This window comes from Pelatocladus sp. (genome assembly GCF_059505505.1).
In genome coordinates, this window is record NZ_JCACKS010000041.1 from 1 (window position 1) to 57,671 (window position 57,671).

Consider the following 57,671-nt stretch of genomic DNA (forward strand, 5'->3'; position numbering starts at 1 on the left):
GCTATGTAAGACATAATTACCTATCGCAATGGCAAAATAAGCGAACGGACAGTAATTAATCAAACGTAACGCACATTATCGATACTTCTTTGATGGTAAAGAGCAAGCAGAGAAATCTGTGGATTACACAGAATGGGTGATGATGGAATCAATGCAGCTATACCCACCTGTTTGGGCATTAGGACGATGCAAGCCGTTCATAGTGTTGGCGATCGCGATACTTTATTATCCTCATTGGTTGATTTCCCACAATTGCTAAGGGTTCAACGTTGCTAGTTACAACCGTACCAGCTGCGATAATCGCTCCATCCCCAATCGTAACTCCTGGAACAATCACGACATTGGCTCCAATCCATACATTGCGCCCAATTACCACAGGTTTATGAATATAAACATTATGTTCATAGGGGAGAACATTACTTTGATAGTCGTGGTTTGCCGAGAGAATTACAACGTTGAATCCGATTGTTGTGTTGTCGCTAATTGTAATTCCGCCACGCCCATCTAATATCACATCCGGACCAATGTAAATTTTACTGCCCAAGGAAATATTTTCAGGGTGTTCGATTCTAATTTCTCGCCGAAATCGAACTCGTGAACCGCAAAATTTGAGTTGCTGCTTTAGCTGTTGATGTTTGTATTGCCTGATTTTGATTTGCAGATATTCTTCCCACTGCACCAAATGAGGTATTAATATTTGCTCCAATTTAATAATAATTTTATTAGCGATTTTGTTCATATTTTTTCAGAACTGGACATTGTTTCCTAGTGAAGCTCCTAAGTTAACAAAGCCTGATTTATAAAACCTCGTGGGAAATGTGGAAAATATAGCAACAAATCAATGAAACAAGAATCCCTGTCTACTCGTTTCACGAAAAGCAAGTTACAGTCGAAAGCAAGATAACGAGGGTTAATAACCTCGTCTGCTGACACCGCTCAAAATACCTGCACCAATTGAAAATAAAATGATTGCCCAAATAACGTAGGTTGAAATTGACTTGATAATACCAATTCCTAATAACAGATAAATTAAGGCAGTTGATAATAAAGCAAGACCAACAGAAACACCAATAATATACAAAAGTTTTTTGGCTTGTGGGTTAGGAGACTGGCTCACAAATATCACTCCTCTTTTCAAAACTGAATCAATTATTTCTGATGTTCTTAACAGCAAGCGTAAGTTAACGGTTGAACACATCCAAAAACTTGGGGAATTTTTTAAGGTTTTACCTGCTGTATTTTTTCCAACAAATTCCTTATATATCGAATTTGGCTAATTTTTGCAATCGCTAGGGCAAATTTTGACAAAATTTTGATACACTTGGAAAAATTTACCTGCGGGAAAGCACTTTTAGAGTGTCTACATTTCCTTATGCAGTTCAATGATTATTAATATGTCTTCTCAACGTACAATTCAAAGTATATATACAGATGGTGCTTGCATCCACAACCCAGGACCTGGTGGTTGGGGTGTTGTCGTCTACTTCAGTGACGGTTCGGTTCATGAAATAGGCGATGCTGCTGCTAAAACCACTAACAACAAAATGGAAATGCAAGCCGCGATCGCAGCTTTATCTTTCCTAAAAGCATCAGGACACACTGAACCAATTACTCTCTACACTGACAGCGAGTATTTAATTAACTGTGTAACTAAATGGATCAAAACCTGGAAAAGAAAAGGCTGGAAAAAGGCTGATGGTAATCCTGTTCTGAACCAAGATTTGCTCGAACAACTTGAGCAACTCAACAGCCGCCAGGTAGAATGGCAACATGTCCGGGGTCATACTGGTAACGAAGGTAACGAACGCTGTGATGCGATCGCTCGTGCTTTTGCTAGTGGAAAAAATCCATCGCTGCAACAAATTTCTGATATCAATCTATTTGATGATTTTTTACGGACATCAACTGATGTTGCAGTATCAAGCGTATCTAATTCTGATCCCGAATCGATGATAATTAACAAAAACATACCAGAGATCAGTACCTTCGCATCAGAAATAAATATGACAGAGACATCGAATCATTCAACGCTCTCCCATGAAGAATTACCTCGTGAAATGAGGGTAGTGCAACTCCGCAACTTAGTGGAAACCCTAAGAATTGCTGACGAAATCGCCGAAAAAGGTTACTTAGTTACTAGTTCTGAACTAGCAGATTTAATGGATGTCCACGCTAGTGCTGTTACTAGTCGTGGTGATCAATGGCGCTGGCGTAACTGGATTGTTTCACGAGTCCGACGAGAAGGTAATCAAATTCTTTGGGAGTTGGAACGTGGCGATCGCCTGAACGATGAAAATAATTCATAATTCATAATTTCTTCCCCGCCACTGTCGTGGAGTGCTAATTGCTGATAAAAAGATTCGCACTACGGCTAAGGGATCAGCCAGTGGGGAAAGCCAAAACAACCAACCACCTCTAGATTGAGTGCGATCGTAACAGGGTGCGATCGCCAACAGCATACCGAAGCGAATTACCCACAGAAATAAATTTAGTCCCAGTAATACCACAGGAGGATTAGGAGAAAATGGGAGGTGGGGAGAAAACAATAAGTAACTGAGGATGATCAAAATAGGTAAAGCCTGAGTAAAACTTAGTACCCATAAATCGGCCCATAGCTGAGTGCGAGAAGAAGCATCTTTTAAGTCGAGACTCCGACCCCATTCATTCCAAGTCTCTATTGCTCCCTCATACATCCGTACCTTTAAGACTTTTGATCCATCTAAAAAGCCTACTTTAAACCCAGAAGCAGCTATGTGTCGAGCCAAGGTGACATCATCACAAAAAGAACTTTTGGCACTAGTATAACCACTGACAGCAGCTAATACAGAACGGCGGCATAAAAAGCATTGACCGTTAGCCATGACTCGTTCTGGTTGTTGTGTATTTATACCAGCAGGATCGAATCTGTAAAGCAACGTCATTAACAACGCTGGTTGTAACCAGCACTCTCCAGGATACTTAAGGATGAATTGAGGCGAGAGAGAAATTAAATCATATTCTTGTGTGATTGCCGTTTTTAGCAAACCCGCAACTAAACCTGGTGATGGTTGAGTATCAGCATCCATACCCAAAAACCATTCACTGGCTTCACAAGAGTATAAAAAACCATTATGTAAAGCCCAAGGACGTCCTACCCAACTAGGTGGTAAAGGATCATCGGTGATCAGCCGAAAGCGGGGGTCTTGTTTTTGTGCAGCTTTGACTAAATCAGGGGTACCATCCTGAGAATTACTATCTACAACAATTACTTCTCGGACTTCGTAACTTTGGCGACTTAAGCCACTTAACAAGGGGCTGATCCTAAGAGCTTCATTTAAGGTAGGAATTACTACACTAACACTACCTAAAATATCTGGTGTTGGGTTTTGTGCTGTCACCGGGGGATGACGTAGAGGGCCTTTGAGCAGGCGCGACAGTAAAATTGCTACTGCTGGTATTTGTATAAGTAGTACAAAAAGCGAAAAGGCACTGATGATACTGAACCAGTCTATCACTGTAAAAATACTTGTCAGAATATTTTGAATAATATATGGCTTTATTTTCCCGCCATACCGTGATTTCCTCGGCTGGCGGTGGGCGGTTACTTAAGAGCAACTTCTACCGGAGCTATTTGCCCTTTGTTGGTAGCAGATTCTACAGCAAATTCTGTAGATGTACTTTGAGTCTTCCACCATAAAACTACAGCTGGTGTTATACCCAGGAATAAACCGAGTAAGACTGGTATGGGAAAACCAGCCGCTAAACTCATGACTGTAGCAAAGGCAAAGTTGCTGAGATAAACAATTAAAGGTAAATTAAGTTGCGATCGCTCTAATTTTATCGGTGTATTCCGCCACAATAATGCAGCCACCATCATAAACACTGAACCAGTACCCATCCATCCACCAAAGTTTTGATAAGGCATACCAAAAAAGGCTCCTGGTTTCTGCCAATACCAAAAAGGTAGAGATGTTTGGCTCATGGCTGGATCTAGTACAAAGTCCCAGGAAGTCAGCAATAAAGCACCCAGAGCGATCGCACCCAGATGACGCCATAAACTAGGTTTTTTGTCAACCTCTAAACCAGCACGGGCTAATAGGTAAGATACAAATCCTACGTAAAACCAAGACAGAGGAATAGTAAAAGGTACTAAACCCCCAATTTTATAACCCAAGCCACTTAAGTAGCTGTAATGCCCAAAAGGAAAGCCAGTACTGGTTCCTAGTAATTCACTACTCAAAGAAATTAACACTGATGGCAGCAGAAACAAAAGCCACAAACCTAACCCTAATGTTCTATAAGCATACAAAGAAACTGCTGCTGCTCCCAAAATCATATAAACTACGCCGCCTCCAGCCATACTCCATTGCATGGCGGTTTGTCCAACCTCGGCTAAATTCAAAATTATTTCAGCGTGAGGAACGACTAGTAATATTCCTACTAGTCCAAACACCATTGATACAATATGACCAATTAGGCACACGCGTTCAGCGATAACAAGTTGTTTCATGATATTTCCTGAATCAAGATGTGACACGTGGCTACATTACTGCTAACAGTTTACAAATCTTTAAGAATATATATAACTTAATTTTGCTGAAAATCTTCTATTAAATTGCTCAATTGTATTTTGGCAGAGCATTATCGCCTATTGATTACAGACAAAACAAGTAAGAAAATCTGGTTATAGTAGAATTTTTACATTCAGCAGAGTTATGAAGCATAACTCCCTACTCTGGCGATCACAACTTACCTCATGCCATTTTTGAAAAGATTACCCTGGCTTTCTTTAACACTGCTGTTGCTTACCTACATTGTTTTTGGCTGGTTACTTGCGAGATCAAAAACTCAGCCTATATTGTGGCTGGTATTTGCGATCGCTACTGTGTTTTTTATTGCCAGCTTGACTATTCCTTTCTCAAAGGTGAGTGACTATTCTATAAGCTTGTTTAGATCAAATTTGAGGTCATTTGGTGTCACCGTATTTGGGGCTTTTTTATTCTTTCTCATTCTTGCCCGTTTTCGGCTCTTTCTTGATATTCTAGTTATAATTGCTGCGTCTATGTTGGTGAGAATAGATTTTCAAGCCGCAGGTTTTAACCAAGGTCAAGTCTTTTGGATCACAACTACCTTTTCTTTGATAGGTTTAGCACTCGGTGCATTAGTAGAAAAGTTGATGTCGCAATATGGTCTAATTCTTTAAAATTAGGGTAGGTAGCAACACCCACCCTAAAATTATTAATTCTATGATGCAGCAACAGCTTCGGTAACAACAGGATAAACGCTAACTTTTTTACGAGTTTTACCCTTGCGTTCAAATTTTACGACACCATCAACTAGAGCGAACAGAGTGTCATCGCTACCAATTCCGACGTTATTACCAGGGTGAAATTTAGTCCCACGCTGACGCACAAGAATATTACCAGCGCGAACAACTTCACTACCATAGCGTTTGACACCCAATCGTTGAGCATTTGAGTCACGACCGTTTCGTGTACTACCTGTTCCTTTCTTATGAGCCATGATTTTCTCCCTTAAAAAATTATTCTCCGGTTGATGGTTGATAGTTCATTGGAATAACCAACAACCAATCAATAACAAATTATTCAGCAGATTCTTGTGCAACCTCAGTTGTTGCTTCGCTATCTGCTTCATTACTTACAGTAGTTTCTGCTTCTGAAGCAAGCACAGATCCATTAAGGCTAATGGAATTGATCATCAGCCTAGTGATTTCTTGGCGATGTCCGCGCTTTTTGCGGGTTTTCTTTTTCGGTTTCATCTTATAAACCAGGACTTTACGACCTCGCAAGTGTCGCATTATTGTCCCTTCTACCTTTGCTCCTGCTACTAACGGCTGACCAATAGTAACTTCACCGTTGTGTTGTACCAGCAAGACTGAGTCTATGCTAACTTGTTCATCGGGTTGGGCAGAAAGCAGTTCAATGTCGTAAAAGCGGCCTGGTTCAACTCGTAGTTGCTTACCGCCAGTTTCAATAATTGCGTAAGTCATGTAATTGTTCTTATGGGTTTGCCGTACAGGTAGCTGACTTTTGTATAAAATAAACGCGAGCGATCGCGTTTTTGAACTACCGTTGCCAGCTTTTGCAATGCGTCTACCTGATCCGAGCAGGAATTAGACAGACAATCTGTTATCTTACTTTACAAAATCTATTTTAGTCAAATAAATCTGGAATATTTAGATCAAGTATACTCGATTTAGGAATGCGATATTCAAATAAAATTGGTATAAAATATCAGCAACAAACGACAAATAGCAATTACTAATGATTGTAATATATAGTATTTGTCGTTGTTTTGAATTTCAATTGCGAATAGTATCTGTATTTTCCCAAGACGGAGCAAATGATGGAATTGATAAAGAGCAAGCTTTCCATCCAGATCTTACTCCTACATTTAACAGATTACACATACCTCCACGCTGTCCTAAAGGTGTGTAATGCCGACAGTAGCGACAAGCAGAAACACAGGATTTTAAAGTTGCCATAATAAATTGTTTGTGATAAAAAACCTTTTCGTTGGGGAGAAATTTTCCTCATCAAGTATGGCAATTATTTCTTCAAAACTACCTAATATTTGTATAATTTCATAAAAAAAATTTGCATTGCTAAATAAAAATACATATAGTAGTTTCTACTTACGTATAATCAAGGAAGATTATATAAAAATACAATAAATGTCTGGCTAAATAAATTCAGTATTAACACTTACAAATAGTAATACCAATAAAATTTAATAGTAGAAAAAATATGAAAAGAATTGAAGTCGAAAAAAGATGTATTTTGATCGGTTTAGCAGGTAGTCAGTAATGAGAATGGCAGAAGATTTGATGATTGAAATGCAAACAGTATATGAAGAATCAACATTACCTGACAAACCTGATTTAGAACAAATTAACAAATTGTGTATAAAATTAGTAGAAATGCAGGGGTGGGATTAGAAGTAGAAAATTACAAGTTAAATATTTTAACTTTTTGTTATTCTGTAGTGAACGCTACTTTAACGGTAAGTCACTATGTGTCTATAGGATTTACAGCAAAAATTTCAAAGACTCAGCGACTTAATGAGCAACATTTAATGATTGAAAAAACATTCAAATATGAATGAGGTTAATTTGTGTTAAAGAAGCACTGTAATATCTCTATTCTGAATGTTCATCAAGTTATGAATCAAATTATTAAGTTTGTAATAACACTTATGTCAGGTTGTTGGCTAATACCGGAAGCTGCAATCTAAATTGTGTATCCTGAAGACAACTGAACATTATGACAAAATGGAGGTCTAATGACTCCGAAGATTATGCGTAAGCTTTGGTCTGTAATTGAAACGACCCAAACAAAGACGCTGTTGCAATTAGATGATGCTAGCTTAGTCCAGTGGTTGGTTAAGCAAACCAAAACCCAAGCTTTGCTAGACTGCCAAGAAACAGACTTTCTGTGTGACTACATTCAATCTCGGCTACCCCTCATCCGTGATCTTGCTAATGAACGTCAATATTCATGAAAATAGTCATTGGGCATTGGAAATTAGGCATAGTTAACAATCGCTAACTACTAACCATTAACTATTAACAAATGACCAATGACTAATGACTACTAGTAATTTTTTGTGGTAAATATCCTTCTATTAAACAATCTGCTCCCACCACACGCACCTCAACACGTTCCAAAGACAATGCTTCAGTCATGGTGGTGAAACCCAAATCACCAACGGGTGTTGGAGCATCGCTACCACCAATTATTTTTGGAGCAATGAATGCGAGGATTTTCTGTACTGCTCCCTGAGCGATCGCATTAGCTGCTAGAGTTCCACCACATTCCCACAGCACGCTACAAAAACCCCGTTCGTAGAGGTAAGACATCACTTGTTCTGGTGTCAGTGGTGATATTTCTATTACTTCAACTCCCTGCTTGATCAATATTTCCTTAGAAACAGCATTGGCTCCTACATCTGTCAATACCAAAGTAGGAGCTTCTTCAGTTTGCCATAGATGAGCTTGTGCAGGTAAATTGAGAGTGCGACTCATTACTATCCGTAAGGGATTATGCGCCTCCTGTTGGTGACTAGTTAAACGAGGATTATCTAATCTGACCGTATTTCCACCGACAATTACAGCATCGCAGGCAGCGCGTAATTGATGCACTACACTACGAGCTTCCTGGTTAGTTACCCAGGCGCTATGACCAGTAGTCGTAGCTATTTTGCCATCTAGTGTCATAGCGTATTTCAGTATGCCCAAAGGTCGTTTGTAGAGAATGCGGTGGATAAAACCTTCATTGAGCCGACGACACGCTGCTTCTTCCACTCCAACTATTACTTCTATACCCGCCGCACGTAACTTAGCAATACCACCACCGCCTACTAGTGGGTTGGGATCAACCATACCTACTACTACCTTTGCCACTCCAGCAGCCACTAATGCTTCCGAACAAGGAGGAGTGCGTCCGTAGTGATTGCAAGGTTCAAGACTAACATAGATAGTTGCCCCATGAGCATTTACACCTGCTGCTTTGAGTGCGAAAACTTCTGCGTGCGGTTCACCTGCACGGGGATGAAAGCCTTCTCCAATAATTTCACCATCTTTAACAATCACTGCCCCCACCATTGGATTTGGGGAAGTGCGCCCCAAAGCGCGCTCGGCAAGTTCCAAACAGCGTCGCATCATTGCTTGGTCAAATTCAGTACCTATTTGTTCTTGGGGATGTGAATCTGATTTAATCACTGAGTTTACTATAAGTACATTTTTATAACTGGGATCAACTAGGGACTAGGAACAAACAAATTAAAAATCTAAAATGACAAATTTTTAATTCTTCTAGTCCTGATCTTCCAACTCTAGCTTTAATCTATCTTGCCAGAGGTTGGCAAAATTCCAGAAAAAATTAAGGGTGAGGACAACTTTGAGACAGGGTAGAATTCTCGGTCACCTTTCTTAATTTGAGGGTAAACGTTATTAGTAGGCAATTTCCATAGTTTTACGGTTTTCGGAGCAGAAAGCCCTGATAGAGTAACTCATTCTTGATACATTGTCGCTTTTAAGCTACGTTTTATAATTAAACTATGACTGATATTGTTCGTCCAAAAACCCTGAAAGTCTATGCTACGGAAAATGGCAAGGAGCCTTACACTGAATGGCTTGAATCTTTAAAAGACTATGTGATCCGTTCAAGGATAATACGACGGATAGAGCGGCTCAAGCAGGGCAATTATGGGGATTGCAAGTCAGTTGGTGATGGTGTACAAGAGTTGAGGTTTTTCTTTGGCAGTGGCTACCGCGTTTACTTTGGAGAATCTGCGAATGACTTGGTAATTCTCCTGTGTGGTGGCGACAAGGACAGCCAGGACAGGGATATAGAAAAGGCCAAAGGATATTGGCAGGCTTATCAGGAGGAACAGGATGAGTAAGAAACTCAGAAATCATGATGAAGTTGTGTTTGAACAACTACTAAATCCGGAAATGGCAAAGGCTTACCTGGATATTGCCCTTGAAGAGTACGAGCAAGATGGCGATTTGGGGTTTTTTCTAGAAGCACTGCGGAACGTAGTGGAAGCACGGGAGGGGATGACGTGCCTTGCGGAAAAAACGGGTTTGAACCGCCAGAATCTTTACCGGGTTTTGTCTCAAGAAGGAAACCCTGAACTGCGAACCATCAGCCTGATCCTGCACGAACTCGGCTATCGCCTGAGTGTGCAACCGATTCAGGCATCATAGGAGAAAGAAAGCAATTTGATTTTAAGATTGTTGCTCGGCTAATTTCAATTGTTGCCACCAACGATTCAGAGGAAAATAAACCACTGGCGCCCAGAGACTACTAACTATAGCAGAGGCAAGGGCAACCTTTTGGTAATAGCTCCAGATATCTACTGCATTGCGATCGCCCATTAAAACCAACTGTACAGCAAAGATTGTTTCCACCAAAACAGCCATTCCAAACACAATTAAGGCGATTGAAATAAAATCTTCTTGAATAAAACGTTGTTTTTGCAGCAAAGCTGTCAGACATCCTACTACTGCCAAGCTGAGAGCATGAGTGGGATCGCTTGAGGTCATCGCATCTTGAAGTAATCCCAAAATTATACCCACGAATGCACCTTGAAAAGCTGTACGCTTCACACTCCAAGCTACTACCCAAATTAATAACCAATTAGGGCCAATACCTAATAGTTCCATACCAGGAAGACGAGCGAGCAGCATCAGCAAGCATAGGAGTACAGATCCAAAAATCACAGCCCAATTCACTAGTAGTCGGAGGCGGGGATGCCAACGTGAAATGGGGTTGATTTTTATTATGGATTTTCGCGATCGCGATTTTGGCTTATTTTGCCTGCCACCTCGAAATGCAGGAATTTTCATGTGCAAAAGACCTCTTGCAAAATTATTTTGTGGTAAAATGAGGGGTTTTCTTTAAAATGCACATCAAAATCTATACGGAGAACTTTTATTACCTCATTGCAATGTGTGATAGAAATGGAACGCAAATTTTAAAATTTTTCCATTTTACCATGAATTATTTTTGCAAGAGGTCTAAAGTACACAAAAAAAATATATATAATTCACCCTACCCCACACCGAAGGCGCTTAAAGGGTGTCTACACCTTATTTTTGTGATTGTGGATTTTCTAGTTGTTGATTTTCTGGTTTGGGATATACAGTTACCCAATCCAAAGAACGAATGGGTGGGAATAGTTCTACTTTCGCCACCGATGCTGGCAGTTTTTTTAAATCTAGAGATTTAATTTTTCCGATTGCCAAACCAGAGGGAAACTTTTGACTATAAGTAGACGTGACAACTACATCCCCAGGTTTGACATTGGGAACTTTTTCATAAAACTCCAGTACCGCTTCTGCGGAAGCGTCACCCCGCAAAACTCCCTTGGCTCCAGTACGGCTGATATTTATACCCACCTTACTTTTCAGGTCACTGATTAATAACACGCGGCTAGTATTAGGAGTAACATTTTCTACTAGACCGACTAACCCACCTTCAGCTTTGACTACAAAACCTTCTTGAATTCCCGCCTGACTACCTCGGTTGAGAATTACTTGTTGCCACCAATTGTCCGCACTGCGTCCCACCACCCGTGCTGGAATCGGACGCGATGAGAGCGGTTCTTTTTCTACGTAACCTAACAACTGTTGTAGCTTTTTATTCTGGTTTTCTAATTCTGTAATTTGGGCTTCTAATTCTAATACACGAGAATCTTTCAACCGTTCTTCTGGAGTTGGACTTGGCTGCAAAATCTGGAACTGGCTGGTAACGCCCTGATAAATTTCCAGTAACAAAGCTCCTTGAGTTTGTCTGATTACCCAAGCTCCACCAACTATTAGAGACAGTAGCCCAATATGAAATCCTTTATGATCCCACCAGCGACGCGCTGTAAACATATATACCTTTATCTAGTCGTGTAAATATTAACAACATTGAATTATTGACAAATCCAATATCTTGGATTGCTTATTTTGATTACATGTTCCGGGAACGTCCACTGAAAACTCGTTCTAGCTGTTTGAAGTTTTCTAAAACACGACCTGTACCCAATACAACACAGCATAGAGGATCGGCAGCAATGTGGGTTACAATCCCAGTTTCATGGCTAATTAAGGTATCTAATCCTTTCAGTAAAGCGCCGCCACCTGCTAGCATAATGCCCCGATCAATAATGTCTGCTGCTAGTTCTGGAGGTGTACGTTCCAGAGTCCGTTTCACAGCCTCAATAATGACTGATAGCGGTTCTGACATACTTTCACGAATTTCTGCTCCTTTGATGGTTACAGTACGTGGTAAACCAGAAAGTAGGTGTAAACCTCGGACTTCCATCATCAAATCATCTTCATCGTGAATCGGATAGGCAGAACCAATACGAATCTTAATATCCTCAGCAGTACGTTCCCCAATGACCAGGTTATGAACTTTCTTCATGTACTGCATAATTGATTCTGTTAGTTCATCTCCAGCAATACGAACTGATTCACTCAGTACTGTACCTTGAAGACTTAGTACTGCTACTTCTGTAGTACCACCACCAATATCAATGATCATGTTGCCAGTTGGTTCAGCTACGGGTAATCCTGCTCCAATCGCTGCTGCAACAGGTTCGTCTATTAAGTAAACTTCTCTAGCACCCGCTTGCGTAGCTGCATCCATCACAGCTCGTCTTTCTACACCTGTTACACCACTAGGTATACCAATGACAATTCGAGGTAGTACTAGTGATTTACCCTCATTAACACGCTGGATGAAACTTTTGAGCATGAGCTCGGCTGTATCGAAATCAGCAATTACACCATCGCGCAAGGGGCGCAGAGCAATCACATTTCCAGGTGTTCGACCGAGCATTTTTTTAGCATCTTCTCCTACCGCCAGTGCTACCTTTTCGTTTTGGTCGATGGCAACTACTGATGGTTCTTGAAGAACAATACCTTTACCAGATACATACACTAGGGTATTGGCGGTACCGAGATCGATACCCATATCTCGCGATAAGGAAAACTTACTGAAAAGGCCCACGCGTTTTGTTGCCCCCTATTTCGATACTTTTGACTACTAACGTGAGAGAGAATTGTGCAGGATTCTATTACTTTTTTTGACCGTAGTCTAGTAAAGCAGGCTATATTTTGTATAAGTTTTGGGAATCTTTTGCCTGTTAGTTTCTGCTACTGTTTTATATTCTCTGACCGTAGACACATATCCGTACGCTTTTGTATTGATAAAAGAGTAATTTTTATCATTATAATCAGTAATTATATTTGTTAAGTATTTAACATCGTTTTTGAGGCTTGATAATTCGCTATTATAAAAATCATTGTGTAATGAGTACGTCTGTACTGAAAGGCAATACCTATGAGCATTAATATCGTCACCCTAGTTGGTCGTGTAGGCGGCGACCCAGATATGAAGTATTTTGAAGATAGTGGCAGTGTCAAATGTAAATTAACACTGGCGGTGAGGCGGCGATCGCGTAATAGTGATGAACCTGATTGGTTCAACTTGGAACTATGGGGAAATACTGCGGAGATCGCTGGTAGGTTTGTGCGTAAAGGAAGTTTAATCGGTGTTAAAGGTTCCTTAAAGTTTGATACTTGGAACGATCGCACCACTGGCGCTTTGCGTTCTTCCCCAGTTATTAGAGTAGATCAACTAGATTTACTAGGTTCCAAGCGGGATGAAGCAGAGATGATGGATAATAATCCTAATAATTTTTAATTCGTCATTGGTCATTGGTCATTGGTAAGAACAAATGACTAATGACTAATGACTAATAACTAATTTCCAACGTTACTGATGCTTCTACCTGCTGTTCGCCACCTTCTACAGGGGTGGAAGCATCTGCTACCTTTGCTGCTTCTGCACGAAACATAGGACGTGGTGGTGGCGGTGTCGCATTTGCACCGTTAACTTGAATGCTCACTACTTCTTTACGCTGGAAACCCAAAGCACCGAAAACAGCATCAGCTTGCTGTTGAGCTTCTTGGGTAGCTTCTTTGAGTGCTTGCTTTTGAGCTTGTGCGATCGCCTCATCAGTAGCCACAAAACTAATACCGTTAATCTGCGTTGCACCAGCTTTGACAGCTTCATCTAACAATGAGCCAGCTTTCTCAGTACCTATACGGAAACTCACAGTATTGTTGGCACTATAACCAGTCAAACGCTGAATGTTATCTTTATAACTATATACTGGATTAAGAGTAACGCCAGTAGTTTGTAATTTTTCCACATTACGAGTCTTGAGCAGTGCTACCACAGCCGATGACCTACGAGCAGCCTCTTGTTGTGCTTCCTGGGCTGTTTTAGCTTGTACCTCTACACCCAATACAACTTGAGCTAGAGTAGCAGGAATTGCTTCTACCCCGCGACCAGTAACTGTGAGAGTCCGTAACATCCTTTGTTTCTCTTGTGCTAGCACAGGCTGGGTGAAAGTGAGACATACAAGTACACTTAAAGATAAAGTTTTCCATAAGTTCTCAGTCAACAACCGAGAACCCAACCAAGCGGGTTTATTCATAGATTTCACTCCTCTAAATTACTTTTTGGTAGTTTTTAATTGTTATTTGTTTGGAAGTAACAGTTTGATATCAAAACTTTAAGATAATTCTGCGTAGTAATGCTTGCAGCCTATCTATTATATATACTAATACTAAAAAGTATTATTTAGAACATAGCCTTACTTTTAGCTAAATCAGCAAGAAGCCTCACGCCTACCCGATAGGGAGGCGTTGAGATGAATTGCGAGTGAGTTGACGACAGTCTTCCGACCAATGCGACAGCGAGGAAGGAAGATATGGAGGAAACGAACAAAGTATTTACTTTTGCTCAGTTAAGGAATCAATTAATTCTTCAATTACTTGAGTCACAGTTTTATCTTTGTTTACAGCATATTGTCTTAAATCTGACTTTTCCCGTTAAGTCGTGAAACAACGAAATAGTAAGGGTTTCACACTATATTTTATTCTCAACAGCTTAAGCTTAATGAGAATTAATCACGAGAGAATAGGGCTTTGAGTTATGGGTATAGTAAGCGATCGCTCCATCAAGGAGATAACGGGAAAAGTCAGCTACGGTGACGAGCTGCGGGCGTTGCGGAAGCTGCAAAAGGACTACCCTAACGCACCGTTTATTTTCATGTCGTCAAGGAAATCACCACTAGCTTCGACTCTATCCAGGGAATTGTGGAGCAGGCGGGAAACTTGGCACACTTGCCGTCCCCGGTTCACGCCCACATGCTCCGCCATGCTTGCGGCTACTATCAGGCGCGAGAAAAAACGAATATCGATACTATCCAGGGAAGTATATATTCTACAAAATCGAGATCAAAGCAGGAAACTTCATTTTTCCATTACATTATTTTTACAATTTCTTTTTCTGCAATACTCAGAAAATTATGAAAATTATTTATATGTCATATACAGTCTTTTTAAAATCTAGCTTTGAAACTATCGGAGGAAAATGGAACCTTTAGTAACCATAGCGACTGTAATCGTAACTCTGATATTCAATGGAGTTTTCGAGGGATTGGGACAAGATATAGAAAAAGGTACTACCGCAAAAATTACTCAACTAATAGCTATCATTCGTGAAAAATTTAAGGCATCAGAAACAGAAGTACTACTTACACGAGCAGAAAAGCAACCAACAGAATTAAACATTGCAGCGGTGAAAACAGAATTGGTGACTCAAATGTCTGAGGATAAGGTTTTTGCACAAAAGCTCGCAGATTTGCTGAGAGAGCTAGAGTCGAACAAAATCATTCGCCATGTAATGGCCAGCAACATCAAAGCAAAAAGCCTTGAAGCGAAGGATATGCATCAGATAGCGACATCAGGTAGTTCTGTCGAACTGATTATGGGTTGTGGGTTGGAAATTGAGGGAGATGTCAAATTTGGTAACTTAACCCAGGAGAGCTAGAACTTTCAAGGGTAGGGATTTTGTATTTGGTCATTTTTTGACTATTTCAGCCGATGCTTAAATCCTGAAAGGACCAAACCACATTAAACAATTAAGAATTTTCTCAACTATTTTCGAGATTCTAAAAAACCTACTCTTGAAAGGAGAGCTAGAAGAATGACCGAGAATAAAGCTGTTGATGGTAATTGGGTTGGTGGTAATTTCACTATTGGAGATATTCATCAAACCATAGCACAGCAGAAACCTGACTTTTTTGAGCCAAACCTTGATCAGTATAAGCCACCAAAATTTACAAGTCTAAGGATTATACCCAGCCTCATCGAGCGCATTAGTCAACAAAGGCTATTGGTGTTGGGTGGAGATTTCAACATAGATAAAGCAGCTCTCGCTAGACATTTAGCATGGTGTTTTAGTAATAAACAATCCACTTCAAATAACCCATTACCAGTAAAAGAGTGGTATCGCAGTTCAGAGCCACAAAGTATTGATTTAGAACTCCAAAAAGCTGAAAAAACTACAGTTTTTATCTTGACGCAAGTTTCACCTCAAAATATTGGCTATGATTTATCTCGAATTCAATCAGTTGCCTGTGATCGGCATTACGTTATAGTTAGTACAGATTTACCTTTTGATAGCTGGCAAGTGCATTCAAATACAAGAAGAGCATTTTGCTACGAATTATCTATCGAAGAGATAGCTGATTCTCAAGATTTAATAAATAAATTCACTCAGGAAGACGAAGAGTCGCTTAGTAACTGGTACTATCATCAGTTAAATCCTCGTGAGCAATTACTCGCACTAGGATTGTGTTTTTTCGATGGTTTATTTGATGATCAGTTTTTTGCTGCTTTAGAGCAAGTGGTTCAAAGCACTTGGCAGAAAGGCGACCCTTCCCTGCGTGCTTTTGACTATTGTGACTTAAATAATCTTCGTAATTTTTTTAATTTCGTTGAAACAAAATCTCAAGGCACTAAAGTTGAAATTCGGTTTCCAAAACATCGCCAAATGCTGCTCAAGGAAGCGTGGAATAACTATGGTAGACGAATTCTTGCTGTGCTACCAGTCCTTTCATCTCTTGTAGAAAATTCAGTTAAGTATTTTGCACGAGAATTATATGGTTCCGCAGCACGACGCAATCAGCTACGTAGAGTTATAGGTGAGACAATCAGCGAGATTGGCTCAATCTCTAGCGATGCAGTTGAAGATACTTTAATCAATTTAGCAGCAAATGATCAAATTCAGATACAAGCTGTTGCAGCACGATCAATGGCATTGTGGCGTACTTCTAGTAACGAGCAAGGAAATACAGTAATACAAAATGCAGAAAATGATCAGAAACTCTTTAAGATCTTACAGAATTGGCAGAAAGATGCTCGTTTTGTTAGTCAAATTCAGAATTTATTCTCTGATAGAGATGAGCAGAAAAGTAAAAATCCTTACGACTATATTCGAGCAACAATTGCTCTAACTGTGAGTTATGCTGCTTTGTATGACCAACCCAACGAGTTACACCAAGAACTATATAAGTTATTAAAAGAGCTAGTCGATGATCCGAATCAGCTTGTACTTGAGCGCCTCTCTGAGCATACTTTACCTATAGTAATTCAATTACATCTTAATCAGCTAGAGAGTATACTGTGCGAAATTGCACAACGTGCTGATGGATATTTATCTTGGGGAATTAGTTCGGGTTTGGCACTGACTTATCAAGCTCAACCTGATGAGGTTTTGAGAATATTACAAAAGTGGCAAAACTTTAATGAACATAATTTTCTAGCACATGAAGATAAACAAAAAATAACTCCACAGCAATCTCTATTAGGTACTGTAACCTTAACTTATGGAAAGATCCAATACAAGGCAGGAACTAAACAACTCACAATTCAAAAAGCATTTCAACGTTTAGAAATATTTTTCAATCAAGAAACTAAATGTTTTCAACGTTTAGAAATATTTTTCAATCAAGAAACTAAATATGTTCGTCAATGTGTATTAATTGCAATTAGGATGATGATAATTCAATCCTTGAATGACATTGAAGAACAATTAAAAGAGTTTGTTTCAAAACTTACAATTGAGGAACGTGGAATAATTATAGAAGAATTCACTAGACTTTATCTAAATCAACGCAAAGAACTTAAAAATGGTGATAATGAAGTTGAGGTAAAAGGTCTTCGATATCAAATCTGGATAGATGCTAAAAATCGCCCGAATACTGCTGTCGAAAATACCATGTTATCCTGGCTCAAGGATGACACCTACGCAATAGCTCAACAGATGGCGGTGCAAGCATTACTATGTTTTGCCTGTGAGCTAGATCAGTATGAGGAACGTAGAATTAGAGAATTGGAGGGTAAATCCACTCGAGAAATATCTTCAGTAGAGATAAGTTATATTGCTACTAAGCCGATAGATTCCAACTTCTATCTTGGTCAATTAATACCCTTGTTAACTACGATTACGAAGGGAAGTGATCGAAAAACTGTTTGCAATTTATTGCCAATAATATACACATATAATCGGTCTCATAAGAGATTGATGCAACTAGTTCTTGATAGTTGGTGCAACATCACGGATAACAAAATCAAAGAAATATCAAACCTATTAAAACGTGGTATTGAGAAAGCAAATAATTTCCCCAAAGTTATTGTTCTTTTTGGATGTGGAGTTTTACTAGTTCCATTTGTCGCGGGATTCGTAATAACTGCAATAAATAATTATAATATATCAATCGATAGAAGCTCGGAAGAATGGGAGAATGGCGTAATAACTGCAACTAATACTAAACGTCAATTTGCTTCATATCAATTTCCGAAACCATATACTCGGACATCAAAAGGTAGTGGACATTTTTCGCAAAACGCACAGTTTGGTGATCAAAAGTACGTGTTATCTTCCTGGAACGATGATTTTGCAACTATTCCTCAGTCAAAACAAGAGGCACTTCAGTCCTATGAAGAAGTGATGAGCTATGTTTTTGAAAATAAGGGTTGGAAGAAAGGTAATCTTCAAATAAAGCGTACTGAAGTGGATATCAATCAAGCAAATAGTGGTACATTCTATGAAGCGTTATACACAATTACCGCTTATGATCGCATCTACTTATGCCGTATCAATACCTTTCTGAATGAAAATTTTAATGATAAAGCGGCAACCAATCTACTTTGTGCTTCTAGTACTCCTGATAAGTTTGAGATTGAAAAAACAGAATTAGCTCGATTTATTGATTCGTTTCAAGCTCTCTAGCTTTAGAGAATGCACTAACATGATAGTTTTGGTAGAGTCGATGGGGAGTAGTCGGGTAAGGTTCGAGCGTCGCCGCTCTCCCCTCTCCTAAGCAGGGCTGTTTCACTCCACAAGGTGAAGGAGTTTGTCAATATCATGAGAGATAAATCTTTGGGCAATTGTGATGGAAGTATGACCATTTCGGCGAAGTATATTGAGTGCGATCGCTCTAAATAATGGAAAGATTTGCGGGAGCGTTACCGAGACGGATTGTTGAACTATCTTCTTTCAAAACAACATCTTTTACCCAATGAAGGCAATTCTCGATACCCCAATGACCGCGAATACCGAGGGCAAACTCCTTGGCTGTGCAAATCAAACTGCTAATGTAACAAACAATCTCATGATATTTCTTACCCTTCCTTGTGCCAATTCTTTCGACCCTAATTAAAGATTGTATTCCCGTCTATTCTGGGTCAACTCCATTGACATCATGGAAAACTTCGACAGTACGAGTTGTTGATCTATCTCTAGTCTTTTCGCGTATTGGCCCTATCTTGATGAACTAGGAAAAACAGTAGATAAAGCTGAGGAATCTCTCGATATAGCTCGTGGTTATCTAGAAATAAAAGCTCTCGAAAACCTTAACCGTAGCGAAGAAATAGCACAAGAATGTCTGCAAATATTTCAAGAGTATCACTGCCGAAAACTGGAAGCATCTGCACGTATGTTGTTGGGCGAAATTTACCTGAAACGTACCCAACAAAATCAGCCAGATGCAGAGGCGATCGCAACTCAATTTTTAACTGAAAGTTTGGAAATCTACCGAGATTTAGACTTGCAAGAAAAAACTGCGGAGGTAGATGCAATACTCTTACTTCGTCGTGTCCCCTAATACATTATTAGTAGATGAACTGTTGGAGATGCTTTCATGGCGTATTGGTTACTCAAAACTGAGCCGGAAGAATATTCCTACTCAGATTTAGAACACAATGGCAGTACAGTTTGGAATGGAGTTAAAAACGCCCTAGCCCTAAAGCATCTACGGACAATGAACATTGGTGATTTGGCATTAATTTATCACACTGGCAAGGAGCGGCAAATTATCGGTGTAGCAGAAGTAACCAGTCAACCTTACGCTGATCCAAAATTAAATGATGTTAAACGAGTAGTTGTAGATTTGCGAGCTGTTCAAAGAGTGCCTCAACCGATTACTCTAAGACAAATTAAACAAGATAGCAGCTTTGCAGATTTTGATTTGGTGCGTCTTCCAAGACTATCTGTAGTCCCAGTGTCAGAGTTACATTGGCAGCGTCTTCTACAATTGTCGAAGGGGTAATAGTTATTTGTTGACGGTTGGTGGTTGATGATGGATTCTCCAAATAACAAGCAACGAACAACTAACAACATATACATTAGTAAAGAATGATTTGCACAGAATCAATGCAGTTTATAAGCTCAATCAACTTCTCGTTACCCTTACTCGCAAACACAGGCGAAACAGCTGATAGTTCGCTGGTAGTGGCAGCAGTACTGCTGAGTTTGGTAGTAGTATACTTTGCTAGTAAACTTGGTGGAGAATTATCTAACCGCTTTGGTTTACCACCTGTTTTAGGTGAACTCGTAGGTGGTGTAGTGGTGGGTGTATCTGTTTTGCATCTGTTAGTATTTCCAGAAACAGGCGCAGATAGTTCAGGTTCTTTAATCATCTCGTTTCTGAAAACCACTGCTGGTTTGACTCCTAATGCAGCAGAAAGTGTGTTTCTTACTCAGTCGGAAGTAATTTCTGTTTTAGCAGAACTGGGTGTAATTATCTTGCTGTTTGAAATTGGTTTGGAGTCAAATTTAAAAGATTTGATGTCCGTGGGTATTCAAGCGGCTATTGTAGCAGTGGTAGGGGTAGTCGTACCTTTTACTGCTGGTACAGCAGGTTTGATGATTTTGTTTGGTATCCCCGCAGTACCAGCAATTTTTGCTGGAGCGGCACTCACTGCTACTAGTATTGGTATTACTTCCAAAGTTTTGTCAGAATTGGGGCGTCTGAATTCCAAAGAAGGACAGATTATTCTTGGTGCAGCTGTCATAGATGACGTACTAGGAATTATTGTTCTGGCGGTAGTAGCAAGTCTTGCCAAAGATGGTGCTGTTGATGTTGGCAAAGTAGTTTATTTAATTATCAGTGCTAGTGGTTTTCTTTTGGGTGCGATCGCTCTTGGTAACATTTTCAACAAAAGTTTTGTGGCGATCGTTGATAAACTCAAAACACGTGGTGAACTGGTCATACCAGCGTTTATTTTCGCTTTTGTAATGGCATATATTGCTGATGTCATCCAATTAGAAGCTATTTTAGGAGCTTTTGCAGCTGGTTTAGTTTTGGAAGAAACAGATAAACGTAAAGAACTCCAAAAGCAAATCGTTCCAATCGCTGATATGTTAGTGCCAATTTTCTTTGTGACTGTAGGTGCAAAAACTGACTTGAGTGTTTTAAACCCAGCAGTTCCTACCAATCGAGAAGGTTTGATGATGGCTAGTTTCCTGATTATAGTAGCCATTCTCGGTAAAGTTATTACAGGCTTTAGCATATTTGGTCAACCTCAAATCAATCGCTTGGCTATTGGTGTGGGAATGATTCCTCGTGGCGAAGTCGGATTGGTGTTTCTTGGTATTGGTTCGAGTATTAATATTCTCTCGAAACCACTAGAAGCAGCAATTATCATGATGGTGATCATCACAACCTTTTTAGCCCCTCCTGTGTTGCGGTTCGTTTTCCCAGAACCAACATTAGGATCACCAGACTCCAATGATTTACTTCTAGATGCTTCCTCTGGAACTTCGTTAGCAATAAATTCCTCTAATAGTGAAAATCTAGAAGCAAATTCAAATTCTCAAGAAGCTAAGTAAATACTCAATTGCTTTTTTAAGCTATTAGAGGATGTTTGAAAAGTATTGGGCGAATATAATTCGCTACTACACAAGCGTGACACGTAGCGGCTTCCTGAAAGGAAGTCCGCGCAGGCGGACTAATGGAAAATTAAAGGTTTTAAAATCGCATCGGCGGGTTTTGTCTCGTGTAGCCGCGCAGGGCGAACATCGCTCAGGCGAGTAACAATTTAGACTTTTCAAACATCCTCTTAGACTTCATTGTAGAAGCCTGCAAGTAAACTGGTTAAATCAGTAAACAGTTATCAGTGAACAGTATTAATAACTGATAACTGTGGCTACTGCAAATGTTTAGAAGTTTTCATGAAGAGAGGAAACTTCTATGCTGCACAATCCGTCACTTCTAGTTATGATTTTTAGGAGCTTTCTTAATTACTAAATAGCCATACATTTAAGTTGCATAAATTGCGAGATTATCATTTATCAATAATTAATTTGAGAGATTTGGTGTCATACGCAAGACAGAAGCATCACTTAATAGTCTTGATCCATCAATTTAGACAATTTAGAAAAGCTGATATTTGGTTGCTGGTAATGAGCCAAAAAATCAATATCCCAAATTACATAAGAAGGAATGCTCACAGCAACAGTACTTTTGGCTTTTGTGTAGACGTTATAAATGGCGTCTCTAAATTTGGCTACCTTATTAAGGAAACTGGTTCAACTACCAACAACCGAAAAATTCAAAAAATCTTTGTGCAACACAAGTGTATATAGTTGGGATTGACTGCTATTGTTAAACTTATCATTTATTGTGCTGATTTAACTTGGTGCTTTGTAGATGAAAATTTACTGCCATAAAGGCACAGTAAAAGTAGGTAAAATGCTAAGATATTACGCCATTATTTGCCACTTTATCTAAGTCCAAAATAATATACGCGGCGACATATTTTGGCAGTAGTGCCAACTCTGACAAATGAAATGAAGTAAGTGAGAAAAATTATACATGAAATGCCAACTATTGAAACATTGGGGAAAAAGAATTTCTCTGTTTTACCAACTTATCAGCCTATATAACCAGCAGTTTGCTACTTAACTTACTCATCAAATCTGAAGATTATTCAGTTAAGGGAACTTCAAAAAATCAATTATCCAACTCCTGCACCTAATAAAATTTATTCCCCCTTATCACCTGCGATTGGATAATTTCTTATTTGGCAATCCCCAATTATCTATCATAAATGTGACTCAGGAGAAAGCACTGTGAAACTACACTGGTTGATACCTAGTACCGTCTTAAGTATCTCCTCTGTTTTATTGTTGTCGCCTGCTGATGCAGCGAATCTAGAATCTTGGCGTTTTGATAGCAATCAAAATCGCTTAGAAATCAACACCGACGGTGCTGTACAACCCACAGCCCAACTTGTTTTCAATCCTACACGATTAGTAATTGATTTACCTGGAATTAAATTTGGACGTCCACAGCTTGTTCAGTCAGTAGGTGGAGCGATTCGTGCTGTCCGCATCGGTCAGTTTGATCCCCAAACCACAAGAGTGGTAATCGAACTGACTCCTGGTTATACCCTCGACCCCAAACAGGTAAAATTTGAGGGTATTAGCGCCAATCGTTGGCGGGTGCAATTACCCAAGCCAAAACGGGAGGAAATTGCTACCTCGCCTAACAGAAATATTTACAGTGTGGTCAAAACTGAACCTCGTACCTCATCCAATAATAGAGAGACAGTAGCTAAAGCCACAGCAGGTGCGACTAAAATTGAAAATTTACGCGTCACAGGAGATGGATTTTTTGTTCGCACCAGTGGTGGAAATCCAGAGGTGAAGGTAAAACGTAGTGGCGATCGCACAAACATTTACATGGATATCTCTAGCGCCACTATCTCACCGAATCTGGAACAGCGCAATTTACCAATTAACCGCTATGGCGTCAGCAATATCCAACTCTCGGAACTAGAAACCACACCACCCACAGTCCGATTGACAATGCGGGTAAACAAAAATAGCCCCGATTGGCGAGCAAGTGTAAGTAGCGCCGACGGTTTGATAATTTTGCCCAATGCTAGGATCAGTAAATTGCCCAAGGGTAACAACTCTAATATTTCTTTTGGCAATCAACAAAAACCATCACTATCCCTTAACTTGTCTCGTAATTCTGACTCCAGTAATTCTGAGTCTCGTAATTCTGATAATGATAATAATAATGAGCCAGTTACAATTGAATCCGTAGAATTAGCTGATAATAACACCCAATTAATTATTAAAGGTGATCAATCTTTATCTGGTAATGCTGGCTGGGATAGATCCTCCTCACTTTTCCGCATCACTATTCCCAATGCTCGTTTGGGTTCTAAGGTCAAAGGGCCAAAGTTCAATGCTAATAGCCCAATTTTACGGGTACGCCTACAACAGCAAAACCCTAATACTGTTGTAATCTTTGTTCAGCCCGCAGCAGGAGTACAAATTGGCGAACTTAACAAACCAAGTCGTCGGCTTTTAGCTCTAGATTTACGACGATCATCAAATCGAGTTACATCGAACGTTGTTTTACCTCCCTTACCACGACCGAACCCGCAACCTTTATCAGAAATCCCAGTTAATCGACCCCAACCCACGCCGTCACGTCGCGTCAAGGGAAGAGTGGTAGTGCTTATAGATCCAGGACATGGTGGTAAAGATTCCGGAGCAGTTGGTATTGGTGGAGCAAGAGAAAAGGATATTATTCTACCTATTAGCAAAAAAATAGCAGAGGTTTTGCAACAAAATGGTGTGCAAGTTGTATTAACGCGGAGTTCTGACTACTTCGTGACTCTTCCAGGTCGAGTACAAATGGCTGAACGTGCTAATGCTGATGTATTTGTCAGTATCCACGCCAATTCAGCTGGTGCAGGTCGTCCGGATGTCAGTGGCTTGGAGACGTATTATTACGATACTGGTTTAAGTTTGGCACGAATTGTCCACAGGAGCATTTTGCAAAGTGTAAACGTCAGAGACAGAGGAGTACGAAAAGCCAGATTTTATGTTTTGCGGAAAAGTTCTATGCCCTCAATTTTAGTAGAAACAGGTTATATGACTGGTCGCCAAGATATGGCTAAGTTAAGAAGTGCATCTTACCAAAATCAAATGGCGGAGGCGATCGCCCGTGGTATTCTCCAGTATCTTCAGCGCAAGTAACTCATCAACATATTCTTTAATGATGACTTTAATGATTACCGTATTTATGCTGAAGCTACAACTTTTTTTCAGCAATTAAACTATGGTGTTTGCCAGTTTTACTCACATAATCAATGTATACATTACTGGAGACTACTCATTTGTATTTTGATCACAGCAGTGAAAACTCAGAAAGTATTGCTAGAATTTAACGCCATTAGCTGTAACTTTATAAAGTATCTTTGTCTGTAAAGTACAAACCAATACATCAAAATGTATAAGCTAATACTTGGGCGATAACGGTGTGAGGATTTGAGGGTTAGCCAATACTTGACAAATTACGTCTCCCATAAATAGCCAATCAGGAGAAAAAATTGTGAAACTACACCACTGGTTGATACCTACTACTTTTTTAAGTATCTGCCTGTTATCGTCGCCTGTAAAAGCAGCGAACTTAGAATCTTGGCGTTTTGATGCCAATCAAAATCGATTAGAAATTAATACTGATAGTGCTGTACAACCCACCGCTCAACTAGTCTTTGATCCTACGCGGTTAGTGATTGATTTACCTGGTGTGAAATTTGGGCGTCCACAAATTGTCCAGTCAGTTGGTGGTGCAATTCGCGCCGTCCGTATCGGTCAGCTTGACCCTCAAACGACACGGGTGGTAGTCGAACTGAATCCAGGTTATACTCTTGACCCCCAACAGGTAAAGTTTGAAGGGGTTACGGCTAGTCGCTGGCAGGTACAATTACCACAACCCCAACGACAGGAAGTTGCTACTACTCCCAGAAATATCTATAGTGTGGTGACACCAAATAAATCTAATATTCCTTCTAGTAATATTTCTAATACTCTTAATACTCTTAATACTTCCAATACTTCTATTAGTAAAAAACCTCTTCTGAGTGCAAATACTGGCACAACTCAAATAGAAAGTTGGAGAGTGACAGGAGATGGTATTTTTGTTCGCACTAGTGGTGGTCGCCCCCAAGTACAAGTAAATCGTAGTCAAGACAAAAGCACTATTGATATTGATATTGCTGGTGCCACTTTATCACCAAATTTAGTACAACAAAATGCAAGTGTAAATAGATACGGCGTCAACAGCATCCAATTTACTCAACTGGAAACAACACCACCCACAGTCCGCATGACAATGCGGGTAAATAAAAACAGTCCTGATTGGCGAGCCAGTAGTAGTGCTATTGGTGGTTTAGTGGTATTACCTAATGGCAGTGTATCTAAACTACCCTCTGATAGTTTAGCTAACAATCCTAGTTCTTCCCCTATTCCCAGCAATGGTGTGGCAACAATTCAAGCTGTGGAACTTAGTGCGACAAGTAAACAGTTAATTATTAAAGGCGATCGCAATTTAACTGCAAGTGGTGGTTGGGATAGATCCTCTGGATTATTCCGCATCACCATTCCTAATGCAAAGCTGTCTACCCCTGTCAAGGGCCCGGTAATGGATGCAAATAGTCCTATTCTTCGGGTACGCTTGCAACAGCAAGATCCTAATACTGTTGTAGTTTACGTCCAACCTGCTTCAGGAGTGCAAATTGGGCCAGTTAATCAAATTGGTGATCAATTTGTCTCTGTAGAACTACAACGGAATCGTACTTCTGTTGTCTTACCTCCCCTACCACAAGCAAATCCACAACCATTACCAGTACCCAATCCTAAGAATCCTGATACTGTTGTACAATCACCTGCGCCACGTCCAAACCCCAGAGGAAAAGTAATAGTAGTAATAGATCCTGGACATGGTGGTAAAGACTCCGGTGCGCCTGGAATAGGAGGATTATTAGAAAAAGATGTGGTTTTACCGATTGGTAAGAGAATAGCGGCTATTTTAGAGCAAAATGGCATTCAAACAGTGCTAACGCGAGATGCTGACTTTTTCGTAGAGTTGCAGGGAAGAGTAGACATCGCAGAGCGTGCTAATGCTACCTTGTTTGTTAGTGTTCATGCTAATTCTGTAGATAAGCGTCCAGATGTGAATGGACTAGAAGTTTATTATTACGACAGTGGATACAATCTAGCTGAAGTTGTCCGCAAAACCATCCTGCAAAATATTTCTACGCTCAATGACCGAGGAACGCGCAAAGCCAGATTTTATGTCCTTAGAAAAAGCTCTATGCCTTCAATTCTCGTGGAAACTGGTTATATGACTGGTCGGCAAGACAATCCCAGACTAGGAAACCCTGAATATCAAAATCGTATGGCAGAAGCAATAGCTAATGGTATACTTAGATACTTAAAATCACGATAGAAGTGTAGTTAACTGTTGTCTGTTGGTTGTTCCAATCAGCTACCAAAAATCAAGGATGAACAAAGCGTTAATAAATCCTATATCTTTGAAATATCGCAACACCCATATCAAAATCTGTCTGTGATATCAAGTCCGGCTAATTACTTAAGATATTATTCTGACGCGGTTGGGCATTGGGTATTGGGTATGAAGCATAGTAATATCCCAATGACCAATTATCCATTACCGACCTTAACGGATAATATTAAGTGTTCAAGCGGACATGATATGATTTCATCTTTTCAGTTTCAAGGCAACTTATACGACTTCTCCCAAGAACCTCAACGCGCGCCCATTGGTATCTTTGATAGTGGTGTGGGTGGACTGACGGTACTGCGACAGCTATATCGCCAACTCCCAAATGAATCAATCATTTATTTTGGCGATACAGCTCGACTTCCCTATGGGATTCGCTCTCAAGCAGAAATTCTCCAGTTTGTCCGGGAAATACTCACCTGGATGCAGCAGCAGCAGGTGAAAATGATAATTATGGCTTGCAATACCAGTTCAGCCTTGGCGCTAGAGATGGTACGCGAGGAATTTTCCATGCCAATTCTGGGGCTGATTTTACCAGGAGCAAGGGCTGCGGTACAACAAGGGAAGCGCATAGGTGTAATTGCTACTCCTGCAACAGCTAAGAGCAATGCCTATAAACATGCTATTATCGAGATAAATCCCGATGTCCAAGTTTGGCAAATTGGTTGTCCGGAATTTGTGCCTTTAATTGAGCAAAATCGTATCAATGAACCTTACACAATTGAAGTGGCACGTTCCTATTTGGAGCCTTTGGTACAGCAACAAATAGATAGTCTTGTTTATGGCTGTACCCATTATCCTCACCTAGCCCCAATATTGCGATCGCTCCTTTCAAGTTCTGTGAAGCTTATAGATCCGGCGGTGCATGTAGTTGCTGCTTGTGCCAAAGAGTTAGACCTACTAGATCTTAAAAATACCTATCCAGCTTTACCAACCCGCTTCGTTGTCAGTGGTTGTCCACAACAATTTGCTGAATCCTCCACGCCATGGTTAGGTTTTACTCCTATGGCTGAGGTTGTATGTTTCTCCGAAAGTGCAGTATCTAGTAATTAGTCAATAGTCAATAGTCAATAGTCAATAGTCAAAACTTTTTTGCTAGTGACGCTTGACCCTTGACTGTTGACCGTTGACTAACGTACACTACTGACTTCGGTGACATTTGGTGTTACCGATACTTCTTGTACATGGTTTCCCTTGTTACTTGAAGAAACACCATTAGAAGTTGTTTTATTTCCTGTTCGCTTTGCCAGGGCTAATAACAGGTAAATGGTAAACAAGTATCCAGAAGCTAATATAAAGATCATCATAGGCATCTTCCCGTAAATCATTTTTCTACCAGTGCCTTTGCCAAAGAAATATAAGTTGAGTAAAATTAACAGAAATTCAGCCACGCAAATTCTTGATGGCTTCAATGTCACATACAAAGCTAGCGGGAGAACTTTCGTCCTTCCGAGCTAATTGATTGGTTTTACACGATTTTCTTGCAGACCACGCCTACTAAAGCAGCTAAATCATCTAATAGAAAATTAGCTGCTACTTCAGCAGTCTACCCAGTCTGCTATGTTTAACGCTTACCTTTGAATTGCTAGGAGCGACGCCGACACACAAACAGCGTCAAGGATGTGTAAACACTCTGCTTCCTCTAAAGGAAATCCACAGATCCCAGCGTGGAGGTTAGCACACCACAGGACACAACACAAAAATCACATTTTTGGCTTGACCTGTGATGATTAATCTATGCTCACGCAAGATTAAGTAAAAATACCTAAAGGCTATTTACATTTCTATAGTGAACATTTGGAAAAATTTAAAATCCCTAGATTTTAGCGTAACACAATAGCCCTGATTTTTCAGGGGAGTTTTGTGCTAAATCAAAACTTTTCTAAACTATCAGACAAGAGGTTTAAGAAAAATTTCTTTGTCTAATTAAATAATCTTTGTGTAATATTTTAACCGTAAAAAGCAATAAGTATTTTGTGGCTGTTGCCACGTTTACTCAGAAGTTATACCGAAAAAAGATTAATTTTTAATTAAAATCTTGCGTATTTGCTGGATATAGTAGGATTATACGCAATAATAATTGTATTAAATACATCAGCATAATGTTGATTTTGCTGAAAAGATCACAAGTATATTTTATTTTATTGTCCACAAAATAAGGAAGTTTGTAAGGAAAACTTTGCGCTGATTCTGGGTTATCTTAAAATGAGTATAGGATATGTAAACTTTCGTAACCTAAGCCAAAGTCCGCCAATCCATGACCCCAGCTACCTCCCTATTTTCCCCTGTGGAAGCAGACCTGCAAATACTAGCAGATAACCTCAAACAGCTAGTTGGGAATCGTCATCCCATCCTCTGTGCAGCAGCCGAACACTTATTCGGAGCTGGCGGAAAACGCATCAGACCAGCGATTGTTCTACTGGTATCGCGGGCCACAATGCTTGATAGAGACATTACACAACGTCACCGTCGCCTAGCGGAAATCACAGAATTGATTCACACAGCAAGTTTGGTACACGATGATGTGATAGACGAATCGGAAATGCGACGTGGGGTACCCACCGTTCATAGTTTGTTTGGTAACAAAGTTGCCGTATTAGCAGGTGATTTTTTCTTTGCCCAAGCTTCCTGGTATTTAGCTAATCTGGACAATTTGGAGGTCGTAAAACTGCTGTCAGAGGTGATTATGGATTATGCTGTTGGGGAGACACAGCAGGCATTAAACCACTTTGATACAAGTATTTCGATAGAGACTTACCTAAAAAAGAGTTATTACAAAAGTGCTTCAATCATTGCCAACAGTTCCAAAGCCGCAGGAGTAATTAGTGAAGTATCCAAAAAAACTGCTGAATGCTTGTACGACTATGGTCGCAATCTAGGTCTAGCGTTTCAGATTGTCGATGATATTTTAGACTTCACTAGTTCGATAGATACTTTGGGTAAGCCAGCTGGTTCTGATCTTAAAAGCGGTAATTTGACTGCACCAGTGTTATTTGCCTTGGAAGAAAAACCTTACTTAGAAGTACTGATTGAACGAGAATTTGCTCAAGAAGGGGATTTAGAACAAGCATTGACACTAATTCATGATAGCCAAGGTATCCAACGGGCAAGGGATTTAGCCGATCACCATGCTAAGTTGGCGGCGGAACAGATGGGTGTGCTTCTACCCTCAGAATCACGTCAGGCATTGATCAAAATAGCTGATTACGTGTTAAGTCGGCTTTATTAGGGATTGAGGATCGGGGATGGGGGATGGGGAAGTGAGTTGTTAAATTATTCTCCCTTGTCCCCGATCCACTTTTCCTAATCCTCAATCCCCAATCCCTGATCCCTCAAGCAATATCTGGTGGGACTTCGCCCTTGGAACGAGGGCGATTTTTTTCTAGTTGTTGTTGGACTAAATGCTGCAAATCGCTTCGCTTGACTTCAATTCCATTTGTATTGCTCTCAGCCGTGTCAAAAAATACTATACTATCTACGGGTTCTAGCGCCAGTAGCTGAAACAATATATGGGTGACAGGTATGGGGGCAGCTATTACTTGAGGGTCAAGCCCAGCACTATAAGATGTGGGAATATCCTGTAAGGTAGGAAAAGCATAAATTACCTGCTTTTCTTCTTGTGGATTTCCACGGTTGCTTAATGTAGTTAAGACCCATTGCTCATCCAGGTTCTGAAGAATGTGGTATTGGGGATGGTGTAACTTCTGAGCGATCGCACTAAGGGCGGGGGCAATTGCCGCGACCAGTTTGGGTGTAATACCATCTTGGGGTGCATTATCAATCAGCGATTGGATTTGTGCTTTTAAGTCCATAATTACCTGTAAACGGCTTATCGGTATTGGCTATAACTTCAACGGCTGTGCAAACAATCAAACAAAAACTGGGAATCATAAAATTAGCCACATCCTCAAGGCAAGACTGCCTTGCGTTTAGCTTATACGTAAAACCCCTCCCAATACCCGCAGTCATACAGGTTGTCAACAAGTTTGTTAGGGTCAATTTAGACACGAAACTTATGAAATTAGCCGCAACCACAACTATTCAGGGAGAATTTTCTATCGGCGTGGAGGCGATATTTCCATTCCTTTTCCAAGAACTTCAGCAGTCAACTAAAGCTTGCGACCAGAATTGTCATGACGTAGCAATGCGAATTGCTGCCGAGGTCTACCGAATATGCAGCGAAAGTAAACGTATCCAAGCATCCGGTTCCGTAGAAAATTCGGCAATGACCCTAGCCAAGCATCGCCTGCAACAATGCTTAAGATATTACCAATTGGGTTCAAATCGCGGCAGGGTTGAATTACACAGTACCTTGAGTGCGATCATCTACCGTTACATCAATCCGCCACAAAGGCAATTGAGTTATCAAGGGCGACTAACTGTCATCGAAGATTTTCTGCAAAGTTTTTACTTGGAGGCTTTAAACGCTTTCCGACGGGAAAATCAATTAGAGGCTACCTACCGACCACGTACACTGCTGGAATTAGCAGAGTACATGGCATTTACGGAACGCTACGGGAAACGACGGATTCCCTTACCAGGACGTCAGCAACAGTTGATCATTCTACGAGCGCAAACTTTCTCGCAGCAACAACCTCCAGAAACTTGTGTAGATATAGAACAAGCGGCAGAAGGTAGTGGTGAAGCTGATGGTTCTTGGGAAGATCCAGCAGTACAACAACTGCGAAGTGCAATGGCTACACAAACCGAACCGGAACCCCAAGAAGATACTTTGCGATCAGTTGTGGTTACGGAATTAATGAATTATTTAGAAGAACGCCAACAAACTGATTGCGCTGATTACTTTGCTCTGCGTCTGCAAGATTTATCCGCTCAAGAAATTGAGTCAATTTTGGGCTTAACCCCCCGTCAGAGGGATTACTTACAGCAACGTTTCAAGTATCATTTAATTCGGTTCGCTTTGTTGCATCGTTGGGAGCTGGTTCACGAGTGGTTAGAAGCTGATTTGCAAACCAACTTGGGTTTAACTCCTCAACAATGGCAAGCTTATACTGAAAAGCTTGACGAAAAGCAGCGTTCTTTATTAGAACTGAAGCAACAGGGACAAACTGATGAAAAAATAGCTAAAACTTTGGGTTTATCCATGGCACAACTCCAGAAGCGCTGGTTTAAAATTCTTGAACAAGCTTGGGAGATTCGTAACTCCTTAGTGTCCGGATCAAGTGCTTCTACTCATGAATAGTGACTCAGAAACCTTACAAAAACATTTACTCTCTCGGTTATTGACATATCCTGTCGTTTCCAGAGAGTATACGCAAGTTATATGTAGGGACACCAAAGGGGCAGAAAACCCTCTGCAATCAACCACCGAATTTACAAGTGGAGGACAAGAGGGATGGAAGCCCCATATATCTTTATTGGGAGAAATTCCAACTGTGCAAGAACGTTTCCAAGCCGTACTTAAACGTCGGTTAAAAGTTGAAGTTGAAGATCACCCTCCGCTATTTCCTTGGGAAACACAAATACTGGATTATCCAGAGTATATAGACGAACCAGTAATGCAACTGATTCCTTCCTGGGGTTGGGTGGCCCACCAGTCCAAACTGAATTTACCGACGCTTCTGCCGGAGACCATTTTCCGGCAATTGCTTGATAGATGTCAAGCACTCATCACATCCTCTGTACCATTAGGGGCAAAATTAGTCCAAGCAGTGGAGAGCTTTTTCCCTAACGAATCTCAAGTATTGAACGACTTAGCAGGGACAATCCAGCTCAGAGCCAACCTCCGATATGGAGACACCTTAAATCCTATGCCTAATCTGGATAGCGATTATTCAGATTTGCAACCACAGCAACAGATGCTGGTGTCGTTGCTGGCGGCTCAACAAGTGTTAGAAAGTTTGACTTTACCCATTTCAATGACAAACCCAGTCTTGGAAAGGCAATGGCTGACGAGTGTAGGTATTCTTAATTTAAAAGTAGAATATCAATCTCATGGGCCAGTGCCGAAATTACTGATTCGAGGAGATTTACCCTCGAAAGGAGTAGTCAAACTTCAAGGTAATGGTTCCCAAGCAAAAGCGGAGTCTTCAAGTCCTGGATGCTTGAGTGTTGAATTATGCTGTACTCAGCTAAATGAGGCTTATACCTTAATGGTTGAGTTGAAAGAAATAGAGCAGCAGCCTTTGTTGTTTGTGATTATTCCCACAAAATAACTAAATATTTGGCGATCGCTAGCACTGAAACTTGATAAAAGCCTTTGTTATGAAATGAATATCATCCTGGTTTTGAAAACGTTTGCATTTTTGAAAAAGCGGTTATTAGGGCGTCTACAGGCAGCTACAGTGAGGAGACTTAGAATACGAGAGAGGTTATAGTTGACCTCGCTCGTTTTGCGTCAGTAGCGTCTACTATTATCGCTTTATATACCAGTCTGCTGCTTTTTAACTCTCAATGTTTAACTTTTCCAGGATGAATTGGCTTGGCGTCTACCTTTAGGTGATGACTGGTGGCAAAAAATGCTCCAGTCACCTGTAACAGCAGAAGTAGAAAATTCAATTACCTTGCGGGTGCTGGTGCTAGCGTTGATAATTGTGAGTGTCGTGGCGACGGATGTTGCAGCTGAAACTTGGTCTAGTTTTTGGGCTGTACCACTATCGATATTAGGTTCTATTTGGGGTTATTACCGTCGTCGCGATCGCAATATCCCAGTTAAATTTTGTATTGCCATAGAAATGTTAGTAGCACTAGGTGCTTTCTTAGGGCGGTTGATGGGAGAGTTGAATGATACACGACTGGATTTAGCAGAATTCTTAATCCAAGTACAGGTACTGCATTGTTTTGATGTCTCCCATCGGAAAGACTTGGGTGACTCAGTTATAGTTGGATTAATTCTACTGAGTGTAGCAGCAAAACTGAGTCAAGCTCTAGCGTTTGCGTCAGTATTACTTTTGTTTTTAGCGCGCCCTGCCTACTTTAGTAGACTATCGTTCCTAACTTGGCTTAGAGCATTAAATATTCAGGTTAGATAATCTATTTTTGATTTAAAATTTTTAATATTGAATTTTGTGACGATTGTCGGACTGGGACTGATAATTTTTGCGGATGTTTCCGGTGAGTTTGCCAATTGAGACAAAAGGCGAATTTAATGGGCATAATATTATTAACCCTGGCTATGTTCGCCAAGGTAATACTAACAATCAAGATAATATCTTTCTTTGTAGAATAAAGCTAGACAGCACCACTGTTTTTGTGAAACAGGATAGTTACTGTTTTCATAATCAGTTTCAAATCGTATAGCAAACTCCAGTTTTTTTGATATTGCAAATCCAGACGAATTACATCCTCAAATTTACGTACGCTAGATCGTCCATTGACTTGCCATTCTCCAGTCATACCTGGTTTTACATCCAAACGTTGCCATTCTGGTACTTCATAACGTTCTACTTCATCGGGTGTGGGTGGTCTTGTACCGACTAGACTCATTTCTCCTTTGAGAACATTCCAAAACTGTGGTAGTTCGTCTAAACTAGTACGTCGCAAAAAGCGTCCTACTTTAGTAATTCTGGGATCATTGTCAATTTTGAAAAAAGCTCCTTGTACTTGGTTGTGTTTGGCCAATTCAGCCTTTCTGGCTTCAGCATCAACATACATGGAGCGGAATTTCCAAATGCGGAAGCGTTTACCCATCCAACCACAACGAATTTGACTAAATAAAATGGGGCCGGGATCGTTAATTGCGATCGCAATAGCAATAGGAATAAATAAAACTCCTATAATGACTAAACCTACCAATGCTCCAACAATATCGATTACCCGTTTCATCCAAGAACGGACAGAAGGATGTGTCGTCGGTAGCTGTTCTTCGAGTTGATTCTTAGAACGTAGTGAGAGTGAGTTACTAGACTCAATAGGAAAAACCTTTTCCAGTCCTGTCAGGTTGAGTACAGCCATGACTTGCGGGGTGACATTCCGCAGTATAAATTCTATCCCTTGATCTTGAGCAATTTTAAAATTACTTACCAAAGCACCTAAACCACTACTATCCATAAAAGTAGTTTCCTGAAAGTCAATGATGATTTTCTGCGGAATTGGTTGTGTTTTGGTGATATTTTGGCAAGTTTGCTTAAAGGCTACCGCCTCTAGCACGCTTAATCGCTCTGATACTTGCACTATTGCTGTGTCATGTAAGAACATCACTGGAAAATCTACCTCTTGGGGTTGGCTAATCATGAAACCCTGCACCTTCATTGCCATGTTAGTCAATGTAATATGCCAAACATTACTTAGTTTTAGTAAATCACTTAAACTGATATGCGATCAGTTCAAATCATAACTAATCACTAGTAGTCCGCTACCCAGGTTATGAACGGATTGAAATTGAGAAAATATCAAAGGATAGTACCCCTTTACTTTTGCTCCACCCGTGAAAGTGTCTTTTCCGGACAGCTAGATTACTGGAGTTGAAATTGGAGACTGCCAGTAAAGTTCACAATAGAACTAGAAGTTCAGAAATATCCCTGCTTTATGCTGAGAGGGCGCATACGCCTTTTGATCATCAAATGACTACTAAAATTGGTATTACACCCACAGCACGCCTGGTAGAAGTCTTTTCCGCTATTCAAGGGGAAGGTCTGAATGTCGGGACACGTCAGATTTTTATTCGCTTTGCTCTTTGTGATTTGCGCTGTCAATTCTGTGATAGCGCTCATACGTGGAATGCACCCACTAACTGTAGGATAGAGCGATCGCCAGGAAAACGCGATTTTGAAATCTACTCAAATCCTGTCTCTTTACCTATATTACTCGAATGGATCGAGCGGCAAAATATACCTTCTTTACACGATAGCATTAGCTTGACTGGTGGCGAACCTCTGCTTCATGCTGGATTTTTAGTGGAGTTTTTACCACAGATACGTGCAATTACTGCTTTGCCTATATATTTAGAGACTGGAGGGCATCGTCCAGAACAGTTGGCAATGATTTTGCCCTATTTAGACTCTGTAGGTATGGATTTGAAATTACCCAGTACTAGTGGTGAAAATTGTTGGCAAGAACACAGTAAATTTCTCCAACTTTGTTATGAATCACAAGTAGAAATCTTTGTCAAAATAATCATTTCCGACGAAACAAACCCGGCTGAGTTGGAGCGTTCGGCTTTACTTGTAGCACAGGTAAGTCCAGCGATCCCAGTATTTTTACAACCTGTCACTCCTTTGCCTGCTTCTGAACAATTCACCAAAAATCCTGTGCTTGCCCCTTCTCCAGAACAGGTATTGATGTGGCAAGCTTTGATAAAGCGCTTTGTTAAGCAGGTGCGGGTAATACCTCAAACACATAAGATGCTGAATCAGCTTTAGATTTAATAATTAGTGGTTATTAGTTATTTACTACTGACCACTATCTAATAACTAGCAATGTTCTTTTATAAAGATAAATGCAAGAATTAAGTAAAATTTGTGAATTTTTGATATAAAAAAATATAAGTTAGTTTGATGCTAACGTATTTTTTTATACTATAGTCTAATTTGTAAATCAGTAATTTTTGAGTTTAGCGACAAAGGGGACAAGGGGGAAAAACAATTAAAAATTAAAAATTGGGAACAAACTAAAACAAACAAAATAGATGAGAAAAATAACAAATGTGACCGATTATTCCTCCCAGGATACAGAGCAAACAGATTTATCTGTGGGGTCAATTCCATTTTATAAAATCGTTCGACTGAGCGCTCACGATGAAATCCAAAATCCAAAATCGATTGACCAACAACTATCTACTAGAATCAAGATGTTTACGTAACTGGCTACTTAAGAAATCTATGATAGTCACGACTATCAACAACACCAACATCATGGTTGTTGCTTTGTTATATTCAAAACCATCTATATAACTTTTTAACTGAAAGCCAATACCACCTGCTCCAACTACACCCAACACAGAAGCAGCACGGATATTGTACTCAAACATCCACAGTGTATATCCTAAGCCCAAAGGCAAGACTTGAGGTAAGATGCCATATTGCGCTGTCTGTAGTCTTGATGCTCCCGTTACTTGCAAATATTCTATAGAGCGAGAGTCTACTGCTTCGATCGCTTGTTGATACAACTTAGCAAGGTAGCCAATCGTATAGATGCTTAAAGCCAAAGTACCAGCAGGCGCACCCAGTCCGGTTGCTGCGACAAAAATTAAACCCAGAATAATCGAAGGAACCGAACGCACTATATTTTGTAGGAGATTAGCCAACCATTGCAACCAAACAGGAGCAATATTATGGGCGCTAGCAATAGCTATTGGTAGAGAAAGAATTGCTCCTAAAGTAGTTCCCCACAAAGACATTTGTATTGTTTCAACTAATGCTTGAATAGCAATATCTAAAACAGCTGGGTCTGGTGGAAATAATCTAGAAATAAAATCAGTTATGTAGGGCCAACTATTCTTAAGAAGTTCAAAATCTACCTTCAGACCCTGCAAAGCCCAAGCGTAAATTGCTATTATCAAGCAGAAAATCAGTAGGCGACTCAGCCAAGCAAAACGCTTCCAGAAAATTACAAAATACTTCATATTTATACTACTCAGTCACCAACGACTTCTACTCTCTAATCACAGAAAATTGGGCTTGCAAATTTTCACTATGACCATCATAAACAACACGTCCATTATCTAGGACGATCGCTCGTTGGGCATATTCTGCTGCTATACCCAAATCGTGCAGAACAGTGACAATGGTTATGCCTTGCTGAGAATGTAATTGAGATAAAGTATCCATAACCTGTTTACAGGCCATGACATCTAAACCTGTAATCGGTTCATCGGCTAAAAGAATTTGGGGAGATTGAATTAAAGCACGAGCGATCGCTACTCGTTGTTGCTGTCCACCACTCAGTAAACTAGTTTTTTGATCAGCTTGTTCTCTTAAACCCAATTGCTCTAATATCTCCAACGCTTGACGGCGATCGCGTTTGGGAAAACCAAACAGGGTCTGCCAAGTTGTGCGTATACCTAGTTTCCCACACAAAACATTATCAATTGCTGGGAGTTGAGGAATTAATCCCCCACCTTGAAATAACATCCCAATGTCTCGCCTAATTTGCGTTAATGTACGAGGATTAATTGGCACACCATTAATATTGATACTTCCCTGCTCTAAGGGTAGTAGTCCCATAAGCGATCGCAATAGCGTAGATTTACCCGCACCATTGAGTCCTAGCAAAGCCACAAACTCACCATGATGAATTTGGCAACTAATCCCATTCAAGATGGGACGTTGTAAAGATGGTGAGTATGCTGTCTTCAGATTGTGACACTCAATAGCGGGATACATGTTGAAGGAGGTGAGGGAAGTGTGGGAAGTGAGAGGGTGTGGGGAGTGTGGGGAGTAAATAACAATCAACAATCAACTACTACCAATCATTAATTCTTTAAGGCTGAATACCTGCTAGTTGCAGGGCATTACGTAGAGGTGCTAGATGTTGGTTATGGTCAACTTTGACCAATTCTGTAGAGTTATATAAGTTACGCAGCAATTGGTTATTTTGTGGCTGATTCAATAGCAACATCGCGTTGATGATTTTGTCGCGTGTAGCGCTGGGAACGTCATCATCAATAGCAACACCGTGAGCAGGAACGCCAGAAATTTTGTGGAGAACTCGCACTTGATTTTTTTCTGCTTCTGTAATGTACGGGGGGTTAAGTGCATATTCTGACACAGCAGCTACATCCGCTTGACCACGCAACACAGCTTGTATGGCTTTGCTGTAATTACCACCATAAGCAACTTGTCCAAAGAAATTATTTAAGCGATCGCGGTTTTGTACAAGTCCTTGTTTCACAAGTTCACCAGTGGGGAAAATAAATCCAGATCCAGAAGTGGGAGAAGTGAAAGCTATTTTTTTACCGCGTAATTGTGACAAAGTGGCTTTGGCTGTGGACTGGGTTTTCAGGGGACTATTTTTGGAAACAACAAATATTGAGTTATACGTATATTTACCTGAATAAGTGGGGCGGACTTCAGCTAAATACAAACGAGCATTTGCCAATTGTTCAGCTTTCAACGCCGGACGGCTACTCAAGAAAGCGATATCAGCACGGTTGGCTCTTAAAGCTTCCACTGCTGCGGTGTCATCACCAATCTGTGCTTTGACTGGAACTCCTAACTGTTCAGACAAAAATGTAGCGACAGCATTGGCTTTATTTTGCAAATCTGTAGAGTCAGAACGACTAGGAAATATTACTACTAATTCATTTGTCTTCCCTTGGGCCAGTAAGGTTTGCTCTTTTTGATTGGGAATTAGATTCGCGATCGCCGATCTTTCTCCAAAGGTACTAGCAAGTAAACCTATAAGGGCTACAGATACGACTCCTACACCCAGAACACCCTGTTTAGTGACTCTCATGTGCTTTCTCCGTTAGGAATTATTATCAGTATTTATGCGAATTTATTGCAATTGTTTTTCTTAAGACTTTAGAGTTTTGAGGAATCAAAGTCAAGATAAATTGTGTAAATAAAAGGTCGTCCGTTTCGTGGTGTCAGGTATTCCAAAAACTCAATCCCAGACCCAGCAGGCGATCGCAATCCACTAAGGTTGCAATCTGGCTCCTTGGACATTATTGAGATGCTCCTGTTGTGTACCGTAATTCATACTTTCACCTGCCAGTCTCAAGCCAAGTAAATCACGGTAAAATTTCAATCTGGCTTCGGTGTTAGATATAACGATCGGAAAGAGAACATGAGATGATATTTATTTTGCAGTCTGCAAAGTGTATCCGCTTGGCAATCAACCCATGAGTCAAATCATCTGGATAGCAAGACACGCTAACCGCCTTGATTTTGTTAACCCTGATTGGTTTCTTACCGCCGAACGACGTTATGATCCCCCTTTGTCTGAAGATGGTTTTATACAAGCCAAGCAATTAGCTAACCGTCTCCAGAAAGAAAAAATTGCCCATATTTTCGCTTCGCCTTTCTTGCGAACCGTACAAACGGCAAACGCTGTTGCAGAAGTTCTGGATTTACCAATTAAACTAGAAACTGGTTTGAGTGAATGGCTCAATCCTGCTTGGATGACAGAGGAACCAGAAAGGCTTTCTATTCCTGCTCTGGCTGAACTATTCCCTAGAATAGATACTAGCTACACTTCTCGCATTGCTGCTAAATATCCAGAAACTCAACCACAAGTGCGAGCGCGTTCCGGACAAACCGCTAGATGTCTAGCCACAGAATATTCTCCAGACAATATTTTACTGGTAGGACATGGTGCATCTGTACTAGGCGCAGCTATGGGATTTGTCGGTGAAATTGCTGTAACGGAAGTTAAAGCATCTTTATGTAGCTTAGTAAAAGTTGTACGTCAACATCCAGAATGGTTTCTCGAACTCAAGGGAGATACTTCTCACTTAACGCAGGTCGAGGAATTTGTTCGGTTTAATTGATGGATATATAGCTAAACATCTTTCTCGTGATGACTATTAGTAATAGTTGTTATTGGTTAACAGTTAATGGTCAAATATGGAAAAGCACTCAACAGTCTTTAGGTAATTGAAAACCGATCCTAGTTAGTGGTAAAAAATCAACTACTAACTACTGTACGAGCGAACAGCTAGCTGTGCGCCCCTAGCAATCAGCAAGCACCAATCAGCAACCAGCAACTACCATATATATATATTTATGACTTTACTACTAGCAGGAGACATCGGCGGCACAAAAACCATTCTGCGAGTGATGGAGGAAACAGAAGCACCTCTTTTACGCACGGTGTATGAACAGCGTTACCGCAGTGGCGATTTTCCTGATTTAGTGCCAATAGTACAGCAGTTTTTGGCAGCAGCTAACACACCCATACCGGAAAAAGCTTGTTTTGCGATCGCCGGGCCTATAGTTCACAATACCGCCAAGCTGACCAATTTGGCTTGGTTTCTGGACACCGAACGTCTGCGACAACAACTCGGTGTCACTCATGTGTCTTTAATTAATGATTTTACTGCTGTTGCCTATGGCATTTTAGGTCTAGAAGTACAGGACTTTTATACACTTCAACCTGGTAAACCAAACCCAGATGCACCCATCGGGATTATTGGTGCTGGTACTGGTTTAGGACAAGGATTTTTAATCAAACAGGGAAATTTTTATCAAGCTTTTCCTTCTGAGGGTGGACACGCTGATTTTGCCCCTCGCACTGAGTTAGAATTTCAACTGCTGAAATATCTGTTAGATAAACATAGTATCCAGCGTGTTTCTGTGGAACGGGTAGTTTCTGGTTTAGGAATTGTTTCTATTTACCAATTTTTGCGCGATCGCAAAATTAGCAACGAATCACCAGAGATTGCTGAAATAGTCAGAACTTGGGAACAAGAAGCAGGAAAACAAGAAAAAAGTGTTGATCCGGGTGCTGTCATTGGTAATGCTGCTTTACAAGGAAGCGATCGCCTTAGTGAACAAACAATGCAGTTATTTATAGACGCTTACGGCGCGGAAGCTGGTAATCTTGCCCTCAAACTCCTTCCTTATGGTGGTTTATATGTTGCTGGTGGTATAGCCCCAAAAATTCTGTCTTTAATTCAAAAGAGTGAGTTTTTGTTCAACTTTACCCATAAAGGTAGAATGCGCTCCCTGTTAGAAGAAATACCAGTACATGTTGTAATAAATCAACAAGTGGGATTAATCGGTGCTGCTATTTATGCTTCAAGGTTATAGTGTATATACATAGGATAAGAATGCTGTTTTTACACAAATTTACGGGTGCTTCTAAATATTTGGTTAAGTTATAACAAACTTATTCATCTACGTAATATTAGCACGTGTAAAAGCAAAAACTATGGCAAAAAGAGTATTGTTGTTCCTCATTACTACCGCCTTGCTATGTAGCGGATTTACTCGTGTCGAGGCGCGTCCCCCCCAGCGCCCCCTTTCTCCAACCAAACCAGCTCCGAATAAACCAATTAAGTCAGAATGGAAGCTATTTACTGCCCCAGATGGTAGCTTCACTGTCTTAATGCCGGGAATGCCTAAAGTTATTACCCAAACCCAAAAAACCTATATGGGGGAAATAAATTTACAAGTCTTTGTTGGTCAATTAGCTAACCAAGAAGTGGCTTACATCGTCGCATACAATGACTTTCCCCATAGCTATGGTCAAATGACAAATCCCCAATTAATACTTAACAATGCCCAAATTCTGGCTGTAAAAACAACCCAAAGTAATTTAATTGGACAACGTAGAATTAGTAGTTCCAACGGTCATCCTGGCAAAGAAATTGAGTATGTCAACTCTGGTGGAAAAATAACTAAAAACCGCATGTATGTTGCTGATGGACGTTTGTATCAAGTCATGGCGATCGCAACTAAAAAGCAACAGCATACTTTATCTCAAACTATTAATGGATACTTAAATTCTTTCCAGTTAGTTTTGAAAAAATGATAATTAGAATTGACGTAAAGAAGATACAGAAACTTGGCATTTTCAAGCATCAAAACTGTTGATTTGAAATTCACAAGCCATAGAAACCTGTTGTGCTACAAATTGCTCAAAACTAACTAATGGCAAACAAGAAGGATTTTTTATCAATTCTTTTGCTAATAAAAATCCTGCAACTGTCCATGTCTGATATTTTCTTGCTTGTTTGCCCTGAAGTCGCCCTGTTCTACCATCGTAATACTCTGGCCATTCATCATCTTTCAGACGTTTTTGGGCAATTTCAATTGCTCTGTCTGCTAAATATACTCTTTTAGTTTTAATGGCTGCTGCTGCCAATATCCACATTAAAACAGGCCAATTGCCACCGTTGTGATAAGACCAAGGTATATTTTTAGGATCGCAGCCAGTAATAATTCTGTATTCTTCATTTTCTAAAGCTGGAAAACTGATTTTCATCGGCATATCTCCGACTAAATCCTCCCAGCGTTTCTCGATTAAATTCATGATGGCTTGCGATTGTTCTTCGCTAGCAAGATCACAAATAATTGCAACTAAGTTTCCTAATGTAAAAAATCGGGTATCCATAAGTGATGGCCCGACATTTCCTGCTAGATAACCAGCTTGTTTTGGCAACCATCGATCTAATTCAGCATAAGGAAGTGAATCTACATATATATTGAATTTATTAACAGCCTCTTTGCCATACTCTTCACCTTTGTAGTGGTAAATAGTATTGAGACGATTTAAGTCTATCCAGTAATGTTTACGAATATGAGCAGATAAAACAGGTAAACGGTTATCAATAGCTGTAACAATATCTTGATTACCTTGGCAAATTAGCAAGTCTCGCCCAGCACGTAATGCTGAGTAAAACAGAGATTGTATTTCTAAAGGATGTCCGTAGATACCTAGACGACGGTCAATCATACAAGCACCATCGGGAACCAACAGGGTAGGATACATATCAAAACGTGTCCCTAAAGATAGTTCCATAATTAACCTGATTCCCTGTTGAAAATCACTTTGATATGCCAATGAATAATCCTTCGTAGCTACGACATAAGCACGTAGCAGTATCATCCACCAAAAACATGAATCTACTGGTGTGACTCTGGCGATCGCATGTTCTCCAAAATCTGCTTCTAAATGTTCTTCACCACTTTGGGAAACAACTACTTTGAAGCTAGCTGGAATCATACCTCGACCAGGTTTGTAGGCATCCAATTGATTTTCTTTTGGCTGTAACTTTAAAGTTACTTCTAGAAAGTTACGAACAATTTCTGTTTTACCTTGAATAAGAAATAGTAGACCGGAAGAAATAAAATCTCGAATAAAGCATTGATCATAATTGAGCGCATCTAATGTATTATCAATGGCGGCGAGTGTTCCAACTGGACGACCTTGATAGTACAGAATTGATTTTTCTAAAACTTCCCACGCTTCTCTTTCTACATTTTCAATGTTTGCCAAATCATCTAATTGCATAACTCCAATATCTCCATATAAGTTTGTGTTTTTAATTTAACAGACAGATAGTAAATACAACTTATTTTCTCCCTTCCAGTATTTTCACCAGAGCTATTTCATTTTAGATATAAACCAATAGTTTAAGTCCGTTTTAACGGACTTAGTTGAATACCACAAAACAGTCGGCTTGAAGCGACTTTTGCTATTAGTCTCAGAATAAATTCTGAGGCGGACTGGATGAAAATGAAATAGTCCTGGTATTGTCAATCTCAAAAAAAGTTTTTTATCAAAGTTTATTTTCACTGATTAAACAAGCAATTAGTGATTAGAAAATTATCACAGTTGAATTATTTTTTACTCCATAAAATTATATATGAATAGATATTTAAGCTTGTGTGATTTTAAATACTTTTACAGCAATTACAATAAGTACAATTAATTCATTATGGAAGTCTTCTTAGCTATTTACTGACATAATAAAAAATTATAGCTATTTTTCAGAATATGCAATGGTAATTGAAAAAAATGTTTTTTATGATTAAAGACTGGGTATTTAATTTTAGTTTTTAGTTGTCAATTTTTCTTTGGCAACAAAAGAAATTAGACTTAATGCAGTGCATAAAAAAACATACCTGTCAAAAGTCAAAATCAAAAGTCAAAAGAATTGTATTTCGAGCTTTTGCGTTATTTTAATTTGCGTCATTTTAAAGCCTTTGTCTAGAGGAGCATGATAAAGTTGCTCCCATTTCCCCCATCCCCCTTGTCCTCCACGACGCGATCGCGTAAAAATAATAATTAAAACGCTGTAATTTGTCTTAACAATGGCGCAAGCACAGCTTCCACAAACTTTTTTCCCTAACCAGGTAGCTACAAGCAAACGGGAATACGACTATGATTTGGTCATCGTCGGTGGCGGAATAATCGGCCTTACTCTAGCCTCTGCTTTCAAGGACTCAGGATTAAATATCCTGCTAATTGAAGCAAAACCAGAATCCGCAGCAGTAGCTAAAGGACAAGCTTACGCCGTGCATATGCTGTCGGCGCTAATTTATCAAGGTATTGGAGTCTGGGATAAAATCTTACCCCAAATAGAAACTTACCGCCGTGTTCGGCTTTCTGATGCTGATCACCCAGATGTGGTGGAATTCACCACAGCAGACATTAACAAACAAGATTTGGGTTATGTGGCGGAACACCAAGCATTGTTGTATCCTCTGCGCGAGTTTGTCAAAGAATGTCCAAATGTGACTTATTTATGTCCAGCAGAAGTTATAAGTACTCATTATCACCAGGACATAGCCACAATCGATATCAAAGTCGCAGGGGAAATGCGGACAGTCCGTAGCAAATTAGTAGTAGCTGCTGATGGTTCGCGATCGCCTATTCGCCAAGCTGCTGGAATTAAAACTCATGGTTGGAAATATTGGCAGTCTTGTATTGTGGCATTTGTTAAACCAGAAAAACCACATAATCATACTGCCTACGAAAAATTTTGGTCTAGTGGCCCCTTCGCAATTTTACCTTTACCGGGAAATCGTTGTCGCATTGTCTGGACGGCTCCCCATGAAGAAGCAAAAGCTTTGTGTGCTTTGGATGATCAGCAATTTCTCACAGAATTAAGCCGCCGTTTTGGTAATCAATTGGGTAAGCTGGAATTGTTGGGCGATCGCTTTATCTTTCAGGTACAACTCATGCAAAGCAATCAGTACGCCTTACACAGATTAGCTTTGGTGGGTGATGCAGCACACAATTGTCATCCGGTGGGCGGACAAGGCTTAAATTTGGGTATCCGCGATGCAGCAGCTTTAGCCCAAGTGATTAAAAAAGCACATCAAACTGGTGAAGATATTGGTAATCTCAAAATTCTTAAACGCTACGAACATTGGCGCAAAATGGAAAATCTAACTATTCTAGGTTTTACAGATTTATTGGATAGAGTCTTTTCTAATACATTTTTACCCGTAGTATTAGTTCGTCGCCTGGGTTTATGGGTAATGCAGCGAGTACCAATCTTAAAAATATATACTCTCAAATTAATGATTGGTTTGAAGGGACGCACACCCGAATTAGCCCAACGGTAAAACAAATAAAGTTTGTACCAGACGCGAAATTTCGCGTCTGGTACAAAGAATTGTGGGCTTAACACCAAGCGCGTATTGCTTTAACCTACATTGTGAATGTATCAGCTTACATTGGGAATGTATCGACTTACATTGTGAATGTATCGCCTCACATTGTGAATGTATCGCCTCACATTGTGAATGTATCGCCTTACATTGTGAATGTATCGACCTACATTGTGAATGTATCGACCTACATTGTGAATGTATCGACTTACATTAGACCTCTTGCAAAAATATTTTTACCCCACCCTAACCCTCCCCGTTTACGGGGAGGGAACTCAATACTACTCGGTTAAGAAAATCGACCAACCTAAAATCTCTGTAGAGAAGCGAAATTTACGGTCTCTAGATTCCCAAAATCGCAGCGAAAAATCCTTAACCGAGCAGTATTGGGAGGGAACTAAATCTTCCCCCCGTGAACGGGGGGATTGAGGGGGGTTCATTCGACTTTTGCAAGAGGTCTATTGTGAATGCAGCCATCTGCATAATTTATATCAAGGATAGATAAGTGATATTACTTATAAAACAATACGGTTCAGCGATTTCAATCTTCTTCTTGCCAATCTGGGGTGTCATCACTTTTCCATTCAGCAGAATCTTGGTAGCTTTCTTGATTTCGATACTGTTCTGATTTTTTGGTGCGATTGTAATGTCTGAGAGATTCTCTTTCTCTTGATGTCAGCGTTGCTTTTTGATTGACTAACAAGCGATCGCTCGTTCTCTTTCCACCTTTTGAGCGCGTAAAACTTTTCCATGCAGCTTTGAAGCCAACAAATACGCTACGTGTATTAATTTGAATATTTTGAGCCTGCTGTTTGGCACTGTTCAAGCTTTGATCAACTTGTTTAACAACCCCAGAAGCACTTTTCACGCCTTCACTAAGATCATCAGTCAGATCGGTGATTTCCAAGCCTGTCATACGGATCGAATCCAGAGTCGGTGGTAACTCTCGTGAGAGGGTATCAAAAAACTTTTCCGCACTACGAGCAGCACGTGCTAACTCCTGCAATGCTGGTATAGCCACCACCAAAACAGCAGTTAGACTGATAGCCACCAAAAATATAGATAGTCCCAGCCAAAACAGCGGTTCACTCACAATTATGTTGTTAATTTAGTTATCTACATGCTCAGGAAGAGAATCTGAGTCAGCCACTGTCTGAGTAGCTGTTGTTTGCACGTCTGGTGAGTTTTTCCGTTTCATTGCTTGATTTTCCCGTTGACTAGCATCGACACCAGCTGCGATCGCTTCCCGTAGTCGATCTAAAGTCTCATCCCAGTTTCTTAGCGCATTTGCAGACAGGCGATCTGCCTGAATTTGGACACTAGTTGATAAATCTTCTGCTAAGTCTGGAAGTGCATCAGCAGATTTTTTCAATAGTTTACGCGTTTCGCGTCCTGTACGCGGAGCCATAAGCAAACCAGTCAAAGCACCGATAGTTGCTCCTAGCATGACACCACCAATAAATACTCCAGAACGGTTGTTAGACATTGTACTGTTCTCTCCTTAAACACATTTTATGGGGTTTTCATACATTGCAAGCCCTGAATTATTTAACTTTTCTGCTATCAAACCGACGCCAGAATCTTTGTCCAATAAATAATATGCTAAAAATCTGCTGCAATTGTTGAATTTGCATCTCTAGCACTTGGTTTGTTTGCCTTAGATTATGAATATTCTGTCGGCTAATATCAAGAGCCTGGGGTGCTTGAGAAAATAAAGCATGGCTGCAACGTTCAGCGAGAATAAACAAATTAGTGAGCCTAGCTAGTAGCAACCGCAGTCGCCATACTCGCCAAGCAGTATACAGTAATATTAATGAGATGAGTGTGTTTATTACAACAACCACTTGAACCATTGCTTATACAATTTTGGATTTTGGATTTTGGATTTTAAATCTTGGATTGAGAAACTCTTTGCTGCATAGGAGTTCTGTAAGTCTATCTGTCGCATTCTTTTTTCTAATTGGTATTACTTTTCCAGCATCAACTAAGTTCTGATTTCATCATAGCGACAGAGCAGGATTGGGGATTGAACAACTAATCAGTTATCAAATTAAACTGTTAACTGATTCATGCCCAATCCCTTTTCCTCGTTAAGAGTTCGTTAACCCACTTCTCCCTCAGACGCCGAAAATTCACCTATACTGGCACTCTTGAGCGAAGTAGGTAAAGATTGAGAATTACCAGCGTATGGTTGAGCTAGGTTAGAACGCAACTGACGCATCAGGCTACCCATTTCCAGTGCTGACATAGCATAATCCCAGCCATGATTACTTTTTATCCCAGCCCGTTCTAAGGCTTGCTGCATGGTATCAGTTGTCAAAATACCAAAAACCACTGGTACACCAGTTTGGAAGGAAGCAGCAGCAATACCTTTGGCCACCTCAGAGGAAACATAATCAAAATGAGGTGTTTGTCCTCGAATCACAGCACCCATACAAATTATGGCGTCGTAGCGTCCCGAAAGAGCAAGTTGGCGGGCTACTACTGGGACTTCAAAACTCCCTGGAACCCAAACATAATCAACTTGAGAACCATGAGGATCAACATCGACGCCGTGGCGTTTCAAGCAATCTTGACAACCCTCTAATAGTTTGGTGGTAACTAGATCATTGAATCGTCCAATTACCAATGCAAACCGTAAAGGTTCTGTCTGCGTAAAAGTTCCCTCGAAAACTGCCATGACCGCCTCTAAATCAACTATACTCTTGCCACTATATACATTTCTTCCATAAGACAACAGGAGCAACTGAGATCAGGAGTTGGGGAGGTGGGAGGTAGGGGAGAATTTACTCTCACTTTCCTTGTCTCCCTTGTCTCCCGTATTCCCCTTGTCCTTTGTGTTGCCCCTGTTATTTTTATGCTATTTACTTACTGTGTGGGCAGTAGTTACCTAAACTACGAAAAAGCTTAGGAGTGCAACTAAAACAACTAAGCCGATCCAAGCGCCAGAGCCAAGCCACAGCAGTCTTTTGGAATCATTCCAGTTTTGCGGAGTGGCGTAAGCAACAGGAACGCCAATTACCATTGCAAAAGACACAAGTACCAGAGCTAACAAAGCAATTTGGAATATAATACTCATTTTCCCTTCTCCCAAGACAGCGAAGATTCTAGTTAAAGATAGAATATCTACAGGATTAAACCAACATTCTTCCTTATTGTTAAGCTATCAGAAATTGCAACATTTTAGTCATCTGTCCTTTGTCATTTGTCCTATGTCCTTCGTCCAATGACTACTGACTATGGATCTAATTCTTTGTCACACAACAGCTGATTTTGATGCTTTAGGGGCGGCGGTAGGACTAACACGTTTGCTTCCTGGTAGCAAAATTGTGTTAACTGGCGGCGCTCACCCACCAGTGCGAGATTTTTTGGCGCTGCATCGAGATGAGTATCAGTTAATTGAACGGCGTTCTGTGAATCCGAAAAAAATTCGTTCTCTGACTGTAGTAGATACTCAAGATCGCGATCGCCTGGGCAAAGCAGCAGAATGGTTAGATTTACCCCATATTAAAGAAATCATAGTTTATGACCATCACCTCGAACAACATGGTGATATCCCTGCTACAAAATTACACATTGCGCCTGTAGGAGCTACCACAACTTTAATTGTGGAAGAATTGCAAAAACAGCAAATTTCCCTCTCAACAGCAGAAGCAACTGCTATGGCGTTGGGTATCCATGTTGATACAGGTTCGCTTACCTATGACCACACCACACCACAGGATGCTCTCGCCTTGGCTTGGTTGATGCAGCAAGGAGCAAGTTTATCGGTAGTTGCTGAGTATGTAGAACCTGGTTTGTCTCCCCAATTGCAGCAGTTATTATCAGAAGCACTTGAGGATTTGCAATATTTACGCATCCGGGGATATACCGTAGCTTGGGTAACGTTAGTAACCGATAGTTATGTACCAGGTTTATCGAGTCTAGCCTCCCAATTAATGGAGTTGACAGAAATAGATGCTTTATTGTTAGCAAATAAATATGGTATGGGAGAAGGCGATTCACGCTTGACAGTAATCGGGCGATCGCGAATTCCTGAAGTCAACCTCAATCAAATTTTTCAACCATTGGGTGGTGGTGGACATTCCCAAGCAACATCACTGAATTTGCGGGGTGTAAATTGTCGAAAAATACTCAACCAATTATTGGAAGGGTTAAAAGCGCAGATTCCCTATCCACCGACAGCACGAGATTTGATGTCATCGCCAGTTCGTACCATTCGCCCAGATACCACAATTGAGGAAGCACAGCGAATTTTGTTACGCTACGGACACTCTGGTTTATCTGTAGTTGATACCCAAGGTAAGTTATTGGGTATTATCTCCCGTCGAGATATTGATATTGCTTTGCATCATGGCTTTAGTCATGCACCCGTTAAAGGTTACATGACAATTAATCTTAAAACGATAACTCCTCATACCACCCTGCCAGAAATTGAGTCATTAATGGTGACTTATGATATTGGACGGTTGCCTGTGTTAGAAAATGGACAATTGGTAGGTATAGTCACCCGCACTGATGTTTTGCGGGAGTTGCATCAGCAAAATGATAGCGAGAAGGGGAGAGGCAAAGAAAGGGGAAGAGAAGGAGAAGATAATGTTGAGATTCCGACATTGGGAGAATTGTGCGATCGCCTCAATCCCAAACTTTGGGAACTACTCACCAAAGCATCCGCCCAAGCCAAACAACGGGGTTGGCATTTATATTTAGTAGGAGGAGCAGTACGCGACTTGCTACTAGCAAAAGAAGCATCTGGTAGTTTGTTAATCAAAGATATTGACTTAGTAGTCGATGGCTTTGATAAAGCCGCCGATGTCGGCGCAGGTGTAGAATTAGCAAAAGCACTCCAGCAAATTTACCCAGCAGCACGATTAGAAATTCATGGTGCTTTTCAAACTGCGGCCTTACTTTGGCACAAAGATCCACAATTAAATTCTTTGTGGGTAGATATTGCTACTGCTAGAACAGAATTTTATCCTTACCCAGCTGCAAACCCCGAAGTCGAAGCTAGTTCAATTCGCCAAGATTTGTATCGGCGTGATTTTACCATTAATGCTTTAGCACTGCGACTGACTCCTCCCCATGCAGGGAAACTCCTGGATTTTTTTGGTGGTTTGCTAGATTTACAAGCAAAGCAAGTTCGTGTTTTACACGCTAACAGTTTTATTGAAGATCCCACCCGCATTTATCGCGGTGTACGCTTTGCTGTGCGCTTTGGATTTAAAATTGAATCGCAAACAGAAGAATATATCCGTTATGCGATCAACAGTGGTGTTTACGATCGCACCACAAAAGAAAATCATAAAACACCTGCACTGCAAACCCGCCTCAAAACAGAATTAAAGCACATTTTAGAAGCATCCTATTGGCAAGCAGCTTTGCAATTACTTGGAGATTTAGGAGCATTACAGTGTATTCATCCGAGTCTCAAAAACTTAGATGCAGAATTATTGCGCCAATTACGATTACTAGAACGCTGTTTACACAAGTTTGATTTTGAAGAAACTCTGCTGACTCACTGGCAAATGCGCTTAGAAGTGATTATCGCTCACCTTGTCCCACAATATCGAGCGAAAGTGGCTAAAAATCTGCAACTACAAGAAGATAGCATTGAACGCTTGGAGAAATTAGCCCAAGTACAAGCACAGGTGAAAGATGCTTTACCCACTTGTCAGCTTCCTAGTCAGGTAGTAAAATTGCTGCGATCCTATGATTTACCCACGTTGATTTTAGTTGCTTTACACAGTTCACGCCCAATTAGAACACAAATATGGCATTATTTAACAGTTTGGGCAGATATTCAACCAATATTAAATGGAAATGACTTAAAGAAACTTGGTTACAAACCAGGACCACAATATCGACAAATGCTAGATGATTTACTAGCTGCGACATTGGATGGGAAGATTTGCGATCGCACTGACGCAGAAGAATTTTTAAATATAAATTACACCTTATAAATAACTCTTATCAAAATTTGATTCTCATCTCTATTGAGATTTTTGTTTCTTCTGATTAAATAAACCAGACATACTCAAACCTGTAACTACCAACCCAATAATTCCTAAGCCATTCAACATCGGATAGATTGCTTGAAGATGAAATATTTCGCCTGTATGAATGCTTAAAATAAATCCAGATGAAAACCCTGTGTCAATCGGCCACTCTCTGACAACAGTTGCTAACATTCCTGTTAGCGCAGTTAAAATCAATGGCAAAGCAATAATAAGCGCGAGAGTGCGATGGTACTTACGAAATAAACGTTTCATACTAGTTATTGAGAAAAAAGTTAACTAACAAAATTTAATATAATCGCAAAAATAAGCCTTATTAAATATTAACTTAAAATTTGTGTTTAAAAATTGAGATTTGTTCACAAAAACTCAAAATATAGCAATCCGTGTAGGAGTTGTGAATCTTGAGAGGGTCAGATCCCCGACAACTTCTGTAAAGTTCGGGATCTTGTTATTTATGAATGATTTAGGAATGCTAGATAAAAAACTCAATGTCAAGAACTGGGAAAGAAAGTAGAAATCTTAGTAAAAATTTTAGTTCTTTGGCACTTTTTTAGCCTTATAGTCTTAATACTTCAATCAGGTACTGTCTGGTGATGATGCTTTCTAAAGGTGAGGTGATATTTTTACCTATTACCTGATCACTAATACTAAGTACCGAATTACCAATACCTATAACACTTCTGCTAAGGAGTTTTTTATGAACCGTTTTAATCAAGTTTTGCTGATTAGTGCAATTAGTATGTTGACCTTAGTCGGATGCAAGAATGGTGAACAATCCGCCACGCAGACATCACCTTCAGCAACTGCTACACCCGCGAGTGCTACATCTGAGAAAACAGCTACTACTACTGTCAAAGACGATAACTTTAAAGGATTGTTAGCAGTTGTCTCCAATACCCAAACAGCCGTTAAAGCTGGGGATTTTACTAAAGCTAAACAAGAGTTTGGCAAATTTGAGGATTATTGGTCAAAGGTTGAGGATGGAGTGAAAAAGAAATCTTCCAAAACCTACAATACAATTGAAGATGAGGCGGATAAAATTCAAGGAGATTTGAAAACCTCCGCACCAAATAAAGATAAAGTGCTAGCAGCATTACAATCTCTGAATAAAGATATTAATAGTGTTGCTAAACCTTAAAAGTCAACAAGTACTCTGCGTCCCAAGCTATCATTACAAAGAATAGTTTTCTTAGTGTCTTAGAGGTTGTTTTAAAACCTACCTTCTGCACCCTAAATGTCACACTACGAATTTTGGACGTTTGAGGATTTGGGGATGGCGATCGCCATCCCCAGTTTATCGATTTTTGTATAAAACATAGCTTTTATCGTTTGTAAAAAACCGAAAAAACCGATTGTGACGCCACAACCAAAAAACTTAAAAAGCAGGCTTTTAGCCTGCTTTAATTATTTCTAAAACTTGTAACTTAAAACTTGTATCACTCCATTCTCCGGTAAATTACTGGAACTAACAATAATTTTGTCGCTATCGCTACGACGCACAGTCATCCCATTCATCACCGTTAAAAAATTATCTAAAGGAGAAATATCGCAACTAGCTTCATCAGCTGCTTGGGTACGGTAATGGGTAGGAATAATCAACTTAGGATTGATCGTCTGAATTGCTTGCTTTGCTTCTTCGGCATTATAAGCTTTTGCACCGCCGCCTACAGGTACTAGTGCCACATCGGGACGACCAATGAGGATTTTTTGTTCGATGGAAATAGGTGCAGCAGCCCCCCCTAAGTGCAGGATATTAATTCCTGCTTGCTGCCATTGCCAAGCAGCATTTGTACCGAATTGCTTCCCACCTTTGCGATCGTGGGGGATAGCAATTCCTTGAAACTTAATACCTTTGAACTCGTAAGCACCGGGTTCGTAGATTAACTTCGGATTTCCCGGTAGATCTTCAACTGCACCTTCATCCAACAATTGACTGCTTACCAGTACTAAATCTGCTGCCACTTTCGGTGGACGATACTTAGCGGTACAACCAACTGTCCGAAATGGGTTGACAAGAATTTTCGTACCGCCACCTGTAAACAGAAAGCAAGTATGACCCAACCATTGAATTGATAATGAACCGCTAGATTGGGCGTTAGCTTGAAAGTGAGAACCCAAGCTAGTAACCAAAGTTGTTACCAAACCTGCCCCAGCATAGCCCATTAATTGCCGTCGTTTCATTCTCTTGTTTTCATCTGTAATTTACAAAGAAAGTTTCGCAGTAACTGCTTGCCTGAAGATGTCAGAACACTCTCTGGGTGAAATTGGACGCCTTCTATATGAGGATAGTTCCGGTGTCGTACCCCCATAATTGTGCCATCTTCTACCCAAGCGGTGATTTCTAATACATCTGGACAGGTGTCGCGCTCGATTACCAGGCTATGATACCGGGTAGCAACAATTGGGTTTTCTAATCCTTGGAAAACCCCAACTCCTGTATGAGACACTTGGGAGGTTTTGCCGTGCATTAACTCTGGTGCCGAAACAATATTACCACCGAACACTTGACCAATACTTTGATGACCCAAACAAACCCCTAAGATTGGTAAGTCAGTTCCTAGTTTTTGAATTAAATCTAGGGAAATACCCGCATCATCTGGGCGACCAGGGCCGGGAGAAATTACTACTCCATCTGGCTTTAAGGCATTAATCTCATCAAGGGTAATCTTATCGTTACGAAATACTTTGATATCTGCCGCTACAGGAAATTCTGTTGCCAGTTCTCCCAAATATTGCACCAGATTGTAGGTAAAGCTGTCGTAATTGTCAATAACGAGAAGCACTGTGATTCAACTCCAGTTCTCAACCACTGCATACCATTTTGGTTGATTGTTACAGATTTTGTGTCGCTATGATCCAGTTAATTGTTGGTTCTAAAAATCTCAAACAACAAATTAAATTTCTAAACAGCTGACAAAATCAAAGCTAACAAGGGAGGAAATAAAAGTGCGATCGCTACCAAAACTGCCACACAAGCCGAAATCAGCACAGCACCAGCAGCACAATCTTTGGCAATTTTTGCGAGTTCATGGTAGGTCTGCTTGACTGTTAAATCCACTACCGATTCAATTGCTGTATTTAGTAACTCTAACGCTAAAACTAAGCCACTAGTTATACTAATAACTGCGATTTCCACTGCCTTTAATCGTAAAAAAATACTCAATCCCAGCGCTACTACGCAGATAACAACATGAATACGAAAATTGCGTTGAGTTTGAAAAGCATAACTTATCCCACACCAAGCATACTTAAAACTCACAAATAGATTAGCAGCAACTTGCCAAGAGAATTCTCGCTTTTTGGTAACAACTTTTTCTAAGTGGTTTGAAGTTGGTGGTGGTGAGACTGGTTGAGACATAGTTGAAAAAATACAGCAGCAGGGTGGATGAACTGGGAATATGTGCCGATTTTAATAATTCATCGATAATTATGCCAATTTTCTACCGATCATTATATTAATAACAATAAATAAGTTGCATCTTAAATAAACATGCAACTCCTAAAATTCTATGTCAAGAGAAATACCGATGAAATTCAGTAATATTACTTGCTGTTTTAGCATTCTTTCTAAACTTTCTTCATCCGGATGATCCCAGCCCAGCAGATGTAACAACCCGTGGCTTGCTAACCAAGCTAATTCGGTTAACAAAGTATGTCCTTGCTTTTGAGCTTGCTGGTGTGCGGTATCAACAGAAATAACAATATCACCAAGGTATAAAGGCATAGAAGCTAGCATTTCACTTGGGACAGGAGAGTTTACCTCTAATGCGGCAAACGATAAAACATCTGTAGGTTTGTCTTGATGACGATACTGGGCGTTTAATTCCTGAATTTCCGAGTCATTGGTTAAACGCAACCCGATTTCATAATTTGCCGCAGGTGGAATATTTGGTTGTAATTTTTCTAACCAGCAATTAAACCAATTTTCCCATGTTTGAGCAGTGATTGGAGTATAGGTATCCCCAATATTGATACTTTTTGCTTGCGAAGATTCACATAGATAATCCTCTACATATACTTCAACTTGCACCAGCCAAAAAATCTCCTGTAGTGAAATTGATAGTTTATGATCAGCGAGTTAGATAAGCAAGACCAATAAACAAAGCTAATAGCCCGACAGTAGTCAACAGAAAGTGCTTGAGGGAAGTAACTCGCTTTTGCACCATATTTCGCATCGCGAGTTTCACATAGCTAGGTTGACGTTCATCAGAAGGAGAATTGCTCATAATAATTTGATGACAAATCTTCTTTCAATGTAACAGTTTGTCAAAGCGGAGTCCAAAATCAAAGGGAACGGGGATAAGGGAGATAAGGCAGACAAGGAAGACAAGGAAGACAAGGAGAAGACAAAAAAGACAAGGGAGAGAATAAACACCAATAAGTAGGTAGGTGTAATTAAAGATAAAATAAAACCTCACCCTGCCTCCGGCTTCCCTCTCCTTACTAAGGAGAGGGATTGAGGGTGAGGTTTTATATTTAATTTGACCCACTTACTTAATGCCCAATAGCTGTGTTCCCTATTCCCTGTTCCCTTTTTTCCCTTTTAACTAAATAAATTACACTGTCGCTTCTACTAGCTGATTTTCTTGCCGCAGATAAGCTTGGATGAAAGTATCTAGTTCGCCATTCATAATGTCGGCGATCGCAGTCGTTTCGACGTTGGTACGTAAATCTTTTACCATTTGGTAAGGATGAAAAACGTAGTTACGAATCTGGTTTCCCCAAGAAGCTTCGACCATATCACCACGAATTTCGGCAATTTCTTTAGCATGTTGTTCTTGGGCAATGACTAGCAATTTCGCTTTCAAACGAGCGAGGGCTTTTTCTTTGTTTTGCAATTGGCTGCGTTCTTCTGTACAACGCACTGCAATCCCTGTGGGAAGATGAGTAACGCGTACAGCAGTTTCTACCTTGTTGACATTCTGTCCACCTTTTCCACCAGACCGAGATGTAGTAATTTCTAGGTCTTTTTCAGGAATCTCCAATTGCACCGAGTTATCGAGTTGAGGCATTACTTCCACCCCAGCGAAACTGGTTTGGCGCTTACCATTAGCATTAAAAGGTGAAATTCGTACTAAGCGATGAGTGCCTGTTTCAGACCGCAAGTACCCATAGGCATAGCGTCCAGTAATCTCTATGGTGGCTGATTTTATACCTGCTTCGTCACCTTCGGATTCATCTGTTAAATTTACCTTGTAACCCTGAATTTCTGCCCAACGGGTATACATCCGCAGTAGCATTTCTGCCCAGTCTTGAGCATCAGTACCACCAGCACCAGCGTTAATAGTCAGAACCGCCCCTTTGTCATCATAAGGGCCAGAGAGTAACTGCTGTAACTCCCACTGGTCAAGCTCTTTGTTGAGTTTTGTGACAGTAGTTTCTGCTTCTTGTAGAAGTGCTTCATCCGTTTCTAACTCCAAAAGCTCTAATACTGCTTTGGTGTCTTCGATGCTACTTTGCCAATGTTGGTACTGCTGAAGATGTGCTTTTAGATCATTAAGTTCTTGCAGCGTTCCTTGGGCTTGTATTTGATCATCCCAAAATTCTGGCTGGGCTGCAATTTGTTCTAAATCTTGAATTTTAGCTGTGAGTGCAGGAATGTCAAAGATAGTCCTGAGTTTTACCCAGGCGATCGCACAACGTTTCAATTTCGCGTTTTAGTTCT

The 57,671-nt window shown here is 40.3% G+C and carries 57 protein-coding genes and 2 pseudogenes (1 of these 59 running past the window's edge); 26 read left to right on the forward strand and 33 right to left on the reverse strand.

The window, feature by feature from the left end; genetic code table 11:
• Nucleotides 1–178: 178 nt before the first annotated feature.
• Together AC5JMK_RS04285 and AC5JMK_RS04290 are read right to left on the reverse strand one after the other, a co-directional pair.
• Nucleotides 179–739, reverse strand: a complete 561-nt coding sequence (locus tag AC5JMK_RS04285; protein ID WP_096677122.1) for an acyltransferase — start codon at nt 737–739, stop codon at nt 179–181.
• A 171-nt stretch (nt 740–910) separates the two neighbouring features.
• The gene (locus AC5JMK_RS04290; protein ID WP_016861036.1) at nt 911–1,117 is read right to left on the reverse strand and encodes a hypothetical protein; all 207 of its coding nucleotides are present in this window, start codon (nt 1,115–1,117) and stop codon (nt 911–913) included.
• 277 nt (nt 1,118–1,394) lie between these two features.
• Between AC5JMK_RS04290 and rnhA the strand changes: the two genes are divergently transcribed.
• Nucleotides 1,395–2,306, forward strand: coding sequence for a ribonuclease HI (gene rnhA, locus AC5JMK_RS04295; protein ID WP_096679133.1), 912 nt, complete (start codon nt 1,395–1,397; stop codon nt 2,304–2,306).
• Here rnhA and cruG read toward each other — a convergent pair.
• Both cruG and cruF read right to left on the reverse strand, forming a co-directional pair.
• Entirely contained in the window at nt 2,301–3,494 is a 1,194-nt protein-coding gene (gene cruG, locus AC5JMK_RS04300) for a 2'-O-glycosyltransferase CruG (RefSeq protein ID WP_096677121.1), read from the reverse strand. The two genes, rnhA and cruG, sit on opposite strands and share 6 nt — an antisense overlap.
• 86 nt (nt 3,495–3,580) lie before the next feature.
• A complete protein-coding gene (gene cruF, locus AC5JMK_RS04305; protein WP_495909470.1) occupies nt 3,581–4,489 on the reverse strand; it encodes a gamma-carotene 1'-hydroxylase CruF in 909 nt (302 codons plus the stop codon).
• Between the two features lie 246 nt (nt 4,490–4,735).
• Between cruF and AC5JMK_RS04310 the strand changes: the two genes are divergently transcribed.
• Nucleotides 4,736–5,182, forward strand: a complete 447-nt coding sequence (locus AC5JMK_RS04310; protein WP_096677119.1) for a hypothetical protein — start codon at nt 4,736–4,738, stop codon at nt 5,180–5,182.
• 41 nt (nt 5,183–5,223) lie between these two features.
• Here the strand turns inward: AC5JMK_RS04310 and rpmA are convergent, their stop codons facing one another.
• From rpmA to AC5JMK_RS04325, 3 genes are all read right to left on the reverse strand, one after another.
• On the reverse strand, nt 5,224–5,502 hold the full coding sequence (gene rpmA / locus AC5JMK_RS04315; RefSeq protein WP_096677118.1) for a 50S ribosomal protein L27: 279 nt from the start codon (nt 5,500–5,502) through the stop codon (nt 5,224–5,226).
• A gap of 79 nt (nt 5,503–5,581) precedes the next feature.
• Complete coding sequence (gene rplU / locus AC5JMK_RS04320) at nt 5,582–5,989, reverse strand: 50S ribosomal protein L21 (protein ID WP_495909471.1); 408 nt, start codon at nt 5,987–5,989, stop codon at nt 5,582–5,584.
• 312 nt (nt 5,990–6,301) lie between these two features.
• Nucleotides 6,302–6,484 (reverse strand): hypothetical protein, encoded by a 183-nt coding sequence (locus AC5JMK_RS04325; RefSeq protein ID WP_096677116.1) that lies wholly within the window; start codon nt 6,482–6,484, stop codon nt 6,302–6,304.
• A gap of 318 nt (nt 6,485–6,802) precedes the next feature.
• On the opposite strand from AC5JMK_RS04325, the pseudogene AC5JMK_RS04330 reads away from it, so the two are divergent.
• Nucleotides 6,803–6,937, forward strand: a pseudogene (locus AC5JMK_RS04330) (nucleotidyltransferase); the annotation flags it as partial.
• A 344-nt stretch (nt 6,938–7,281) separates the two neighbouring features.
• Nucleotides 7,282–7,500, forward strand: coding sequence for a hypothetical protein (locus AC5JMK_RS04335; RefSeq protein WP_096677115.1), 219 nt, complete (start codon nt 7,282–7,284; stop codon nt 7,498–7,500).
• Nucleotides 7,501–7,582: 82 nt separating this feature from the next.
• On the opposite strand, the gene ribD is transcribed toward AC5JMK_RS04335, so the two are convergent.
• Nucleotides 7,583–8,719 carry a bifunctional diaminohydroxyphosphoribosylaminopyrimidine deaminase/5-amino-6-(5-phosphoribosylamino)uracil reductase RibD gene (gene ribD / locus AC5JMK_RS04340; RefSeq protein WP_495909472.1) on the reverse strand — a complete coding sequence of 379 codons (1,137 nt, stop codon included), beginning with the start codon at nt 8,717–8,719 and terminating at the stop codon, nt 7,583–7,585.
• Between the two features lie 338 nt (nt 8,720–9,057).
• On the opposite strand from ribD, the gene AC5JMK_RS04345 reads away from it, so the two are divergent.
• Together AC5JMK_RS04345 and AC5JMK_RS04350 are read left to right on the forward strand one after the other, a co-directional pair.
• Complete coding sequence (locus AC5JMK_RS04345; RefSeq protein WP_495909473.1) at nt 9,058–9,402, forward strand: type II toxin-antitoxin system RelE/ParE family toxin; 345 nt, start codon at nt 9,058–9,060, stop codon at nt 9,400–9,402.
• Nucleotides 9,395–9,709 carry an addiction module antidote protein gene (locus AC5JMK_RS04350; protein WP_495909474.1) on the forward strand — a complete coding sequence of 105 codons (315 nt, stop codon included), beginning with the start codon at nt 9,395–9,397 and terminating at the stop codon, nt 9,707–9,709. The genes AC5JMK_RS04345 and AC5JMK_RS04350 overlap by 8 nt, the downstream gene beginning before the upstream one ends.
• A gap of 21 nt (nt 9,710–9,730) precedes the next feature.
• On the opposite strand, the gene mreD is transcribed toward AC5JMK_RS04350, so the two are convergent.
• The 3 genes from mreD to AC5JMK_RS04365 form a co-directional block, all read right to left on the reverse strand.
• Nucleotides 9,731–10,351 carry a rod shape-determining protein MreD gene (mreD, locus tag AC5JMK_RS04355; RefSeq protein ID WP_495909475.1) on the reverse strand — a complete coding sequence of 207 codons (621 nt, stop codon included), beginning with the start codon at nt 10,349–10,351 and terminating at the stop codon, nt 9,731–9,733.
• Between the two features lie 243 nt (nt 10,352–10,594).
• Nucleotides 10,595–11,383 (reverse strand): rod shape-determining protein MreC, encoded by a 789-nt coding sequence (gene mreC, locus AC5JMK_RS04360; RefSeq protein WP_495909476.1) that lies wholly within the window; start codon nt 11,381–11,383, stop codon nt 10,595–10,597.
• Between the two features lie 79 nt (nt 11,384–11,462).
• Complete coding sequence (locus AC5JMK_RS04365) at nt 11,463–12,470, reverse strand: rod shape-determining protein (protein WP_096677111.1); 1,008 nt, start codon at nt 12,468–12,470, stop codon at nt 11,463–11,465.
• Between the two features lie 369 nt (nt 12,471–12,839).
• On the opposite strand from AC5JMK_RS04365, the gene AC5JMK_RS04370 reads away from it, so the two are divergent.
• Nucleotides 12,840–13,202 carry a single-stranded DNA-binding protein gene (locus AC5JMK_RS04370; RefSeq protein ID WP_096677110.1) on the forward strand — a complete coding sequence of 121 codons (363 nt, stop codon included), beginning with the start codon at nt 12,840–12,842 and terminating at the stop codon, nt 13,200–13,202.
• A gap of 52 nt (nt 13,203–13,254) precedes the next feature.
• Here AC5JMK_RS04370 and AC5JMK_RS04375 read toward each other — a convergent pair whose 3' ends face one another.
• The gene (locus AC5JMK_RS04375) at nt 13,255–14,001 is read right to left on the reverse strand and encodes an SIMPL domain-containing protein (protein ID WP_495909477.1); all 747 of its coding nucleotides are present in this window, start codon (nt 13,999–14,001) and stop codon (nt 13,255–13,257) included.
• Between the two features lie 941 nt (nt 14,002–14,942).
• Between AC5JMK_RS04375 and AC5JMK_RS04380 the strand changes: the two genes are divergently transcribed.
• Entirely contained in the window at nt 14,943–15,401 is a 459-nt protein-coding gene (locus AC5JMK_RS04380; protein WP_495909478.1) for a hypothetical protein, read from the forward strand.
• 156 nt (nt 15,402–15,557) lie between these two features.
• The gene (locus tag AC5JMK_RS04385) at nt 15,558–18,647 is read left to right on the forward strand and encodes a hypothetical protein (RefSeq protein WP_495909479.1); all 3,090 of its coding nucleotides are present in this window, start codon (nt 15,558–15,560) and stop codon (nt 18,645–18,647) included.
• Nucleotides 18,648–18,855: 208 nt separating this feature from the next.
• Here the strand turns inward: AC5JMK_RS04385 and AC5JMK_RS04390 are convergent, their stop codons facing one another.
• Nucleotides 18,856–19,086: an ISAs1 family transposase gene (locus AC5JMK_RS04390; protein WP_495909494.1), complete on the reverse strand. Its 231-nt coding sequence runs from the start codon at nt 19,084–19,086 to the stop codon at nt 18,856–18,858.
• A gap of 267 nt (nt 19,087–19,353) precedes the next feature.
• On the opposite strand from AC5JMK_RS04390, the gene AC5JMK_RS04395 reads away from it, so the two are divergent.
• From AC5JMK_RS04395 to murI, 6 genes are all read left to right on the forward strand, one after another.
• The gene (locus AC5JMK_RS04395; protein WP_495909480.1) at nt 19,354–19,521 is read left to right on the forward strand and encodes a hypothetical protein; all 168 of its coding nucleotides are present in this window, start codon (nt 19,354–19,356) and stop codon (nt 19,519–19,521) included.
• A 36-nt stretch (nt 19,522–19,557) separates the two neighbouring features.
• Nucleotides 19,558–19,965, forward strand: a complete 408-nt coding sequence (locus AC5JMK_RS04400) for an EVE domain-containing protein (protein ID WP_495909481.1) — start codon at nt 19,558–19,560, stop codon at nt 19,963–19,965.
• Nucleotides 19,966–20,051: 86 nt separating this feature from the next.
• On the forward strand, nt 20,052–21,527 hold the full coding sequence (locus tag AC5JMK_RS04405) for a cation:proton antiporter (RefSeq protein WP_495909482.1): 1,476 nt from the start codon (nt 20,052–20,054) through the stop codon (nt 21,525–21,527).
• Between the two features lie 1,242 nt (nt 21,528–22,769).
• Entirely contained in the window at nt 22,770–24,695 is a 1,926-nt protein-coding gene (locus AC5JMK_RS04410) for an N-acetylmuramoyl-L-alanine amidase (RefSeq protein WP_096677106.1), read from the forward strand.
• Nucleotides 24,696–25,050: 355 nt separating this feature from the next.
• On the forward strand, nt 25,051–26,949 hold the full coding sequence (locus AC5JMK_RS04415; protein WP_096677105.1) for an N-acetylmuramoyl-L-alanine amidase: 1,899 nt from the start codon (nt 25,051–25,053) through the stop codon (nt 26,947–26,949).
• 267 nt (nt 26,950–27,216) lie between these two features.
• Nucleotides 27,217–28,077 carry a glutamate racemase gene (gene murI, locus AC5JMK_RS04420; RefSeq protein WP_495909483.1) on the forward strand — a complete coding sequence of 287 codons (861 nt, stop codon included), beginning with the start codon at nt 27,217–27,219 and terminating at the stop codon, nt 28,075–28,077.
• Nucleotides 28,078–28,154: 77 nt separating this feature from the next.
• On the opposite strand, the gene AC5JMK_RS04425 is transcribed toward murI, so the two are convergent.
• Nucleotides 28,155–28,331: a hypothetical protein gene (locus AC5JMK_RS04425; RefSeq protein ID WP_495909484.1), complete on the reverse strand. Its 177-nt coding sequence runs from the start codon at nt 28,329–28,331 to the stop codon at nt 28,155–28,157.
• Between the two features lie 950 nt (nt 28,332–29,281).
• On the opposite strand from AC5JMK_RS04425, the gene sds reads away from it, so the two are divergent.
• Nucleotides 29,282–30,253 carry a solanesyl diphosphate synthase gene (gene sds, locus AC5JMK_RS04430; protein ID WP_096677102.1) on the forward strand — a complete coding sequence of 324 codons (972 nt, stop codon included), beginning with the start codon at nt 29,282–29,284 and terminating at the stop codon, nt 30,251–30,253.
• 103 nt (nt 30,254–30,356) lie between these two features.
• Here sds and AC5JMK_RS04435 read toward each other — a convergent pair whose 3' ends face one another.
• Complete coding sequence (locus tag AC5JMK_RS04435; RefSeq protein ID WP_096677101.1) at nt 30,357–30,836, reverse strand: hypothetical protein; 480 nt, start codon at nt 30,834–30,836, stop codon at nt 30,357–30,359.
• A 203-nt stretch (nt 30,837–31,039) separates the two neighbouring features.
• On the opposite strand from AC5JMK_RS04435, the gene hetZ reads away from it, so the two are divergent.
• The 3 genes and pseudogenes from hetZ to AC5JMK_RS04450 all read left to right on the forward strand — a co-directional run.
• A complete protein-coding gene (hetZ, locus tag AC5JMK_RS04440; RefSeq protein WP_096677100.1) occupies nt 31,040–32,227 on the forward strand; it encodes a heterocyst differentiation protein HetZ in 1,188 nt (395 codons plus the stop codon).
• On the forward strand, nt 32,220–33,200 hold the full coding sequence (locus tag AC5JMK_RS04445) for a PatU (RefSeq protein WP_096677099.1): 981 nt from the start codon (nt 32,220–32,222) through the stop codon (nt 33,198–33,200). The genes hetZ and AC5JMK_RS04445 overlap by 8 nt, the downstream gene beginning before the upstream one ends.
• Before the next feature lie 256 nt (nt 33,201–33,456).
• Nucleotides 33,457–34,194, forward strand: a pseudogene (locus tag AC5JMK_RS04450) (transglutaminase); the annotation flags it as partial.
• 21 nt (nt 34,195–34,215) lie between these two features.
• Here the strand turns inward: AC5JMK_RS04450 and AC5JMK_RS04455 are convergent.
• Nucleotides 34,216–35,241, reverse strand: coding sequence for an anti-sigma factor antagonist (locus AC5JMK_RS04455; RefSeq protein WP_495909485.1), 1,026 nt, complete (start codon nt 35,239–35,241; stop codon nt 34,216–34,218).
• A 305-nt stretch (nt 35,242–35,546) separates the two neighbouring features.
• Here AC5JMK_RS04455 and AC5JMK_RS04460 point away from each other — a divergent pair, with 305 nt between their 5' ends.
• Nucleotides 35,547–36,344, forward strand: a complete 798-nt coding sequence (locus tag AC5JMK_RS04460) for a 7-carboxy-7-deazaguanine synthase QueE (RefSeq protein ID WP_096677098.1) — start codon at nt 35,547–35,549, stop codon at nt 36,342–36,344.
• Nucleotides 36,345–36,754: 410 nt separating this feature from the next.
• On the opposite strand, the gene phnE is transcribed toward AC5JMK_RS04460, so the two are convergent.
• From phnE to AC5JMK_RS04480, 4 genes are all read right to left on the reverse strand, one after another.
• On the reverse strand, nt 36,755–37,546 hold the full coding sequence (phnE, locus tag AC5JMK_RS04465; protein ID WP_096677097.1) for a phosphonate ABC transporter, permease protein PhnE: 792 nt from the start codon (nt 37,544–37,546) through the stop codon (nt 36,755–36,757).
• A gap of 28 nt (nt 37,547–37,574) precedes the next feature.
• Nucleotides 37,575–38,306 carry a phosphonate ABC transporter ATP-binding protein gene (locus AC5JMK_RS04470; RefSeq protein ID WP_096677096.1) on the reverse strand — a complete coding sequence of 244 codons (732 nt, stop codon included), beginning with the start codon at nt 38,304–38,306 and terminating at the stop codon, nt 37,575–37,577.
• A gap of 97 nt (nt 38,307–38,403) precedes the next feature.
• A complete protein-coding gene (locus AC5JMK_RS04475; protein ID WP_096677095.1) occupies nt 38,404–39,378 on the reverse strand; it encodes a phosphate/phosphite/phosphonate ABC transporter substrate-binding protein in 975 nt (324 codons plus the stop codon).
• Between the two features lie 68 nt (nt 39,379–39,446).
• Nucleotides 39,447–39,590, reverse strand: coding sequence for a hypothetical protein (locus AC5JMK_RS04480; protein WP_495909486.1), 144 nt, complete (start codon nt 39,588–39,590; stop codon nt 39,447–39,449).
• Between the two features lie 176 nt (nt 39,591–39,766).
• Between AC5JMK_RS04480 and AC5JMK_RS04485 the strand changes: the two genes are divergently transcribed.
• From AC5JMK_RS04485 to AC5JMK_RS04495, 3 genes are all read left to right on the forward strand, one after another.
• Nucleotides 39,767–40,414, forward strand: coding sequence for a histidine phosphatase family protein (locus tag AC5JMK_RS04485; protein ID WP_096677094.1), 648 nt, complete (start codon nt 39,767–39,769; stop codon nt 40,412–40,414).
• A 235-nt stretch (nt 40,415–40,649) separates the two neighbouring features.
• The gene (locus AC5JMK_RS04490) at nt 40,650–41,675 is read left to right on the forward strand and encodes a glucokinase (protein WP_495909487.1); all 1,026 of its coding nucleotides are present in this window, start codon (nt 40,650–40,652) and stop codon (nt 41,673–41,675) included.
• Between the two features lie 121 nt (nt 41,676–41,796).
• Complete coding sequence (locus AC5JMK_RS04495) at nt 41,797–42,399, forward strand: hypothetical protein (protein ID WP_096677092.1); 603 nt, start codon at nt 41,797–41,799, stop codon at nt 42,397–42,399.
• Nucleotides 42,400–42,441: 42 nt separating this feature from the next.
• Here AC5JMK_RS04495 and AC5JMK_RS04500 read toward each other — a convergent pair whose 3' ends face one another.
• On the reverse strand, nt 42,442–43,881 hold the full coding sequence (locus AC5JMK_RS04500) for a glycoside hydrolase 100 family protein (protein ID WP_495909488.1): 1,440 nt from the start codon (nt 43,879–43,881) through the stop codon (nt 42,442–42,444).
• A gap of 803 nt (nt 43,882–44,684) precedes the next feature.
• On the opposite strand from AC5JMK_RS04500, the gene AC5JMK_RS04505 reads away from it, so the two are divergent.
• Nucleotides 44,685–45,944, forward strand: a complete 1,260-nt coding sequence (locus AC5JMK_RS04505; RefSeq protein WP_096677090.1) for an FAD-dependent hydroxylase — start codon at nt 44,685–44,687, stop codon at nt 45,942–45,944.
• A 586-nt stretch (nt 45,945–46,530) separates the two neighbouring features.
• On the opposite strand, the gene AC5JMK_RS04510 is transcribed toward AC5JMK_RS04505, so the two are convergent.
• The 5 genes from AC5JMK_RS04510 to psbZ form a co-directional block, all read right to left on the reverse strand.
• The gene (locus AC5JMK_RS04510; RefSeq protein WP_096677089.1) at nt 46,531–47,082 is read right to left on the reverse strand and encodes a DUF948 domain-containing protein; all 552 of its coding nucleotides are present in this window, start codon (nt 47,080–47,082) and stop codon (nt 46,531–46,533) included.
• Between the two features lie 15 nt (nt 47,083–47,097).
• The gene (locus AC5JMK_RS04515; protein WP_096677088.1) at nt 47,098–47,475 is read right to left on the reverse strand and encodes a YtxH domain-containing protein; all 378 of its coding nucleotides are present in this window, start codon (nt 47,473–47,475) and stop codon (nt 47,098–47,100) included.
• 58 nt (nt 47,476–47,533) lie between these two features.
• The gene (locus AC5JMK_RS04520; RefSeq protein WP_096677087.1) at nt 47,534–47,842 is read right to left on the reverse strand and encodes a hypothetical protein; all 309 of its coding nucleotides are present in this window, start codon (nt 47,840–47,842) and stop codon (nt 47,534–47,536) included.
• 248 nt (nt 47,843–48,090) lie between these two features.
• On the reverse strand, nt 48,091–48,669 hold the full coding sequence (gene ribH / locus AC5JMK_RS04525; RefSeq protein ID WP_096677086.1) for a 6,7-dimethyl-8-ribityllumazine synthase: 579 nt from the start codon (nt 48,667–48,669) through the stop codon (nt 48,091–48,093).
• A gap of 210 nt (nt 48,670–48,879) precedes the next feature.
• Nucleotides 48,880–49,068: a photosystem II reaction center protein PsbZ gene (gene psbZ, locus AC5JMK_RS04530; RefSeq protein WP_096677085.1), complete on the reverse strand. Its 189-nt coding sequence runs from the start codon at nt 49,066–49,068 to the stop codon at nt 48,880–48,882.
• 160 nt (nt 49,069–49,228) lie between these two features.
• Here psbZ and AC5JMK_RS04535 point away from each other — a divergent pair, with 160 nt between their 5' ends.
• Nucleotides 49,229–51,949: a CBS domain-containing protein gene (locus AC5JMK_RS04535; RefSeq protein ID WP_495909489.1), complete on the forward strand. Its 2,721-nt coding sequence runs from the start codon at nt 49,229–49,231 to the stop codon at nt 51,947–51,949.
• Nucleotides 51,950–51,979: 30 nt separating this feature from the next.
• Here the strand turns inward: AC5JMK_RS04535 and AC5JMK_RS04540 are convergent, their stop codons facing one another.
• Entirely contained in the window at nt 51,980–52,258 is a 279-nt protein-coding gene (locus AC5JMK_RS04540; protein ID WP_096677083.1) for a peptidase, read from the reverse strand.
• Nucleotides 52,259–52,703: 445 nt separating this feature from the next.
• Between AC5JMK_RS04540 and AC5JMK_RS04545 the strand changes: the two genes are divergently transcribed.
• Nucleotides 52,704–53,144 carry a DUF4363 domain-containing protein gene (locus AC5JMK_RS04545; RefSeq protein ID WP_495909490.1) on the forward strand — a complete coding sequence of 147 codons (441 nt, stop codon included), beginning with the start codon at nt 52,704–52,706 and terminating at the stop codon, nt 53,142–53,144.
• 272 nt (nt 53,145–53,416) lie between these two features.
• Here AC5JMK_RS04545 and AC5JMK_RS04550 read toward each other — a convergent pair whose 3' ends face one another.
• From AC5JMK_RS04550 to prfB, 6 genes are all read right to left on the reverse strand, one after another.
• Nucleotides 53,417–54,187 carry an MBL fold metallo-hydrolase gene (locus AC5JMK_RS04550; protein ID WP_096677081.1) on the reverse strand — a complete coding sequence of 257 codons (771 nt, stop codon included), beginning with the start codon at nt 54,185–54,187 and terminating at the stop codon, nt 53,417–53,419.
• On the reverse strand, nt 54,184–54,789 hold the full coding sequence (locus tag AC5JMK_RS04555; RefSeq protein ID WP_096677080.1) for an anthranilate synthase component II: 606 nt from the start codon (nt 54,787–54,789) through the stop codon (nt 54,184–54,186). The genes AC5JMK_RS04550 and AC5JMK_RS04555 overlap by 4 nt, the downstream gene beginning before the upstream one ends.
• A gap of 119 nt (nt 54,790–54,908) precedes the next feature.
• Nucleotides 54,909–55,364, reverse strand: coding sequence for a diacylglycerol kinase family protein (locus tag AC5JMK_RS04560; RefSeq protein WP_096677079.1), 456 nt, complete (start codon nt 55,362–55,364; stop codon nt 54,909–54,911).
• A gap of 141 nt (nt 55,365–55,505) precedes the next feature.
• A complete protein-coding gene (gene ybeY / locus AC5JMK_RS04565) occupies nt 55,506–56,036 on the reverse strand; it encodes an rRNA maturation RNase YbeY (protein WP_096677078.1) in 531 nt (176 codons plus the stop codon).
• A 40-nt stretch (nt 56,037–56,076) separates the two neighbouring features.
• Nucleotides 56,077–56,232: a DUF3285 domain-containing protein gene (locus AC5JMK_RS04570; RefSeq protein WP_017311221.1), complete on the reverse strand. Its 156-nt coding sequence runs from the start codon at nt 56,230–56,232 to the stop codon at nt 56,077–56,079.
• A gap of 330 nt (nt 56,233–56,562) precedes the next feature.
• A protein-coding gene (gene prfB / locus AC5JMK_RS04575; RefSeq protein ID WP_096677077.1) for a peptide chain release factor 2 occupies nt 56,563–57,671 on the reverse strand; the annotation gives its coding sequence in 2 pieces (ribosomal slippage) (nt 56,563–57,609 and nt 57,611–57,671; 1,119 coding nt in all); it runs 11 nt beyond the window's last position.

Excerpts from the sequence above, each read along its gene's own strand:
- AC5JMK_RS04285 (WP_096677122.1), bottom strand. The coding sequence starts at position 739 with ATGAACAAAATCGCTAATAAAATTATTATTAAATTGGAGCAAATATTA.
- rnhA (WP_096679133.1), top strand. The coding sequence starts at position 1,395 with ATGTCTTCTCAACGTACAATTCAAAGTATATATACAGATGGTGCTTGC.
- cruF (WP_495909470.1), bottom strand. The coding sequence starts at position 4,489 with ATGAAACAACTTGTTATCGCTGAACGCGTGTGCCTAATTGGTCATATT.
- AC5JMK_RS04310 (WP_096677119.1), top strand. The coding sequence starts at position 4,736 with ATGCCATTTTTGAAAAGATTACCCTGGCTTTCTTTAACACTGCTGTTG.
- rpmA (WP_096677118.1), bottom strand. The coding sequence starts at position 5,502 with ATGGCTCATAAGAAAGGAACAGGTAGTACACGAAACGGTCGTGACTCA.
- rplU (WP_495909471.1), bottom strand. The coding sequence starts at position 5,989 with ATGACTTACGCAATTATTGAAACTGGCGGTAAGCAACTACGAGTTGAA.
- AC5JMK_RS04325 (WP_096677116.1), bottom strand. The coding sequence starts at position 6,484 with ATGGCAACTTTAAAATCCTGTGTTTCTGCTTGTCGCTACTGTCGGCAT.
- AC5JMK_RS04335 (WP_096677115.1), top strand. The coding sequence starts at position 7,282 with ATGACTCCGAAGATTATGCGTAAGCTTTGGTCTGTAATTGAAACGACC.
- AC5JMK_RS04345 (WP_495909473.1), top strand. The coding sequence starts at position 9,058 with ATGACTGATATTGTTCGTCCAAAAACCCTGAAAGTCTATGCTACGGAA.
- AC5JMK_RS04350 (WP_495909474.1), top strand. The coding sequence starts at position 9,395 with ATGAGTAAGAAACTCAGAAATCATGATGAAGTTGTGTTTGAACAACTA.
- mreD (WP_495909475.1), bottom strand. The coding sequence starts at position 10,351 with ATGAAAATTCCTGCATTTCGAGGTGGCAGGCAAAATAAGCCAAAATCG.
- mreC (WP_495909476.1), bottom strand. The coding sequence starts at position 11,383 with ATGTTTACAGCGCGTCGCTGGTGGGATCATAAAGGATTTCATATTGGG.
- AC5JMK_RS04365 (WP_096677111.1), bottom strand. The coding sequence starts at position 12,470 with ATGGGTATCGATCTCGGTACCGCCAATACCCTAGTGTATGTATCTGGT.
- AC5JMK_RS04370 (WP_096677110.1), top strand. The coding sequence starts at position 12,840 with ATGAGCATTAATATCGTCACCCTAGTTGGTCGTGTAGGCGGCGACCCA.
- AC5JMK_RS04375 (WP_495909477.1), bottom strand. The coding sequence starts at position 14,001 with ATGAATAAACCCGCTTGGTTGGGTTCTCGGTTGTTGACTGAGAACTTA.
- AC5JMK_RS04380 (WP_495909478.1), top strand. The coding sequence starts at position 14,943 with ATGGAACCTTTAGTAACCATAGCGACTGTAATCGTAACTCTGATATTC.
- AC5JMK_RS04385 (WP_495909479.1), top strand. The coding sequence starts at position 15,558 with ATGACCGAGAATAAAGCTGTTGATGGTAATTGGGTTGGTGGTAATTTC.
- AC5JMK_RS04395 (WP_495909480.1), top strand. The coding sequence starts at position 19,354 with ATGTTGTTGGGCGAAATTTACCTGAAACGTACCCAACAAAATCAGCCA.
- AC5JMK_RS04400 (WP_495909481.1), top strand. The coding sequence starts at position 19,558 with ATGGCGTATTGGTTACTCAAAACTGAGCCGGAAGAATATTCCTACTCA.
- AC5JMK_RS04405 (WP_495909482.1), top strand. The coding sequence starts at position 20,052 with ATGATTTGCACAGAATCAATGCAGTTTATAAGCTCAATCAACTTCTCG.
- murI (WP_495909483.1), top strand. The coding sequence starts at position 27,217 with ATGATTTCATCTTTTCAGTTTCAAGGCAACTTATACGACTTCTCCCAA.
- AC5JMK_RS04425 (WP_495909484.1), bottom strand. The coding sequence starts at position 28,331 with ATGATGATCTTTATATTAGCTTCTGGATACTTGTTTACCATTTACCTG.
- sds (WP_096677102.1), top strand. The coding sequence starts at position 29,282 with ATGACCCCAGCTACCTCCCTATTTTCCCCTGTGGAAGCAGACCTGCAA.
- AC5JMK_RS04435 (WP_096677101.1), bottom strand. The coding sequence starts at position 30,836 with ATGGACTTAAAAGCACAAATCCAATCGCTGATTGATAATGCACCCCAA.
- hetZ (WP_096677100.1), top strand. The coding sequence starts at position 31,040 with ATGAAATTAGCCGCAACCACAACTATTCAGGGAGAATTTTCTATCGGC.
- AC5JMK_RS04445 (WP_096677099.1), top strand. The coding sequence starts at position 32,220 with ATGAATAGTGACTCAGAAACCTTACAAAAACATTTACTCTCTCGGTTA.
- AC5JMK_RS04455 (WP_495909485.1), bottom strand. The coding sequence starts at position 35,241 with ATGGCAATGAAGGTGCAGGGTTTCATGATTAGCCAACCCCAAGAGGTA.
- AC5JMK_RS04460 (WP_096677098.1), top strand. The coding sequence starts at position 35,547 with ATGACTACTAAAATTGGTATTACACCCACAGCACGCCTGGTAGAAGTC.
- phnE (WP_096677097.1), bottom strand. The coding sequence starts at position 37,546 with ATGAAGTATTTTGTAATTTTCTGGAAGCGTTTTGCTTGGCTGAGTCGC.
- AC5JMK_RS04470 (WP_096677096.1), bottom strand. The coding sequence starts at position 38,306 with ATGTATCCCGCTATTGAGTGTCACAATCTGAAGACAGCATACTCACCA.
- AC5JMK_RS04475 (WP_096677095.1), bottom strand. The coding sequence starts at position 39,378 with ATGAGAGTCACTAAACAGGGTGTTCTGGGTGTAGGAGTCGTATCTGTA.
- AC5JMK_RS04480 (WP_495909486.1), bottom strand. The coding sequence starts at position 39,590 with ATGTCCAAGGAGCCAGATTGCAACCTTAGTGGATTGCGATCGCCTGCT.
- AC5JMK_RS04485 (WP_096677094.1), top strand. The coding sequence starts at position 39,767 with ATGAGTCAAATCATCTGGATAGCAAGACACGCTAACCGCCTTGATTTT.
- AC5JMK_RS04490 (WP_495909487.1), top strand. The coding sequence starts at position 40,650 with ATGACTTTACTACTAGCAGGAGACATCGGCGGCACAAAAACCATTCTG.
- AC5JMK_RS04495 (WP_096677092.1), top strand. The coding sequence starts at position 41,797 with ATGGCAAAAAGAGTATTGTTGTTCCTCATTACTACCGCCTTGCTATGT.
- AC5JMK_RS04500 (WP_495909488.1), bottom strand. The coding sequence starts at position 43,881 with ATGCAATTAGATGATTTGGCAAACATTGAAAATGTAGAAAGAGAAGCG.
- AC5JMK_RS04505 (WP_096677090.1), top strand. The coding sequence starts at position 44,685 with ATGGCGCAAGCACAGCTTCCACAAACTTTTTTCCCTAACCAGGTAGCT.
- AC5JMK_RS04515 (WP_096677088.1), bottom strand. The coding sequence starts at position 47,475 with ATGTCTAACAACCGTTCTGGAGTATTTATTGGTGGTGTCATGCTAGGA.
- AC5JMK_RS04520 (WP_096677087.1), bottom strand. The coding sequence starts at position 47,842 with ATGGTTCAAGTGGTTGTTGTAATAAACACACTCATCTCATTAATATTA.
- ribH (WP_096677086.1), bottom strand. The coding sequence starts at position 48,669 with ATGGCAGTTTTCGAGGGAACTTTTACGCAGACAGAACCTTTACGGTTT.
- psbZ (WP_096677085.1), bottom strand. The coding sequence starts at position 49,068 with ATGAGTATTATATTCCAAATTGCTTTGTTAGCTCTGGTACTTGTGTCT.
- AC5JMK_RS04535 (WP_495909489.1), top strand. The coding sequence starts at position 49,229 with ATGGATCTAATTCTTTGTCACACAACAGCTGATTTTGATGCTTTAGGG.
- AC5JMK_RS04540 (WP_096677083.1), bottom strand. The coding sequence starts at position 52,258 with ATGAAACGTTTATTTCGTAAGTACCATCGCACTCTCGCGCTTATTATT.
- AC5JMK_RS04545 (WP_495909490.1), top strand. The coding sequence starts at position 52,704 with ATGAACCGTTTTAATCAAGTTTTGCTGATTAGTGCAATTAGTATGTTG.
- AC5JMK_RS04550 (WP_096677081.1), bottom strand. The coding sequence starts at position 54,187 with ATGAAACGACGGCAATTAATGGGCTATGCTGGGGCAGGTTTGGTAACA.
- AC5JMK_RS04560 (WP_096677079.1), bottom strand. The coding sequence starts at position 55,364 with ATGTCTCAACCAGTCTCACCACCACCAACTTCAAACCACTTAGAAAAA.
- AC5JMK_RS04570 (WP_017311221.1), bottom strand. The coding sequence starts at position 56,232 with ATGAGCAATTCTCCTTCTGATGAACGTCAACCTAGCTATGTGAAACTC.